Annotated in this window: 43 protein-coding genes, 2 rRNA genes and 1 pseudogene (2 of these 46 running past the window's edge); 33 read left to right on the forward strand and 13 right to left on the reverse strand. The window is 74.4% G+C overall.

Annotation, left to right across the window (positions count from 1 at the left end; genetic code table 11):
- From ACFCLZ_RS28970 to ACFCLZ_RS28980, 3 genes are all read left to right on the forward strand, one after another.
- Positions 1–1,040, forward strand: a 23S ribosomal RNA gene (locus ACFCLZ_RS28970) (it extends 2,080 nt beyond the left edge of the window).
- Positions 1,041–1,127: 87 nt separating this feature from the next.
- Positions 1,128–1,244 (forward strand): 5S ribosomal RNA (rrf, locus tag ACFCLZ_RS28975).
- A gap of 188 nt (positions 1,245–1,432) precedes the next feature.
- Positions 1,433–2,881, forward strand: a complete 1,449-nt coding sequence (locus ACFCLZ_RS28980; protein WP_380280706.1) for a glyceraldehyde-3-phosphate dehydrogenase — start codon at positions 1,433–1,435, stop codon at positions 2,879–2,881.
- Positions 2,882–2,986: 105 nt separating this feature from the next.
- Here ACFCLZ_RS28980 and ACFCLZ_RS28985 read toward each other — a convergent pair whose 3' ends face one another.
- Positions 2,987–4,774 carry an HNH endonuclease gene (locus tag ACFCLZ_RS28985; protein ID WP_380280708.1) on the reverse strand — a complete coding sequence of 596 codons (1,788 nt, stop codon included), beginning with the start codon at positions 4,772–4,774 and terminating at the stop codon, positions 2,987–2,989.
- A 380-nt stretch (positions 4,775–5,154) separates the two neighbouring features.
- On the opposite strand from ACFCLZ_RS28985, the gene ACFCLZ_RS28990 reads away from it, so the two are divergent.
- Both ACFCLZ_RS28990 and ACFCLZ_RS28995 read left to right on the forward strand, forming a co-directional pair.
- A complete protein-coding gene (locus ACFCLZ_RS28990; RefSeq protein ID WP_380286316.1) occupies positions 5,155–6,858 on the forward strand; it encodes a glycosyltransferase family 2 protein in 1,704 nt (567 codons plus the stop codon).
- Positions 6,859–6,874: 16 nt separating this feature from the next.
- Complete coding sequence (locus tag ACFCLZ_RS28995) at positions 6,875–10,018, forward strand: acyltransferase family protein (RefSeq protein ID WP_380280709.1); 3,144 nt, start codon at positions 6,875–6,877, stop codon at positions 10,016–10,018.
- 155 nt (positions 10,019–10,173) lie between these two features.
- Here the strand turns inward: ACFCLZ_RS28995 and ACFCLZ_RS29000 are convergent, their stop codons facing one another.
- The gene (locus ACFCLZ_RS29000; protein WP_380280711.1) at positions 10,174–11,052 is read right to left on the reverse strand and encodes an SDR family NAD(P)-dependent oxidoreductase; all 879 of its coding nucleotides are present in this window, start codon (positions 11,050–11,052) and stop codon (positions 10,174–10,176) included.
- A gap of 37 nt (positions 11,053–11,089) precedes the next feature.
- Between ACFCLZ_RS29000 and ACFCLZ_RS29005 the strand changes: the two genes are divergently transcribed.
- Positions 11,090–11,785 (forward strand): TetR family transcriptional regulator, encoded by a 696-nt coding sequence (locus tag ACFCLZ_RS29005; protein WP_380280713.1) that lies wholly within the window; start codon positions 11,090–11,092, stop codon positions 11,783–11,785.
- 72 nt (positions 11,786–11,857) lie between these two features.
- Here the strand turns inward: ACFCLZ_RS29005 and ACFCLZ_RS29010 are convergent, their stop codons facing one another.
- Complete coding sequence (locus ACFCLZ_RS29010) at positions 11,858–13,075, reverse strand: serine hydrolase domain-containing protein (RefSeq protein WP_380280715.1); 1,218 nt, start codon at positions 13,073–13,075, stop codon at positions 11,858–11,860.
- A 457-nt stretch (positions 13,076–13,532) separates the two neighbouring features.
- Between ACFCLZ_RS29010 and ACFCLZ_RS29015 the strand changes: the two genes are divergently transcribed.
- Together ACFCLZ_RS29015 and ACFCLZ_RS29020 are read left to right on the forward strand one after the other, a co-directional pair.
- On the forward strand, positions 13,533–14,261 hold the full coding sequence (locus ACFCLZ_RS29015; protein WP_380280717.1) for a DUF5995 family protein: 729 nt from the start codon (positions 13,533–13,535) through the stop codon (positions 14,259–14,261).
- Between the two features lie 86 nt (positions 14,262–14,347).
- Positions 14,348–15,067, forward strand: coding sequence for a flavodoxin family protein (locus ACFCLZ_RS29020; protein WP_380280719.1), 720 nt, complete (start codon positions 14,348–14,350; stop codon positions 15,065–15,067).
- A 15-nt stretch (positions 15,068–15,082) separates the two neighbouring features.
- On the opposite strand, the gene ACFCLZ_RS29025 is transcribed toward ACFCLZ_RS29020, so the two are convergent.
- Positions 15,083–15,913, reverse strand: a complete 831-nt coding sequence (locus ACFCLZ_RS29025) for a hypothetical protein (RefSeq protein ID WP_380280721.1) — start codon at positions 15,911–15,913, stop codon at positions 15,083–15,085.
- A 150-nt stretch (positions 15,914–16,063) separates the two neighbouring features.
- Between ACFCLZ_RS29025 and ACFCLZ_RS29030 the strand changes: the two genes are divergently transcribed.
- The 9 genes and pseudogenes from ACFCLZ_RS29030 to ACFCLZ_RS29070 all read left to right on the forward strand — a co-directional run bounded on the left by ACFCLZ_RS29030 (position 16,064) and on the right by ACFCLZ_RS29070 (position 28,167).
- Positions 16,064–17,077: an ATP-binding cassette domain-containing protein gene (locus ACFCLZ_RS29030; protein ID WP_380280723.1), complete on the forward strand. Its 1,014-nt coding sequence runs from the start codon at positions 16,064–16,066 to the stop codon at positions 17,075–17,077.
- Positions 17,074–17,925, forward strand: coding sequence for an ABC transporter permease (locus ACFCLZ_RS29035; protein WP_380280725.1), 852 nt, complete (start codon positions 17,074–17,076; stop codon positions 17,923–17,925). Before ACFCLZ_RS29030 ends, ACFCLZ_RS29035 begins: the two co-directional genes overlap by 4 nt.
- Positions 17,926–17,927: 2 nt before the next feature.
- On the forward strand, positions 17,928–18,773 hold the full coding sequence (locus ACFCLZ_RS29040) for an ABC transporter permease (RefSeq protein ID WP_380280727.1): 846 nt from the start codon (positions 17,928–17,930) through the stop codon (positions 18,771–18,773).
- Between the two features lie 155 nt (positions 18,774–18,928).
- Positions 18,929–19,510, forward strand: a complete 582-nt coding sequence (locus ACFCLZ_RS29045; RefSeq protein ID WP_380280729.1) for a glycosyltransferase — start codon at positions 18,929–18,931, stop codon at positions 19,508–19,510.
- Positions 19,511–20,100: 590 nt separating this feature from the next.
- Positions 20,101–21,075, forward strand: a pseudogene (locus ACFCLZ_RS29050) (family 2 encapsulin nanocompartment cargo protein terpene cyclase); the annotation flags it as partial.
- 15 nt (positions 21,076–21,090) lie between these two features.
- Positions 21,091–21,972 carry a geranyl diphosphate 2-C-methyltransferase gene (locus ACFCLZ_RS29055; protein ID WP_380280730.1) on the forward strand — a complete coding sequence of 294 codons (882 nt, stop codon included), beginning with the start codon at positions 21,091–21,093 and terminating at the stop codon, positions 21,970–21,972.
- 241 nt (positions 21,973–22,213) lie between these two features.
- Positions 22,214–23,185, forward strand: coding sequence for a hypothetical protein (locus ACFCLZ_RS29060; RefSeq protein WP_380280732.1), 972 nt, complete (start codon positions 22,214–22,216; stop codon positions 23,183–23,185).
- A gap of 114 nt (positions 23,186–23,299) precedes the next feature.
- Positions 23,300–25,177, forward strand: a complete 1,878-nt coding sequence (locus ACFCLZ_RS29065; RefSeq protein ID WP_380280734.1) for an HSP90 family protein — start codon at positions 23,300–23,302, stop codon at positions 25,175–25,177.
- On the forward strand, positions 25,177–28,167 hold the full coding sequence (locus tag ACFCLZ_RS29070; protein WP_380280736.1) for a hypothetical protein: 2,991 nt from the start codon (positions 25,177–25,179) through the stop codon (positions 28,165–28,167). Before ACFCLZ_RS29065 ends, ACFCLZ_RS29070 begins: the two co-directional genes overlap by 1 nt.
- Before the next feature lie 87 nt (positions 28,168–28,254).
- Here the strand turns inward: ACFCLZ_RS29070 and ACFCLZ_RS29075 are convergent, their stop codons facing one another.
- On the reverse strand, positions 28,255–29,556 hold the full coding sequence (locus ACFCLZ_RS29075; RefSeq protein WP_380280738.1) for a chitinase: 1,302 nt from the start codon (positions 29,554–29,556) through the stop codon (positions 28,255–28,257).
- 228 nt (positions 29,557–29,784) lie between these two features.
- On the opposite strand from ACFCLZ_RS29075, the gene ACFCLZ_RS29080 reads away from it, so the two are divergent.
- On the forward strand, positions 29,785–31,875 hold the full coding sequence (locus ACFCLZ_RS29080) for an NB-ARC domain-containing protein (RefSeq protein ID WP_380280740.1): 2,091 nt from the start codon (positions 29,785–29,787) through the stop codon (positions 31,873–31,875).
- Between the two features lie 25 nt (positions 31,876–31,900).
- Here the strand turns inward: ACFCLZ_RS29080 and ACFCLZ_RS29085 are convergent, their stop codons facing one another.
- The 3 genes from ACFCLZ_RS29085 to ACFCLZ_RS29095 all read right to left on the reverse strand — a co-directional run bounded on the left by ACFCLZ_RS29085 (position 31,901) and on the right by ACFCLZ_RS29095 (position 35,625).
- Entirely contained in the window at positions 31,901–32,338 is a 438-nt protein-coding gene (locus tag ACFCLZ_RS29085) for a DUF4259 domain-containing protein (RefSeq protein WP_380280742.1), read from the reverse strand.
- Positions 32,339–32,499: 161 nt separating this feature from the next.
- Positions 32,500–34,221 (reverse strand): translation initiation factor 2, encoded by a 1,722-nt coding sequence (locus ACFCLZ_RS29090; protein ID WP_380280743.1) that lies wholly within the window; start codon positions 34,219–34,221, stop codon positions 32,500–32,502.
- Positions 34,222–34,683: 462 nt separating this feature from the next.
- Positions 34,684–35,625, reverse strand: coding sequence for a LysR substrate-binding domain-containing protein (locus tag ACFCLZ_RS29095; RefSeq protein WP_380280745.1), 942 nt, complete (start codon positions 35,623–35,625; stop codon positions 34,684–34,686).
- A 106-nt stretch (positions 35,626–35,731) separates the two neighbouring features.
- Between ACFCLZ_RS29095 and ACFCLZ_RS29100 the strand changes: the two genes are divergently transcribed.
- From ACFCLZ_RS29100 to ACFCLZ_RS29115, 4 genes are read left to right on the forward strand one after another with little or no spacing between them, the layout of a single operon-like run.
- Positions 35,732–36,679, forward strand: a complete 948-nt coding sequence (locus ACFCLZ_RS29100) for a DMT family transporter (RefSeq protein ID WP_380280747.1) — start codon at positions 35,732–35,734, stop codon at positions 36,677–36,679.
- 39 nt (positions 36,680–36,718) lie between these two features.
- The gene (locus tag ACFCLZ_RS29105) at positions 36,719–38,143 is read left to right on the forward strand and encodes a sensor histidine kinase (RefSeq protein ID WP_380280749.1); all 1,425 of its coding nucleotides are present in this window, start codon (positions 36,719–36,721) and stop codon (positions 38,141–38,143) included.
- The gene (locus ACFCLZ_RS29110; protein ID WP_380280750.1) at positions 38,128–38,793 is read left to right on the forward strand and encodes a response regulator; all 666 of its coding nucleotides are present in this window, start codon (positions 38,128–38,130) and stop codon (positions 38,791–38,793) included. The genes ACFCLZ_RS29105 and ACFCLZ_RS29110 overlap by 16 nt, the downstream gene beginning before the upstream one ends.
- Positions 38,794–38,837: 44 nt before the next feature.
- Positions 38,838–39,533 carry an alpha/beta fold hydrolase gene (locus ACFCLZ_RS29115; RefSeq protein ID WP_380280752.1) on the forward strand — a complete coding sequence of 232 codons (696 nt, stop codon included), beginning with the start codon at positions 38,838–38,840 and terminating at the stop codon, positions 39,531–39,533.
- A gap of 813 nt (positions 39,534–40,346) precedes the next feature.
- Here the strand turns inward: ACFCLZ_RS29115 and ACFCLZ_RS29120 are convergent.
- Both ACFCLZ_RS29120 and ACFCLZ_RS29125 read right to left on the reverse strand, forming a co-directional pair.
- Complete coding sequence (locus ACFCLZ_RS29120) at positions 40,347–41,537, reverse strand: glycosyltransferase family 4 protein (RefSeq protein ID WP_380280754.1); 1,191 nt, start codon at positions 41,535–41,537, stop codon at positions 40,347–40,349.
- A complete protein-coding gene (locus tag ACFCLZ_RS29125; RefSeq protein WP_380280756.1) occupies positions 41,534–43,003 on the reverse strand; it encodes a glycosyltransferase 87 family protein in 1,470 nt (489 codons plus the stop codon). Before ACFCLZ_RS29125 ends, ACFCLZ_RS29120 begins: the two co-directional genes overlap by 4 nt.
- 256 nt (positions 43,004–43,259) lie before the next feature.
- Here ACFCLZ_RS29125 and ACFCLZ_RS29130 point away from each other — a divergent pair, with 256 nt between their 5' ends.
- The 8 genes from ACFCLZ_RS29130 to ACFCLZ_RS29165 all read left to right on the forward strand — a co-directional run bounded on the left by ACFCLZ_RS29130 (position 43,260) and on the right by ACFCLZ_RS29165 (position 54,381).
- Positions 43,260–44,345: a GNAT family N-acetyltransferase gene (locus ACFCLZ_RS29130; protein WP_380280758.1), complete on the forward strand. Its 1,086-nt coding sequence runs from the start codon at positions 43,260–43,262 to the stop codon at positions 44,343–44,345.
- Between the two features lie 195 nt (positions 44,346–44,540).
- On the forward strand, positions 44,541–45,962 hold the full coding sequence (locus ACFCLZ_RS29135; protein ID WP_380280760.1) for a PLP-dependent cysteine synthase family protein: 1,422 nt from the start codon (positions 44,541–44,543) through the stop codon (positions 45,960–45,962).
- Between the two features lie 29 nt (positions 45,963–45,991).
- On the forward strand, positions 45,992–46,783 hold the full coding sequence (locus tag ACFCLZ_RS29140; protein ID WP_380280762.1) for an aminotransferase class IV: 792 nt from the start codon (positions 45,992–45,994) through the stop codon (positions 46,781–46,783).
- A gap of 159 nt (positions 46,784–46,942) precedes the next feature.
- Positions 46,943–47,740, forward strand: a complete 798-nt coding sequence (locus ACFCLZ_RS29145) for an ABC transporter ATP-binding protein (protein WP_380280764.1) — start codon at positions 46,943–46,945, stop codon at positions 47,738–47,740.
- On the forward strand, positions 47,737–50,301 hold the full coding sequence (locus tag ACFCLZ_RS29150; protein ID WP_380280766.1) for an FtsX-like permease family protein: 2,565 nt from the start codon (positions 47,737–47,739) through the stop codon (positions 50,299–50,301). The genes ACFCLZ_RS29145 and ACFCLZ_RS29150 overlap by 4 nt, the downstream gene beginning before the upstream one ends.
- Before the next feature lie 325 nt (positions 50,302–50,626).
- Positions 50,627–51,184 (forward strand): hypothetical protein, encoded by a 558-nt coding sequence (locus ACFCLZ_RS29155; protein WP_380280768.1) that lies wholly within the window; start codon positions 50,627–50,629, stop codon positions 51,182–51,184.
- Entirely contained in the window at positions 51,181–52,797 is a 1,617-nt protein-coding gene (locus ACFCLZ_RS29160; RefSeq protein WP_380280770.1) for a multicopper oxidase family protein, read from the forward strand. The genes ACFCLZ_RS29155 and ACFCLZ_RS29160 overlap by 4 nt, the downstream gene beginning before the upstream one ends.
- A gap of 225 nt (positions 52,798–53,022) precedes the next feature.
- A complete protein-coding gene (locus ACFCLZ_RS29165) occupies positions 53,023–54,381 on the forward strand; it encodes a DUF2252 domain-containing protein (RefSeq protein WP_380280772.1) in 1,359 nt (452 codons plus the stop codon).
- A gap of 32 nt (positions 54,382–54,413) precedes the next feature.
- Here ACFCLZ_RS29165 and ACFCLZ_RS29170 read toward each other — a convergent pair whose 3' ends face one another.
- Positions 54,414–55,313, reverse strand: coding sequence for an alpha/beta fold hydrolase (locus ACFCLZ_RS29170; RefSeq protein WP_380280774.1), 900 nt, complete (start codon positions 55,311–55,313; stop codon positions 54,414–54,416).
- Positions 55,314–55,362: 49 nt separating this feature from the next.
- Between ACFCLZ_RS29170 and ACFCLZ_RS29175 the strand changes: the two genes are divergently transcribed.
- Complete coding sequence (locus tag ACFCLZ_RS29175; RefSeq protein WP_380280776.1) at positions 55,363–55,971, forward strand: TetR/AcrR family transcriptional regulator; 609 nt, start codon at positions 55,363–55,365, stop codon at positions 55,969–55,971.
- Positions 55,972–55,986: 15 nt separating this feature from the next.
- On the opposite strand, the gene ACFCLZ_RS29180 is transcribed toward ACFCLZ_RS29175, so the two are convergent.
- Positions 55,987–56,547 carry a TetR/AcrR family transcriptional regulator gene (locus ACFCLZ_RS29180; RefSeq protein WP_380280777.1) on the reverse strand — a complete coding sequence of 187 codons (561 nt, stop codon included), beginning with the start codon at positions 56,545–56,547 and terminating at the stop codon, positions 55,987–55,989.
- Between the two features lie 39 nt (positions 56,548–56,586).
- On the opposite strand from ACFCLZ_RS29180, the gene ACFCLZ_RS29185 reads away from it, so the two are divergent.
- Complete coding sequence (locus tag ACFCLZ_RS29185) at positions 56,587–57,240, forward strand: ferredoxin (protein ID WP_380280779.1); 654 nt, start codon at positions 56,587–56,589, stop codon at positions 57,238–57,240.
- Between the two features lie 47 nt (positions 57,241–57,287).
- Positions 57,288–57,617, forward strand: coding sequence for a hypothetical protein (locus ACFCLZ_RS29190; protein ID WP_380280781.1), 330 nt, complete (start codon positions 57,288–57,290; stop codon positions 57,615–57,617).
- A gap of 12 nt (positions 57,618–57,629) precedes the next feature.
- On the opposite strand, the gene ACFCLZ_RS29195 is transcribed toward ACFCLZ_RS29190, so the two are convergent.
- A protein-coding gene (locus ACFCLZ_RS29195; protein ID WP_380280783.1) for a Clp protease N-terminal domain-containing protein crosses the window boundary here: on the reverse strand, positions 57,630–57,671 show its 3' portion. Its footprint extends 1,272 nt past the window's final position; 42 of the gene's 1,314 nt are visible here — the last part of the coding sequence; its start codon lies off the right edge, out of view; it ends in the stop codon at positions 57,630–57,632.

Raw genomic sequence — 57,671 nt, forward strand, 5'->3', positions numbered from 1 at the left:
CCATTTCGGTGGGGCGAAGCTGAGAACTTAAGCGCCAGTAAACGGCGGTGGTAACTATAACCATCCTAAGGTAGCGAAATTCCTTGTCGGGTAAGTTCCGACCTGCACGAATGGCGTAACGACTTCTCGACTGTCTCAACCATAGGCCCGGTGAAATTGCATTACGAGTAAAGATGCTCGTTTCGCGCAGCAGGACGGAAAGACCCCGGGACCTTTACTATAGCTTGATATTGGTGTTCGGTTCGGCTTGTGTAGGATAGGTGGGAGACTTTGAAGCCGTGACGCCAGTCATGGTGGAGTCGTCGTTGAAATACCACTCTGGTCGTGCTGGATGTCTAACCTGGGTCCGTGATCCGGATCAGGGACAGTGTCTGGTGGGTAGTTTAACTGGGGCGGTTGCCTCCTAAAGAGTAACGGAGGCGCCCAAAGGTTCCCTCAGCCTGGTTGGCAATCAGGTGTTGAGTGTAAGTGCACAAGGGAGCTTGACTGTGAGACTGACGGGTCGAGCAGGTACGAAAGTAGGGACTAGTGATCCGGCGGTGGCTTGTGGAAGCGCCGTCGCTCAACGGATAAAAGGTACCCCGGGGATAACAGGCTGATCTTCCCCAAGAGTCCATATCGACGGGATGGTTTGGCACCTCGATGTCGGCTCGTCGCATCCTGGGGCTGGAGTAGGTCCCAAGGGTTGGGCTGTTCGCCCATTAAAGCGGTACGCGAGCTGGGTTTAGAACGTCGTGAGACAGTTCGGTCCCTATCCGCTGTGCGCGTAGGAGTGTTGAGAAGGGCTGTCCCTAGTACGAGAGGACCGGGACGGACGAACCTCTGGTGTGCCAGTTGTTCTGCCAAGGGCATGGCTGGTTGGCTACGTTCGGGAGGGATAACCGCTGAAAGCATCTAAGCGGGAAGCCTGCTTCGAGATGAGCACTCCCACCTCCTTGAGAGGGTAAGGCTCCCAGTAGACGACTGGGTTGATAGGCCGGATATGGAAGCCCTGTGAGGGGTGGAGTTGACCGGTACTAATAGGCCGAGGGCTTGTCCTCAGTTGCTCGCGTCCACTGTGTTGTTCTGAAACAACGACCCCCACACGTCTGGTCACGGTGTGGGTGCGGTTGACAGTTTCATAGTGTTTCGGTGGTCATAGCGTGAGGGAAACGCCCGGTTACATTCCGAACCCGGAAGCTAAGCCTTACAGCGCCGATGGTACTGCAGGGGGGACCCTGTGGGAGAGTAGGACGCCGCCGAACAATCATTCACAAATAGGCCCCCATCCTTTCGGATGGGGGCCTATTTGCGTTGTCGCACCTTGGTCTGCAAGGTGCATGGACGGGATCATATGTGATTCTTGTCATGCGGGAGAGGGCAGAACCGTTTCGGTGAGCAGGGTGGGGCCCAGTTAGCATGTGAACACCCTCCTAGCTCGAAAGATGGACTTGTGACTGTCAACGACGACGTGTTCACGGACTGGAAGAACCGCGAGGAGATCGCGGAGTCGATGATCCCGATCATCGGCCGACTGCACCGGGAGCGGGACGTCACTGTCCTGCTGTACAGCCGTTCCCTGGTGAACAAGTCGGTGGTCAGCATCCTGAAGACCCACCGGTTCGCCCGCCAGATCGCCGGGGAGGAGCTCTCGGTCACCGAGACGCTGCCCTTCCTGCAGGCGCTGACCACCCTGGATCTCGGCCCTTCCCAGATCGACCTCGGCATGCTCGCCGCCACCTACCGCGCCGACAGCCGCGGCCTCTCGGTGGAGCAGTTCACCGCCGAGGCCGTCGCCGGCGCCACGGGTGCCAACAAGATCGAGCGCCGCGAGTCGCCGCGTGACGTCGTCCTCTACGGCTTCGGCCGCATCGGCCGCCTGGTCGCCCGTCTGCTGATCGAGAAGGCCGGCTCCGGCAACGGCCTGCGCCTGCGTGCCATCGTCGTCCGTGGGGGCGGTGACCAGGACATCGTGAAGCGTGCCTCGCTGCTGCGTCGCGACTCCATTCACGGGCAGTTCCAGGGCACGATCACCGTCGACGAGGCGAACAACACGATCGTCGCCAACGGCACCGAGATCAAGGTGATCTACGCCAACGACCCGTCCGAGGTCGACTACACGGCGTACGGCATCCGGGATGCCATCCTGATCGACAACACCGGCAAGTGGCGGGACCGCGAGGGCCTCTCCGGGCACCTCCGCCCGGGCATCGAGAAGGTCGTCCTGACGGCCCCGGGCAAGGGCGACGTGCCCAACATCGTGCACGGTGTCAACCACGACACCATCAAGCCGGACGAGCAGATCATCTCCTGCGCCTCCTGCACCACCAACGCGATCGTCCCGCCGCTGAAGGCGATGGAGGACGAGTACGGTGTGCTGCGCGGCCACGTGGAGACCGTCCACTCGTTCACCAATGACCAGAACCTGCTGGACAACTACCACAAGGCCGACCGCCGCGGCCGCTCGGCACCGCTGAACATGGTGATCACCGAGACCGGTGCCGCCTCGGCCGTCGCCAAGGCCCTGCCGGACCTCAAGGCGAAGATCACCGGCAGCTCGATCCGCGTGCCCGTGCCGGACGTCTCGATCGCCATCCTGAACCTCCAGCTGGCCCGTGAGACCAACCGCGAGGAGGTCCTCGACTACCTCCGCAACGTGTCGCTGACCTCGTCGCTGAAGCGCCAGATCGACTTCACCACCGCCCCCGACGCGGTGTCGAACGACTTCATCGGCTCGCGCCACGCGTCCATCGTCGACGCCGGCGCCACCAAGGTCGAGGGCGACAACGCCATCCTCTACCTGTGGTACGACAACGAATTCGGCTACTCCTGCCAGGTCATCCGGGTCGTCCAGCACGTCTCGGGCGTCGAGTACCCGACGTACCCCGTCCCGGCGGTCTGATCCGCGGAACGCACAACGCCAGTGGGGCGGCAACCGGACTCCGGTTGCCGCCCCACCGGCGTTCACGGGGAGACGGGACCACGACTGCGTTTCCAGCCTCGGGGCTCAGCTGTTGAACTCGCACAAAGTCCGGTGGTACTGAAGGTACTTCTCGTCGATCGGGTGATCGGGGTGGCGACGGAGCCGGCCCAGCGACTTGCCACCTCGAGTCTCCTGCACGATGTCGTCGCCGTCGACATAGATCTCCAGGCCGTCGAAGAGCACGTGGTGGTTGGGGCACAGGCACAGGAGGTTGTGCAACTCGTCCGGACCGTCGTGAGGCGTTCCCAGCCCGCGAATGTGGGCTGCTTCGCTGTAGGGATTCCGCTTGTATGCGAGGCGTGTTCCGCAGACCTGGCACCTGTGATCGTGAATTTCCTTGACCGCCGCGGCAAGTGCTGCATCCCGCACGACACTTGAGGAGGTGGAAGTTCGCCGCCCGGCGGGACCGGTCGCGCGCTTCGCCTCACGGGACTTCCGCCCGGGCTTCGACACCGGTTCCTCGTCGAGGCCCTCGGCAGTCAGGTATCCGCTCAGGCCGAGCCGGCCGAGCAGGGCCTGCAGGTCGATGTCGGGAAGATATTTGCTGCGCAACTCGACCAGCGCGCGGAGACGGGTCTCCGGTTCCTGGAGGATTCGGGCGACCTCGAACGGCAGACCCGCTACGGGCTGAGCGGTGTTGAAGTCGCCCGGCTGCGGCATGGAGGTGAGGTTCTCGGGGATGCCGTGGATCTCCCAGAGGCCGCTGCCCCGGAGATGCCAGAACGCGTACTCCGGAGTCACCGGGGACTCCGGGAGGCCGAACTCGGCCAGAAGGGCTCCGACCTCGTCACGGAAAAGCGACCACGGTGCGAGGCGCGGCTCGCTCGCGGCGATACGGCCGATCACCCAGAGCACGGCGAGGGCTTCGTGGCGGCTCGGCGTCCCCGTCAGGTCATGGCGGGTCCTCAGAGCCGTGATCCGGCCCAGCACTTCGGCTCGGCCGATCGCCCTGTCCCGACGGTGGCCGGGCGGGGAACCGTATGCGGGCCGTGGGTTCTGACCGGGGGGTAGCAGGCCGGCGACGCGGGCGTAGTCCTGGGCGGATCGGACCGTGAGCGAACGGAGCGGCCGGGGGACGCTCAGCTCGTCCAGTACGTCCGCAGCCGGTACTGGTTCGGCGAACTCCTCGACATCACCCAGGGCCATGATGTGTTCCCACGTCGCGCCGGACTCATCGGCCCCCCAGACCTCCTGGGCGATCTCCTGGCTGTTGATGAGTCGGAGCACCCTCGCGCGTGCGATGAAGCTGTTGCCGGTGTAGAAGAGAATGTCGTCCCCGACACGGCGGTCCCTTAGCGCCCGGGCCTTCTCGTTGTTGGACTGGGTGGTCGGCGTCGAGCCCCACAACCGCGCGATCCCGTCCGGGTAGAGCCCGTCGAGTACATCGGCACCTGGGCCGATGGCCTTCCGAAGCTCCGATACTCGGACTCCCCGCCGTACTGACTTGGCGAAATTCTGCGGTCCGCCATCCCGTGTGCCTCGCGGCTGAAGGACCAGTTGTGGGGCTTCGGACGTTCCGGGCGGCTCCGTCGCCGGTGCGCTCTCCTCGACCGTGAAGCCCAGAGCGCGGAGCTGCCGCACCAGGGTGTTCTCGTCACCGTGGAACGTGCCCGTCCCCGCCGCCGCGCCCGAGGAGTACTGGTGCCCCAGGGTGGCAGTGGCTCGAGCGTCGTAGTGCCTACCGTCCAGTATCAACCAATGGCCGGACTCCGCGTCCTGGCCGTACTGGGCACGAAAGTCAGCAGGGCCGAGCAGGTCGTGCTCCTGAACCGCAGCTTGCACGCCCGCTCGCGTCAGATCCTCAATCCCCATGATGATCAGATTAATGGAATGGTCTGACGGATCTGGCTTGTGGGTTGCGGCTAGGCCTGGAGCTGGAGCTGATGCCGGGCAGGCGTGCTGCGTGCCGCGGGCGGCATTCGACGACGTGTGGTGAGCGCCTGGTGCGAGGGCTCGGTGGGCAGGGTTGTTGGAGGAACGTTCACGTCCGTGTGACCTGCTGCTTCGTGGGGGTGGGGGAGGTGGCGCGGAGGTGGCGTCCGGGTCCCGGATGAGTGGGGTAATGGTCTATACCAATGGGGTACTGTGGCCATTGGAGCTGTCAGAAACACGGCTGTGGGGGCCATATGACTGTCCAACAGGTATCTCCTGTTTCCGCTTTGTCTTCCTTCTCTTCCGATTCTCCTGCTCATCTGCCGCAGCCGCCGGATGATCAGGAGCTCTACTGGTACTTCGGCCCGCAACGGCGGTGGGTGCTCGTCGCCAGTTCGGCGGCGTTCGTGTTCACGGCCGGGACGATGTTCACCTTCGCGTTGCGGACGCCGGCGCTCTGGGTGTTCCTCGCGGTGCTCGCGCTCAATGTCATCGCGCTGGGGCTGTCGTCCGTCAACAGCCTGCGCCAGCGGCGGCTCACCCGGCAGTCCCACGAGGTGCTGGTGCACGCGTGGGCGCCGGAGGAGCTGCCGACCGTCGACCTGTACCTGCCGACCTGCGGGGAGCCGCTGGACGTCCTGGAGAACGCCTACCGGGCGGTCGCCCGGGTGGACTGGCCGGGCGCGCTGACGGTCTGGGTGCTCGACGACGCGGACCGGTCCGAGGTCGCCGACCTGGCGGCCGCGCACGGGTACCGCTACGTGGTGCGGCCCGACCGGGGGCACCTCAAGAAGGCCGGGAACCTCAACCACGCGCTCACCTTGAGCAGTGGCGAGCTGATCGCCATCCTCGATGCCGACTTCGCGCCCCGGGCGGACTTCCTGCGCCACCTGGTCCCGTACTTCGCGGACTCGCGGATCGGCATCGTGCAGAGCCCGCAGTGCTTCGACACCGACGAGTCGATGAGCTGGATCGAGCGCGCCGCCGGTGCCGCGCAGGAGTGGTTCTTCCGCTGGATCCAGCCCTCCCGCGACGCCAGCGACGCCGCCATCTGCTGCGGCAGCAACGCCGTCTACCGGCGTGTGGCGATCGACGAGGCCGGCGGCTTCGCCCGGCTCGACCACAGCGAGGACCTCTTCACCGGCCTCGGCCTGTACGCCGAGGGCTACCGCACGCTGTACGTCCCGGTGCTGGTGGCCAAGGGCACCTCGCCGGACAACCTCGCCTCGTACGTCAACCAGCAGTACCGCTGGGCGATGGGCAACCTGCACCTGCTCGGCTCGCCCGAGCTCAAGCGGATCGGCGCGCCCTGGCGGATGCGGCTCTGCTTCTACGAGGGCATCGTCGGCTACCTGGCCGCCGCCGTGAACATCTTCGTCGCGCCGCTGCCGCCGCTGGTGATGATGTTCTTCTACCCGGACCAGATCCGGCCCTGGCACATGCTGCCGATGCTCGCGCCGCTCTGGCTCTGGCACGTGCTGCTGCCCCGGGTCAGCCGGACCCGCTGGCGGATCGAGGTGGTCCGCTCCAACGTGCTGATGGGCGTCGCCGCCGGTGTCGCGTTCTGGCACACGCTGCGCGGGCGCAGCGCCGCCTGGGTGCCGACCGGTGCGGCCGGTGCGGCCGGTTCCGCCGGTGGGGACGCCCCCGCCGCGCGCGGCAAGGCCCGGTCCGGCGGGATGGCCCGCAAGGTGGTGCTGCTCTCGCTGGCCTGGCTCTGCGCCTCGCTCGGCGCCGGCGCCCTCGGCCTCGGCCTGGCCGTCGCCGAGTACGGCTGGGCGCCCAACTGGGGCCTCGGGCTCTACCTCGCGGTGCAGGCGCAGATCGGCCTGCCGCTGATCCGCGACCTCCTCGGCGAGGTCCGCGGCAGCTCCCGCGGCGAGGCCGCCGCCGGGCCGAAGGCGCCCCGGCTCGGCATGCTGCCCCGCCGCTGGCCCGAGGGGCTGGCCGCCACCGCCACGCTCGTGCTCACCGCTCTGCTCGCCTCCGGCTGGGTCCGCCCGATGCTGCCCTGGCTGGGTTGAAAGGTCGTCGCCTTCCATGTCGTCGTCACCCGTACCGTCACCGATATCGTCACCGATACCGCCACCGTCACCGATACCGTCGCCGCCAGGGGCCGGCCGGGCCGTCCCCGAGCTGCGCCCGGACGCCTTCACCATCCCCGGCCGGCGGGCCGGCGCCGTCTCCCGGGGTTCCGATGCCCCGGGCCCGGCGCCCCGCTCGGCCGGCTTCCGTCCCGACATCGAGGGCCTGCGCGCGGTCGCCGTCCTCGCCGTCCTCGCGTTTCACGCCGCCGTCCCCGGCCTGGCCGGCGGGTTCGTCGGCGTGGACGTCTTCCTCGTCATCTCCGGCTACCTGATCACCGGCCTGCTGCTGCGCGAGGCCACCACGACCGGCCGGATCCGGCTCGGCGAGTTCTTCTCCCGCCGGGCCCGCCGGCTGCTGCCCTCGGCGGCCATCGTGCTCGGCGCGGTGGCGCTGTTCGGCGCCTGGCTGACCGTGCCGCTGCGGCGCGCCGACCTGGAGTACGACGTGCTCGCGGCGGCGTTCTCGGTCGGCAACTGGCGCTTCGTCGCCCAGCAGACCGACTACCTGGCGGCCGGGCGGGACGAGAGCCCGCTGCTGCACTTCTGGTCGCTGGCCGTCGAGGAGCAGTTCTACCTGGTCTGGGGCCCGCTGCTGGCGCTCACCGCCTACCTGGTGCTGCGGGTGGTGCGGCGCGGCCGGGCGGACGGGCGCGGGCGGGCGGTGCGGCCGGTCGCGGCCGGGCTCGCCGCCGTGCTGACCGCCGGCTCCTTCGCGCTCTCGCTGCGCTGGACGCACGACTCCGTCTCGCTGGCCTACCTCGGGACGCCCTCCCGGGTGTGGCAGTTCGGGGTCGGCGCGCTGCTCGCCCTAATGCCCTGGCACCTGCTGAGCGGACCGCGGCTGCCGCGCGTGCTGGTCGGCTGGGGCGGGGCGGTGGCCGTCGTGGGCTGCGTGCTGGCGTACGACAGCACGACCCCGTACCCGGGCTGGGCGGCGCTCGTCCCGACCCTGGGCACGGCCGCCGTCATCCTGGCCGGCACGCCCGGGCGGGACGGGGCCGCCGCGTCCGGCCGCTCCGGCCTCGGGGTGGACCGGGTGCTCGGCCTGCGCGTGCCGCGGGCGATCGGCCGGCTCTCGTACAACCTGTACCTGTGGCACTGGCCGGTGCTCGTCCTCGTCGGCGCGAAGTTCGGCCCGCTGGACTGGCCGGTGAAGGTGGCGCTCACCGCCGCTGCCGCGCTGCCCGCCTTCGCCGTGATGCGGTGGGTCGAGCAGCCGCTGCGGCACAGTCGCACCGTCTCCGAACTCCCGCGCCGTGGCCTGTCGTTGGGGCTCGCCTCGGTGGTCATCCCGGTGGTGCTGGCGCTGGTCGTCGGCTCCGGCACGCTGCGGCTGCTCGGTCCGGCGGCGCCGGTCGATCTGCGGGGCCTGCCGCCCGGGGCGTCGGAGGGCACCTCGCTGCTGGTGCGCACCGCGGCGGCGGCGACGGGGCCGGCGGTGGTGCCGGACGCCGTCCAGGCCCGCAAGGACTTCCCGCCGGACGGTGAGTGCGAGGTCGCCCCGACCGCCACCACCAGCCCCGACTGCCGCTTCGGCGTGGTCGGCAGCCCGGACCGGATCGTGCTGCTCGGCGACTCGCACGCCGGCCAGTGGTTCTCGGCGCTGCTCGCGATCGCCGCCGAACGGCGCTGGGAGCTGGAGGAGTTGGTCAAGCAGGGCTGCCCGCTCCCGGAACTGACGGTGGTCAACCCGCAGTTGGGGCGCACCTACCGCGAGTGCGACACCTGGCGGGCGAACGCGCTGACCCGGCTGACGGAGGGCCCCAAGCCCCGCCTGGTCGTCGTCTCCACGCTCAACCGGTACACCGACGACCGTGAACTGCTGCTCCAGGGCTGGGAGAAGACCCTCGCCCCGGTGCGCGAGCTCGGCGTCCCGATCGTCTACCTGCGTGACACCCCGATCCCCGGGACGGACGTGCCGGCCTGCGTGTCGGGCCACACCGACGACCCGGCGGCCTGCGAGTTCCCGCGCGACAAGGCGCTGTGGGCGGACCCGCTCGCCGAGGAGATCGCGGCCGGTCGGATGCCGGGCGTGCGCGCGGTGTCGGTGAACGACGTCATCTGCCCCGGCAGCGGCCGCAGTTGCCCGGCGGTGCTGGAGCGCATCCTGCTCTACCGCGACGACGCGCACCTGACCAACGTCGCCGCCGTCGTCCTCACGCCGCGTCTGGAGCGGCTGTTGACGGACTCCGGCGCCCTGCCGCCCAAGGCCGCGTCCGCCGCGTCCGGTCCGTCCGGCCTGTCGGCCCCGTCCGCCGGTTCGCCGCCGGTCACGGTGGACGGCTGGACGCAGCTGCTGCGCGACGACTTCGACGGCCCGGCCGGCAGCCGCCCGTCCGAGGCCGACTGGCAGTACGACCTGGGCACCTGCTACCCGGGCTGCCCGGCCCCGCAGTGGGGGACGGGCGAGGTCGAGACCATGACCGACTCGACCGCGAACGTCCGGCTCGACGGCCGGGGCGCGCTGGAGATCGTGCCCACCCGGGACGTGAACGGCCAGTGGTCGTCCGGGCGGATCGAGTCCCGCCGCGCCGACTTCGCCCCGCCGCCCGGCGGTGTGCTGCGGATCGAGGCCGGGATCGCCCTGCCCGACGTGACCGGCCCGGCCGCCGCCGGCTACTGGCCCGCCTTCTGGACCCTCGGCGGTGGGCTGCGCAACGGCTACACCGGCTGGCCGGCCATCGGTGAGCTGGACATCATGGAGCAGGTCAACGGCCGGGACGCGGTGTTCGGCACGATGCACTGCGGCGTCCTCGACGGCGGCCCCTGCCAGGAGCCCCGGGGCCTCGGCTCCGGCGACCGGCCCTGTGGCGCGGAGTGCCGCACCGGCTTCCACCGCTACGCGGTCGAGGTCGACCTGAGGCCGGGCGCCGAGGAGGTCCGCTGGTACCTCGACGGCCGGGAGCACCACCGGGTCCGCGCCGCGCAGATGGACCGCGCGACCTGGGACCGGGCCGTCGACCACGGCCTGTTCCTGATCCTCAACGTCGCCGTCGGCGGCAACCTGCCGACCGCCTTCGGCGGCGCCGTCACCCCGGCCACCGAACCAGGCCACCCGATGCGCGTCGACTACGTCTCCGTCGCCACGAAGCCGTAGCCGCCGCTCTGCGGGAACCACCGGCCCCGGGCCGGGGAGCGAACGACAGCTCCCCGGCCCGGGGCCGCTGCCGTCACCGGCCGGTGGCCGTTGCGGTCCCTCCCGGCGACGGCCGTTCGGCTTTCGGTCCACGGGGAGGGAGGGGCGCGGACCGGTCAGGACGCCGCGTCGGCCGGGAAGGGCACGGGGTAGGCCTCGGCGAAGTCGGCCGAGCGGGCGACCTCGCGCCACCTGGTGTCCTCGGCGAGGAGCCGGCGGCCCTGGGCGATGGAGGCCTCGGCCGCGTAGGCCCCGATCGGCAGGTGCTCGGGGACGTCGCGCCGCTTGGCCACCCGCACGAGGATCTCGGCGGCGCGCACGGGGTCGCCGGCGGCGCCGGCGCCGCTCTGCCGCATCCGCGTGTTCATGGCGCCGACCGTCCCGGCGTACGCCGCCGGGACGTCGTGGACGGTCATCGACGAGCCGGCCCAGTCGGTGCGGAACCCGCTCGGCTCGACCACCAGCACCTTCACGCCGAAGGGGGCGGTCTCGGCGCGCAGCACCCGGCTGAACCCGTCGATGGCGAACTTCGCCGCCTGGTACGAGGCGAGCCCCGGGGAGCCGCCGACCCGGCCGCCGACCGAGGAGAACTGCATCACCAGCCCGCCCTGCTGTGCGCGCAGCAGCGGGATCGCGGCCTTGGTGACGTGGTAGACGCCCCAGAAGTTGGTCTCGAACTGCGTGCGGAAGTCGGCGTCCTCGGTGGTCTCGATCGGCGAGACGTTGGCGTAGCCGGCGTTGTTCACCAGTACGTCGATCCGGCCGAAGCGGGCGTGCGCCCCGTCGAGCGCGGCCCGGGCGGCCGCCGGGTCGGTGACGTCGAGCGCGAGGGGGAGGATCCGGTCGCCGAACTCCTCGACGAGGTCGGCCAGTTGCTCGGGCCGGCGGGCGGTCGCCGCCACCCGGTCGCCGGCCCGGAGGGCCGCGCGGGTGAGGGTGCGGCCGAAGCCGCGGGACGTGCCGGTGATGAACCAGGTCTGTTCCGTGGTGTCCATGCCGTTAGTGAAACACTGTTGCGCTAATAGTGCAACGATGTTGCGCTACGCTGTCCGGGTGGAGGAAACGGAGTTCCAGCGCGCCCGCTCGCCCGAGGCCAAGCGCCGCCGCGAGGCCGCGATCCTGGAGGCGGCCCGGTCGCTCGGGCGGGAGCGCGGCATCAGGGACATCACCCTGACGGACATCGCCGCCGCGGTCGGCATGCACAAGTCGGCGCTGCTGCGCTACTTCGAGACCCGCGAGGAGATCTTCCTGCGGCTGACCGCGGAGGGCTGGGCCGAGTGGTCCGCCGCGCTGACCGCACGGCTGCGCGAGGCGGCGGACCCGGGCCCGGCCGCCGTGGCCCGGGAGTTCGCCGCCACCCTCGCCGCCCGCGGCACGTTCTGCGACCTGCTCGCCCACGCGCCGCTCAACCTCGAACGCAACGTCTCGCTCGACGCGGTGCGCGAATTCAAGCTGGCCACCCTCGCCGCCCGCGCGCCGATCACGGCGGCCGTCCGCGCCCAGCTGCCCGCCCTGGCCGACGAGGACGCCACCGACCTCGTCGCCACCGCCGTCTCCCTCGCCGGCGCCCTGTGGCAGATCGCCAACCCGGGCCCGGAGGTCGCCGCCCTCTACCGCGGCGACCCCCGCCTCGCCCACGCCGTCGTCGAGGTCGAGCCCCGGCTGGCCCGCATCCTGACCGCGACGGTCAGGGGGCTGGTCGCCGCGGCGGACGAAGCGGGCGGCTGACGTCCACCGGCCGGTGGGCACACCGTCCGCACCCGCACCGACCACGCCGGGCCGCCGCGGGCGGCGACGTCCTCAGCGGCCCGCGCAGAACACCGTCTCCAGGAACCCCATCATGGCCACCTGCTGCGCCGCCTCCTGCTCCCGGTCCCCGCGGCCCGTGTACGAGAGCGCGACCTGGCGGTCGGCGGTGCCCCAGAGCTGGGTGTCGTAGCCGAAGATGCCGCCGTTGTGTCCGAGCACCGGTCCGCACGAGAGCTGGTACCGGGCCAGGCCGAGGCCGTAGTCCAGCTGGTGCCCGGCCGGGTCGGTCTGGACGGTGGACGTCATCTCCCGCATCAGCCGCGGCGGCAGCAACTCCCCCTTCAACAGCGCCCGCTGGAAGCGGTTGAGATCCTCCGTGGTGGAGATCAGCGACCCCGCCGCGCCGGCCCAGGAGGGGTTCTGCTCGGTGACGTCGACGTCCGTGCGGCTGCCCGGCCCCGTCTCGTCGACCACCGTCCAGTACCCGTGGGCGTGCGGGCCCGGGATCCCGGGCGCGGTGCCGGGGAAGAGGCTGTGGGACATCCCGAGCGGGCGCAGGATCCGCCGGGTGACCTCCTCACCGTACTCGTGGCCGGTGGTCCGCTCGATCAGCAGACCGAGCAGCGCGTAGTTGGTGTTGGAGTAGTTCCACGCCGAACCGGGCGGGAAGTCCGGGGCGTGGGCGGCCGAGGCGGCCACCAACTGGCGGGCGGTGACGGTCCGCCGGAGCCCGCCGTCGGCGATCCAGGCGCGGAACACCGCCGGTTCGAACAGATCGGGGAAGATCCCGCCGAGTTCGTTGGTCGGATCCCACAGCCCCGAGGTGTGGTTCAGCAACTGCCGCACCGTGATGTGCTCGGCCCCCGGCACCAGACCCGGAAGGTGCCGGGCCAGCGGGTCGTCCAGGCCGAGCCGCCGCTCGCCGACCAACTGGAGCACGGTGGTCGCGACGAGCGTCTTGGTCACACTGCCGGCCCGGAACCGCCCGTCGGTGCGCACGGGCGCCCCGGTGGCCAGGTCGGCCACACCCGAGCCGCCGCGCCACACCCCGCCCCGGTCGCGCACCTCGGCGATCGCGGAGGAGGCCCCGGCCGCGGTCAGCGCGGTCAGCGCCTGCTGCCGCCGCCCGTCGACGCCACCCCGCTGCTCCGCCGCCGCGGCCGGAGCGTCGCCGGCCGGCGGATCCGCCGCCGCGACCGCGGGAGCCACCGGCGCGGCCAGGACGACACAGGCCGCGGCGGCCGCGACGAGGGCAAGACGACGTTTCATGGTTTCCTCCCCGGATCCGGGCGGACCGCGTCCGCCCCGGCCCCCAGCCTTGCCGCTGCCCGCCACCGGATCGTCGCTCTGACTGACGACCCGCCCCTCGGCCTGCGGAGGTACTCCCGTACACCCCCGGAAGGAGACCGCCCCGCACCGGAGTTGCCCATCGGCGGGCCGGCGTTCGGCCCGCTCGGCCTCCTCGTCGGAGAACAGTTCACGGAAACGCCTTGCCGCATCTCCTTTCGGGGCAGGAACCGGCTGGGATCGCCGTGCCAGGAGATGCCGAGGGAGTCACGGGCGCGTGTCGTCGCGACGAATCGCACGGCCCGCGCCTGGCGGCGGTTCTCCCGCGGACTCACCGGTTCGGGTGATGGGGGTGGGGCGTTCCCCGGTTCGGCGGACCCGGGGCGGCGGCGGTGTGTATAGGTGGCAGCCGGAGCACGCCGAGGGAAGGGAACACCCCATGACGCAGTCAGCCGCCAAGCCCGCGCAGAGTGTCGACGAGGTCATCGGGCGGATGCGGGCGATCGAGGCGCGGCTGGATCCGCGGGACGGGGTCGCGTGCTTCAACCGGATGTACCTGAAGGTCACGGAGCTGGTGGGGGAGCGGCTCACGGCCGGGTACTTCCAGGACCAGGTGTTCACCGAGCGGCTCGACGTGGTGTTCGCGAACCTGTACTTCGACGCGGTCGAGGCCGGCGAGGCGGGGCGGGCGGTGAACGAGGCGTGGAAGCCGCTGTTCGACGCGCGCGGACACCGGAAGGTGTGGCCGGTCCAGTTCGCGTTCGCGGGGATGAACGCGCACATCAACCACGACCTGGCGCTCGCCGTCGTCGAGACCTGCATCGAGCGGCGGACCACGCCCGACACGCCGCCGGTGCACGCCGACTACCTCAAGGTGAACGAGCTGCTCGCGCAGGTGGAGGCGCAGGTGCGGGCGTCGTTCGAGGCGCAGATCATCAAGGTCGCCACCGAGCAGGCCGAGCCGCTGAAGCACATCGTCGCCAGCTTCTCGATCGCCCGGGCCCGGGACGCCGCCTGGGCGACCACGCAGACGCTCTGGCACCAGCGCAACATCCGGCCGATGTACGACGCGACGCTCGCCGCCGTCACCGCGAGCACCGCGCTGGCCGGGGAGATGCTGGTGACGCCGGTGCTGGCGCCGGTGGAGCAGCCGGACGGGGAGGGGTAGCGCCCGGCCGGCCGAGTCCGGCGCGCGGGGGCGCGCGCGGTCGGGGTGGACTGGTGGGTGACCAGCCGAGACGCGAAAGGCCGCCGATGTCCTCCTCGCCCCCTGCCCGGTACGCCGACCTGAGTGCCCTGGTGATCAACTGCACGCTCAAGCGGTCGCCCGAACGCAGCCACACCCAGGGGCTGGTCGAGGTGAGCACCGCGATCATGGAACGGCAGGGCGTGCGGGTCGACGTGGTCCGCGCGGTGGACCACGACATCGCCACCGGGGTCTGGCCGGACATGACCGAGCACGGGTGGGAGACGGACGAGTGGCCCGTGCTCTACAGCCGGGTGATGGCGGCCGACATCCTGGTCCTCGCCGGGCCGGTCTGGCTGGGGGACAACTCCTCGGTGACGAAGAAGGTGATCGAGCGGCTGTACGCCTGCTCGTCGATCCTCAACGAGCGGGGGCAGTACGCGTACTACGGCCGGGTCGGCGGCTGTCTGGTCACCGGGAACGAGGACGGCGCCAAGCACTGCGCGATGAACGTGCTCTACAGCCTCCAGCACCTCGGGTACGCCGTCCCGCCGCAGGCGGACGCGGGGTGGGTGGGGGAGGCGGGGCCGGGGCCGTCGTACCTGGATGCGGGGTCGGGCGGGCCGGAGAACGACTTCACCAACCGCAACGCGACCTTCATGACCTGGAACCTGCTGCACTTCGCGCGGATGATCAAGGACGCGGGCGGGATCCCGGCCTACGGCAACCAGCGCTCCGAGTGGGACGCCGGGTGCCGCTTCGACTTCGAGAACCCGGAGCACCGCTGAGCGGCCCCACCCGCCTCAGCGGTCCGGACCGTCGCTCCACCGGTGGTCCGGGGGTTCCTCGCACGGGTACGGCAGCAGGACGGCCTGCGGGAGGCCGCCGTCGCGGGAGAGGGCGAGACACTGGCGGGGGGCGGGTGCCGGCCGCAGGTTGAGGCCCACCAGCACTCCGGCCACCAGCAGCAGGCCGGCCAGGGCGGCCGCCGTGCCCGTCCCGACGGTCCGGCGCCGCCGGGCACCGGCGGGCTCGGGGCGGACGGCGGGCGCCGCGGGCTCCGGCTGCCTGATGCGCCGCACCTCGGCGAGGCAGTGCGTCGCCTCCCGCAGCCGGGCCCGCCGCGGCTCCTGCGCGCCGGCGCCGTCCGGCACCGGTGCCCCGGGGCCCGCCCCGCCCCCGGGGCCGGCGCCCAGCTCGCCCCGCAGCTCGGCCACGATCGCCACCAGGACGTGGATCAGTTCCGCCGACTCCGCCGCGTCCGCCTCGGCCAGCCGCTGCGCGTGCCGCGCCCGGTCCAGCGCCTGCTGGGCGGCCGAGCGGCCCGCCGCGGGTGAGCGCAGGCCCCGGGCCGCCCGGGCGGCCTGTTCGTGGAGCTGGCCGGCGCGCGCCAGGAGGGCCGCCCGGGCCCGGGGTTCCTCCAGGCGGTCGTGGACCAGTTGCTGGAGCAGGTGCCAGGGGATGTCCTTCTCCGCGGAGCGGTACTCGCTCCAACTGGTCTTGCCGGCCGGGTACCGCTGAGCGAGTTCGCGGACGGTGAGCCCGGAGGTCACCTCCCGCACGAACCGGGCCAGGGCGTCGGCCTGTTCGGTCTCCCCTTTGAGCCGCCCCTGCGGGCGTCCGGCGCTCCCCACTCCCTGCCCCCTGCCTTGTCCGTGGCCAAACCTGATTGTCCGCCGCTCACCTGGGTCTCGTCCGCGTTTTTGTAGATGGACAATCAAACATGCCGCACGGTGGGATCTCCACCGGGTCTTCGGTCAACTTGCCAAAGGGAAGGTTGTCGTGTGTCGCTGATCGAAGTGGCGGGCCTGGTCAAGGAGTTCCGCAGGCCCAAGCGGATCGACGGGCCGCTCGGCGCACTGCGCACCCTGTTCACCCGCCAGTACGTGAGCAAGCGCGCCGTCGACGGGATCGACTTCTCGGTCGGCGAAGGGGAACTGGTCGGGTACCTGGGGCCCAACGGCGCCGGCAAGTCGACCACCGTCAAGATGCTCGCCGGGATCCTGCGGCCCACCGCGGGCCACGTGGAGGTCGCCGGGGTCGTGCCCTGGAAGGAGCGCGAGCGCAACGCCCGCAACATCGGCGTCGTCTTCGGCCAGCGCAGCCAGCTGTGGTGGGACCTTCCGCTCCGGGACTCCCTGGAGACGATGGGCCGGCTCTACGGGGTGGAGCGCGCCCGGTACCGGCGCTCCATCGCCCACTTCACCGAGGTGCTGATGCTGGGCGCCTTCCTGGACACGCCGGTGCGGCAGCTCTCCCTCGGGCAGCGGATGCGCGGGGACCTGGCCGCCGCCATGCTGTCCGAGCCGCGCGTCCTCTTCCTCGACGAGCCCACCGTCGGGCTGGACGTGGTGGCCAGGGAGCGGATGCGCGAGTTCATCGCCGTCCAGAACCGCGCGCAGGGCACCACCGTCGTACTGACCACCCACGACCTCGACGACGTCGAGCGGCTGTGCAGCCGCATCGTGCTCATCGACAGCGGCCGGGTCCTCTACGACGGCGACGTCGAGAAGCTCAAGTCGCGGTACGCGCCGCACCGGCAGCTGGTCGTCCAGCTCGCCGACGGCTCCCCGTGGCAGGGCGTCGACCTGCCCGGCGTCGAGTGCGTGCGGGGCGGCGCCGGGCCCGGGAGCGCCGGGCCCGGGAGCGTCTCGCTGCGCTTCGCCCCCGAGGACGCCCGGACCCCGGAGATCGTCGCCGCCGTCCTGGCCCGGCACACCGTCACCGACCTCTCGATCATCGAGCCGGACCTCGAAGGCGTCATCCACCGGATCTACTCCGAGAGCGGGGCCGCGTGACGGCGGCCACGGCCCGGCTCGGCCCCGGCCGGCGGATGGCCGCGTACGCCGCCCTGGCCCGCGTCCAGGCCCGTACCCAGCGGGTGTACCGCACCGACTTCCTGTTCGGCATGGTGGGCCTGCTGCTGCAGATCTACCTGCTCCGGCTGGTGTGGACCGCGGTCTACCCCGGCTCGGGAAGCGCCGGCGCCGGCCCGGGACGCGAGATCACCCTCGCCACCCAGATCGCCTACGTCTCCCTCGCCTCGGTGCAGGCCTGGCTCGCCAACTCCGACGCGCGGACGCTGGCGACGATCCAGCTGCGCATCCGGGAGGGCGCCGTCGCCCTGGACCTCGCCCGCCCCGTGCGCTTCACCGCCCAGATGGTCGCCGCCAGGGCCGGCGGCACGCTCGCCATGCTCCCGTTCGCCGGCTGCGCGCTGGTGTTCTCGGTGCTGGCGGGCGGCGCGCAGGCCCCCGCGTCCGTCCCGGCGCTGCTCGCCTACGCCGCCAGTCTGGTCCCCGCCTACGCCAGCGCCCTCCTGCTGGGCGTGACCGTCAGCATGATCTCGTTCTGGACCCTGGAGCTCGACGGCTTCTACTCCGTCTACCTGATGGCGGCGCACTTCTTCTCCGGGGCGCTGGTCCCGCTGTGGTTCATGCCCGAGTGGCTCGCCGACGTGACCCGCCTGCTGCCCTTCCAGACCATGGTCTACGTCCCCACCGCCCTCTACCTCGGCCAGCTGAGCGGAGCCCGAGCCGTCCTGGAGGCCCTGGCCGTCCAGTGCGGCTGGGCCGTGGCGCTGTGGCTGCTGCTGAGACTCGTGTGGTCCAGGGCGCTGCGCCGTGTCGTCGTGCAGGGAGGCTGACCGTGACGGTCCCCGCCGGCCCCGGGGCCGGATCCGCCGCCCGGCCGGTCCCGCGCCTGTACGCGTACGGGCTGCTCATGCGCGCGGCCGTGAAGTCCCAGCTCCAGTACCGCGGGAACCTGCTGTTCGGCCTCGCGGGCGGCGCCGCCTTCCAGGGGGTGGGGCTCGCCTTCATCTGGGTCGTCGCCACCCGCTTCGGCGCGGTCGGCGGCTGGTCCATGACGGAGATCTGCCTGCTGTACGGCATGCGCCTGACCTCGCACGGCCTCTGGGTGGTCCCGGGCAACCAGCTCTACTTCCTCGACGTCACCATCCAGACCGGCGAGTTCGACCGCTACCTGGTGCGCCCCACGGGTGTCCTGCCGCAGCTGCTGGCCCGCGGGATCCACCTGCCGGTGTTCGGCGATCTGGTGACCGGGCTCGTCATCCTCACCGGCGCGGCCTGGCAGCTCGGCGTTCCGCACTCGGCGGCCGGCGTGCTCTACCTCGTGCTGGCCCTGGTGGGCGGCGCGATGGTCGAGGGCGCCTTCCAGATCGGCATCAGCGCGATGTGCTTCCGCACGCTGTCCAACCGCTCGCTGCGCGTGCTGGTCGACAGCGTCATGAACAGCTTCGGCGGCTACCCGCTCAAGGTCTTCCCCGGACCGGCCCGCTTCGTGCTCACCTTCCTCGTGCCCGTCGCGTTCGTGGCCTACCTGCCGGCGGGCGTGCTGCTCGGCCGGGCCGGCGACCTCCACGTCCCCCTCTGGGCGGCCTGCGCCGCGCCGGGCGCCGGGCCGCTGCTGCTGTGGCTCGCCCACCGGCTCTGGCGGGCGCAGTCCGCCCACTACTCCAGCTCGGGAACGTGAGGGGCGGGTTACCGCCGGGCCGACCGCACCACGGAGCAGCCGTTCCACCACCGGACCCGGCCGTTCCACCACCGGACGAACACTCCACCAGGGAGAGAAAGGATGACGGCGTGCTGATACCACGGGTCTTCCATCAAGTATGGCTGGGCGGTCCGATGCCGGAGAGGTTCCGTGCCTACTCCCGCACGTGGCGCCGCCACCACCCCGACTGGGAGTACCGGCTCTGGACCGAGGACGACCTCGACCCCGCCCGCTCCGGCTTCCTCACCAACGGTGATGCCTTCCTGGAGCTGGAGAGCTGGTCGGAGAAGTCCGACGTGGCGCGGTTCGAGATCCTGCTGCGGTGCGGCGGCATCTACCTCGACACCGACTTCGAGTGCCTGCGGCCGCTGGACGGACTCCTGACGGACGAGGACGCCTTCGCCGCCAGCGAGGACGGCGTCCACATCTCGACCGGCATCATGGGGGCCGTCCCCGGCCACCCGTTCATGGCCGCCTGCGTCCAGGAACTCCCGGTCAGGATGAAGGAGTTCGCCGACGCCAACGCGGCGCTGAAGACCGGTCCGGGGATGGCCACCGCGGTGTTCGCGCGCCAGGAGGAGCAGGACGGCCGGCCGCCGCTCACGGTCTTCTCGAGAGACCTGTTCTATCCGTACCACTTCACCGAGCCGCACCGGGCGGGTGAGGAGTTCCCCGGCGCCTACGCCGTGCACCACTGGGCGGCCAGCTGGATGTAGAGCGGCCCCCGAACGGCCTCGAACGGCCATCGAACTGCCCCTCGAACGGTCCTCGCACTGCGCCTGACCTGCCCCTGACCTGCCTCTGACCTGCCCCTGAGCGGCCCCGCCACCCCGGCGGGGCCGCTCCGCCGTTGGTGCCGGTCCGAGCCGATCATCAGATACGCCATTTCAAACGCGACTGATGTGAACGTTCACCCTTTCGAGTGCACAGGATCATGGGAAGCGGCTCAGATCGTTCCGCCCCGCCTACGGTTGGGCAGCAAGCGAGACGGGGCCGCCGCAGCGCGCGGAGATCCCCTCGTACCGGGGCGGAGGCGACGGCCGACGACCCGTCATGGCGTGTCCCCCTTCGGAGAGGAAGGTTCTCCCATGCCCGTGGCCACGAGCGGCGAGACACCGCAGGCGTCGCAGCAGCACCCGCACCCGGTCCGGCGCGCGGGGGTGCGGTCATGAGCGGGACGGCCCTGGAACAGCTCCTCCGCGGGCCGAACGGGATCGGCACGGCGGGATTGAACCTGGCGCCCCGTCAGGCACTCGACGCCCCGGCCGCGGCGGCGGTCGAACTGCCGTCGGGGAAGCCCGAGTCGGGAGACCCGGTCCCCGGCCTCTACTTCCACCCCGTGGCCGAGCCGGACGCCGGGCGGGTGGCGGAGGTGAACCGCCGGATCAAGCTGTGGGCCGAGGAGATCGAGCTCTACCCGCCGGACTGGGAGGACCAGTTCGACGGCTTCTCGGTGAGCCGCTACATGGTCGCCTGCCACCCGGACGCCCCGAGCGTCGACCACGTCATGCTCGCCACCCGGCTGATGGTCGCCGAGAACGCCGTCGACGACTGCTACTGCGAGGACCTCGGCGGCTCGCCGGTCGGCCTCGGCAGCCGGCTGCTGCTCGCCCACACCGCCCTCGACCCGGTGCACACCACCGTGGAGTACCAAGGGGGTTGGCAGGAGTCGCTGGGCTCCGACGCGCCCCGGCGGGCCTACCGCTCGGCGATGGAGCACTTCGCCCGGGCCGCCACCGCCTCCCAGGCGGACCGGTTCCGGCACGACATGGCGCGCCTGCACCTCGGGTACCTCGCCGAGGCCGCCTGGGACCAGGAGGACCACGTCCCGGAGGTGTGGGAGTACCTGTCGATGCGGCAGTTCAACAACTTCCGCCCCTGCCCGACCATCACGGACACCGTCGGCGGCTACGAGCTCCCCGCCGACCTGCACGCCCGTCCGGCCATGCAGCGGGTCATCGCGCTCGCCTCCAACGCCACCACGATCGTCAACGACCTCTACTCGTACACCAAGGAGCTGGCGAGCCCGGGCCGCCACCTCAACCTGCCGGTGGTGATCTCCGAGCGCGAGGGCGTCGACGACCGCGAGGGCTACCTGAAGGCCGTCGAGGTGCACAACGAACTGATGCACGCCTTCGAGGCGGAGGCGGCCGCGCTGGCCGCCGCCACGCCCGTCCCGGTGGTGGTTCGCTTCCTGCGCGGGGTCGCCGCGTGGGTCGACGGCAACCACTACTGGCACCAGACCAATACCTACCGCTACAGCCTGCCCGATTTCTGGTAACCAAGGAGCTGAACCGTGTCCGTCACCGACACCACCCCCGTGAACCGCACCGCCGTCCCCGGGCCGGCCACTCCCTACCAGGGCGACATCGCCCGCTACTGGGACCATGAGGCCCGGCCGGTGAACCTGCGCCTCGGCGATGTGGACGGCCTGTACCACCACCACTACGGCATCGGCGAGGTCGACCAGGCGGCCCTCGGCGCCCCGGACGACAGCGAGCGCGAGAAGAAGCTCGTCACGGAACTGCACCGGCTGGAGTCCGCGCAGACCGACGTCCTGCTCGACAGCCTCGGCGACATCCGTCCCGAGCACACCCTGGTCGACGCGGGCTGCGGGCGCGGCGGATCGATGGTGATGGCCCACCAGCGCTTCGGCTGCAAGGTCGAGGGCGTGACCCTGTCGGCCAAGCAGGCCGAGTTCGGCAACCGGCGGGCCAAGGAGCTCGGCATCGACGACTCGGTGCACGCCCAGGTCCGCAACATGCTCGACATGCCGTTCGGCACCGGCACCGTTCGGGGCTCCTGGAACAACGAGTCCAGCATGTACGTCGACCTGCACGACCTGTTCGCCGAGCACTCCCGGATCCTGTCGGTCGGCGGCCGGTACGTGACCATCACCGGCTGCTGGAACCCGATCTACGGCCAGCCGTCGAAGTGGGTCTCGCAGATCAACGCCCACTTCGAGTGCAACATCCACTCCCGCCGCGAGTACCTGCGCGCGATGGCCGACAACCGCCTCGTCCCGAACGCCGTCGTCGACCTGACCGCCGCGACCCTCCCGTACTGGGAGCTGCGGGCCACCGTGCCGTCCCTGGTGACCGGCATCGAGGAGGCGTTCATCAACTCCTACAAGGACGGCTCCTTCCAGTACCTGCTGATCGCCGCCGACCGGGTCTGACCCCGCGTCGCCGCACGGCGAGGACCCGGCCCGGCCGTACGGCGGCGGGGCCGGGTCCGCCGCGTCCCGGCCCCGGGCGGGGGCCCGCCGTGACCCCCGGCGGGGGGCTCCCGGAACCGGGCTGGTCGGCAGGACGTCGGTGGCACGTGATATGCAGTGCATCATCCGATTGGCCGCTGTGAGGCCATACGAACGATGCCGACGGCCGTGCCGGTCGACGAGGTCTCAGGGGGGCCGCACCATGTCCATTTTCCGCCGCCTGACCGGGCGGAAGGCTCCGCGCGCCCTGCCTCCCGCGCTCGACCCCGCGCACGGGGACGAGGAGCTGCGCCGGCTGTGCCTCCTCGCCGGGGCCGGCGACTGGGCCGCGCTCGGCCCCGCCCTCGCCGCCGTCCCCGACCAGGCCGAGCTGGCCTGGCTGCTGCACCGGGTCTCCGACGTCGAGGGCAGCGAGGAGTGGCTGGCCAAGGTCGTCGCCGAACGGCCCGAGGACACCCTCGCGCTGCTGCTCTCCGGCGCCCGGCACCTCGCCTGGGGCTGGGAGGCCCGCACCGCCTCCCGCGCGCAGGACGTCACCGAGGACCAGTGGCGGCTGTTCGGTGAGCGGCTGGAGACCGCCGAGGAGCAGCTGCTGGAGGCGGCCGAGCGCGAGCCCGGCCGGCTCGCCCCCTGGTACTTCCTGCAGATCACCGCGCGCGGCGCCTCGCTCGGCCGCACCGTCGCCACCACCCGCTTCGAGGCCGCGCTGCGCCGCGACCCCGGGCACCTGGCCTCCCACCAGCAGCGGCTCCAGCAGCTCTGCGCCAAGTGGGGCGGCTCCCACGAGGAGATGCACGCCTTCGCCCGCGCGGCGACGCTCGGCGCCCCCGAGGGCAGCCCGCTCGGCGAACTGGTCGCCCTCGCCCACCTGGAGCACTGGCTCGACCTGCCCGACGGCGAGGACCACGCCTACCTGACCGGCCCCGCCGTGCGCTCCTCGCTGCGCGAGGCGGTCCTGCGCTCCGTGCTGCACCCGGCCTACCGGCCCCAGCGCGACTGGCGGACCACCCACAACACCTTCGCGATGGTCCTCTCGCTCGCCGACGAGCGCGAACTCGCCCACGCGGTGTTCGCCGTCCTCGGCGACGGCGTCACCAGGTGGCCCTGGTCCTACCTGGGCGGCGACGAGGCCGAGAACTTCCAGGCGCACCGCGACCGCTGCGCCCCGCGCTGAGCCGAGCGCGCCGAGCGCGCGCGACGCCTGCCGAGCACACAACCGGCCGCCCGGGCCGTCCCGCCCCGCGGCCGCCGAAGCCCGACACACTCCTTGCGATCGAAAGAGCCACCGGTGTCCCCATCCGAGAACCCGACGAGCGCGCACACCTTCCAGGTCGACCTGCGCGGCCTGGTCGACCTGCTCTCCCACCACCTCTACTCCAGCCCCCGCGTCTACCTGCGCGAACTCCTGCAGAACGCGGTCGACGCGATCTCCGCCCGGCAGGCCCTCGACCCGGCCGCGCCCGCCGCCATCACCGTCCGCGCCGACCGCGACCTCACCGTCACCGACACCGGCATCGGCCTCACCGAGCAGGACGTCCACACCTTCCTGGCCACCATCGGCCGCAGCTCCAAGCGGGACGCCGAGGGCCACCTCGACGGTGACGGGCTCGCCCGCGCCCGCGGCGACTTCATCGGCCAGTTCGGCATCGGCCTGCTCGCCTGCTTCGTCGTCGCCGACGAGATCACCGTCGTCACCCGCTCCGCCGCCACCCCCGACGCCCCCGTCATCGAATGGCGCGGCAGCTCCGACGGCCGCTACACCATCCGCACCCTGCCCGCCGACGCCAAGCCCGAGCCCGGCACCACCGTGCGCCTCACGCCCCGCTCCGACGCCGCCGAGTGGACCCGCGCCGACCGGGTGCTGACCCTCGCCCGGGACTTCGGCAGCCTGCTGCGCCACGAGGTCACCGTGATCGACGGCCGCGGCGACGCCACCCGCGTCAACCACACCCCGCCGTGGGCCGCGCAGCACGGCTCCCCGCTGGCCCGCCGCGAGGCGCTGGCCGCCTACTGCCGCTCGACCTTCGACTTCACCCCGCTCGACACCATCGAGCTGGACCTGCCGCTGGTCGGCCTGCGCGGCGTCGCCTACGTGCTGCCGGACGCCGTCCCGCCCTCCCGCCGGGCCGGCCACCGGGTGCACCTCAAGGGCATGCTGCTCTCCGACCACGCCGACGAACTCCTGCCCGACTGGGCGTTCTTCGTCCGCTGCGTGGTCGACACCGACGGCCTGCGCCCCACCGCCAGCCGCGAGGGCCTGTACGCCGACGAGACGCTCGCCGCCGTCCGCGACGCGCTCGGCGCCCGGATCCGGGACTGGCTCACCGGACTGTCCGCCAGCGACCCGGCGCTGCTCCACCGGTTCATCTCGGTGCACCACCTGGCCGTCAAGGAACTCGCCCGCTACGACGACGAGTTGCTGCGGATGCTGCTGCCCTGGCTGCCGTTCGAGACCACCGACGGCAATGTCACCCTGGACGAGTTCGCCCGCACCCACCCGGTGGTGCTGGTCACCCGTACCGTCGAGGAGTTCCGCCAGGTCGCCCCGATCGCCGGCGCCGCCGGCCTCGGCGTCGTCAACGGCGGCTACACCTACGACCGCGACCTCGTGCACCGGCTGCCCGAGATCCGGCCCGGCACCTCCGTCGCCGACCTCGACCCGAGCACCGTCACCGCGCACCTCGACACCGTCGACCCGGCCGCCGAACTCGCCGCCTCGGCCTTCCTCGCCACCGCCCGCGAGGTGGTCGGCCGCTTCGACTGCGACGTCGCGCTGCGCAGCTTCCACCCGACCAGCGCGCCCGCCCTGCTGCTCGACAACCGGGAGGCCCGGCACGAGCGCACCCGCGCCCAACTCGCCGACGAGGCCGACGGGCTGTGGGCCGACATCCTCGGCTCGCTGCGCGCCGAGGTGCCGCGCGCCCAGCTCGTCCTCAACCACCTCAACCCGCTGGTGCGGCGGGCGGCCACGATCGGCGACCGCGAACTCGCCGTCACCGCCGTCGAGACGCTCTACGGGCAGGCCGTGCTGCTCACCCGCCGGCCGCTCACCTCCAGCGAGAGCGCGCTGCTCAACCGCTCCTTCATCAGCCTGCTCGACCACGCGATGCTCGGCCACGAGGCCGCCGCCGGCGGGCCCGGCGGCACCGGCGCGAAGGAGGCGTGATGCTGAACAGCATCGAGGCGGTGATGACCGCCCTGCGCGAGAACGACGACCGCCCCTACGGCCGGCAGCGGACCGTCACCGCCGAGGAACTCGTCGACGCCGCCGAGCAGTTCGACGACACCGCGGTCCGCGCCATGGCCCTGCTCGAACTGATGGAGGCCTACGAGTACGACGGCGAGCGGAGCAAGTCCCCGGTCGTCTTCGCCCGCGTCCTCAAGCTCTGGGACACCGACCAGGAGGGCTTCGGCGACTGGGCGCGCCAGCAGGTGTTCTGGCGCTTCAAGTGGGTCGCCACCTCGCTGCTCGGCACCCCCGACGTGCCGCTCGCCGCGATCCGCCGCTGGCACGAGGAGATGCGCGGCCGCTACCGCGCCGCCGGGCACGGCCTCCAGCCGTACTACGCCCAGCGCTTCCACCTCGCCGCGCACCTCGGCGAGGACGTCCAGGACGCCTACGAGCTGTGGGCCGGGCGGCCGCGCACCGAGCTGAGCGACTGCCACGCCTGCGAGATCCGCGCCCGCGCCGTCCACCACCTGCGCCAGGGGGACGACGCGACCGCGCTGGACGTCTGGCGGCCGGTGCTCGGCGGCGAGGCCACCTGCGCCGAGGAGCCCTACGTCAGCCACGCCCAGGCACTGCTGCCGCTGCTGCGCCAGGGCCGGCTGGACGAGGCCCGCTCCAGCCACCTGGTCGGCTACCGCTTCGCCCGCGGCAAGAGCGGGCTGGCCCGCTCGGTGGGCCTGCACATCGAGTTCTGCGCGCTGTCCGGCAACGAGCCGCGCGGCCTGGAGCTCCTCGCCGAGAACCGCGACCTGTTCGGCGTCACCGGCGACCCGGTCAGCCGGCTCGACTTCCTCACCGGCGTCGAGGTGCTGATCGCCGCCCTCGCCCGGGCCGGGCACGGCGAGCTCACCGTCAGCGGCCCGCCCGGCGCGAGCTGGACCGTCGACACCCTGCTCGCCCACCTGCGCACCGAGGCGGACGCGCTCGCCGCCCGCTTCGACACCCGCAACGGCACCGACACGGTGAGCGGCCGCCGCCGCGAGCGGCTCGCCCGCCGTCCGCTGCTGGCCGAGCCGCTCGCCCTCGGGGTGCGGGCCGCGGCCGCGCCGGAGCTGGCGGCCGTCCCGGTCGTCCCGGCGGTGCCGGCCCGCGAGGTCGAGCCGGAGCCGGAGGACTTCACCGCCCTGCTGCTGCGCGCCCGCGAGCTGCAGCTGGTCGGCCACCCGGACGCGGACCGGCTCTGGACCCGGATCGACGAGCGGTTCACCGCCGTCGCGGAAGGCGATGCCGAAGGGCTGCTGGGCACGGACGCCGGGCCGCTCGGCCGGCTGCGGGCCGAGCTCGCCGAGCGGCGCGCGCACGCGGCGCTGGAGCGCGGTGACTGGGAGCAGGGCGCCGCCGAGCTGCTGGCCGCCGGCGGGCTGTACCGGCGGGAGGGGCTGCTCGGCCCGGCGCTGGCGGCCCGGACCAGGGCGCTGGTCGCCGAACTCGTCCGGGAGGACGAGGAGGGCGAGGAGGTCGACGAGGCCGGTGAGCCGGTGACGCTCCCCGAGCCGGCCATCGACTGGGCGGCCCTGGACGCCGCGCTGGCCCGGGCCGAGGAGCTGGCCGCGGTCGAGGGCGGCGCGCCGGGCATCACCGACGACGACTACCTGATCGTCCTCCAGTGCCGCGCCTACGCCGCCCACCAGGAGCTGGTCCGCGCGCTGCCCGAGCCGCCGGAGCAGCCGCCCGCCGAGCGGGCCGCGCGCTTCGCCGCCGCCGTCACCGCCTACCGCGAGGCGGCCGCCGCCCGCGGCTCCGTCCGGCGGCTGGCGGTGGCCCGCCAGTACGCCGCCGACGCCGCCGCCCGGCAGGGCCGGACCGTCGAGGCGGCGGAGGAACTGCGGGTCGCCATCGCCGAGTTGGAGCAGGCCGGGCAGCCCTGGCACACCCCGCGGGCGTACGGCCTGCTGGGGCAGGCGCTGCTGCAGAACGGCGAGCAGGCCGAGGCCGTCGAGGTGCTGCACCGCGCCCTCGCGGCGGCCGCGCGCTGGGCCGACGAGTCGTACCCGTTCGCCGCCACCTACCTGATGGCCGGACACGCCAGCGCCCACGTCGGGGACACCGGCGCCGCGATCCGGGCGCTCTCCGAGGCCGCCTCCCGGTTCGACCGCAAGGGGCCGGAGGTCGCCGAGGAGGCGGCCCGGACCAGGCTGCAGCTCGCCGACCTGCTGACCGAGGCCGACCGGACCGCCGACGCGGTGGCCGTCCTGGAGTCCGTGCTGGCCGACGCGGCCGCCGGCGGCCTGGGCGAGCGGCTGGTCGCGCAGGCCCGGCTCGACCTCGCCCGGGGCCTGTTCACGCTGGACGAGGACCGCGACGCCGCCGAGGAGTACCTGCGGCTCGCCGCCGTCCTGGAGGGCTGGACCGAGGACCTCCACCTGCGCACCATGGTCGCGGCGGAGGCGACCGTCGCGCTGGTCCACGCCGACCGCTGGGAGGCCGCGCACGCCGCCCGCGCCCGGGCGCTGGCCGCCCACGAGCAGTGGCCGCAGGCCGGTCCGGTGTCCGCGATGCTGCGGCAGTTCGCCCGGCTCACCGCGCAGAAGGAGGGCCCGGCCGGCGTCGAGTCGGCGCTCGCCCGGCTGGCCGAGGCGGACGCCGTGCGCGAGCGGCTGGAGCGCGAGGAGCCGGGGGCGGAGACGTGGTACCCGCGCGCCGCCGTGCACTACGAGCGGGCCCGGGTCCTCGCGGTGGCGGGCGACTTCGAGGAGGCACTGGCCGAGGCCGAGCGGGCGATCACCGCCTACGAGGTGGGCGGCGAGCAGGCCGAGACCCCGCGCGCCGAGGCCGTCCGGCTGGCCGCGGTGATCGAGGGCACCGACCTCGACCGCGGCGCGGCGGCCCGCGAGCGGCTCACCGTCGCCGTCGACCGGTGCCGGGCGCACGGGCTGGAGGAGGCGGCGGCGATCCTCGCCGAGCTGCGCGAGCGCCTCGCGGACTGACGGCCGCGGGCCCTGCCGGGTTCCCGCCGTGTTCCCGCCCGGTGCGGGAACACGGCAGGGGGCCCCGGGGGTTGGGGGCGCCGCGGTTCAGCAGGGGCCGTCGTCCGCCCAGACGCCCCACTGGCCGCTCGCGGTCGGATTCTCGTTCAGGGTCCACCACTTGGCGTGGTACTTGTGGCCCTGGTACGACACCTTGGCGCCGCCGACGTACACCGTGGCCGCGTCCCACGGCGGGTCCACGCAGGTGCCCGGGCTCGTCGGCGGTGTGCTGGGCGGGGTCGTCGGCGGGGTGGTCGGCGGGGTGGTGGGCGGGGTCGCCCCGGCGAACCGCACCGTGAACTTGGTGAAGTCCCAGTCGTTCTGCACCACGCTGGAGCAGGAGCCGGACAGCCCCGGGTCGACCGTGCCCGGGCACTGCCGGTCCCGGTTGACCGACCAGTAGGTGTAGCGGGCCATTTTGTGCGCCAGCGCGAAGTCCAGCACCGTCTGGAAGTCCGCCTGCCGGAAGTACTCGGCGACGTCGGTGCGGCCGTTCATCTGCGACACGCCCTCATGGGCGTAGGCGTCCGCCTCCGACCAGCCGAAGGTGGTGCGCAGGAGCTGGTTGAAGTTCACCAGCGCGGAGGTCTGCGCCGCCGCGCCGTTGAACCCGCCGTCGAACGGCATGATCGAGAAGTTGTCGGGCGTGAAGCCCTGCGCCTTGGCCTCGTTGAGCATCTGCTGGCCGAACCAGCCGGTGCCCGCGGCGGTGCCGGCCGTGGTGACCGAGACGTACAGCCCCGGGTTGGCGCGCTGGAGGATGCGGGCCGCGCCGATCTCGTTGCGGATCGCGGCCGTGTTCTCGTACTCCGGCTCCTCCAGGTCGAAGTCGAGCGCCTTCACCTGGTACTTGTCGACGACCTTCTGGTACCCCGCCGCGGTCGCCTCCGGCGTGCCGCAGGTCTGGCCGAGCTTGGTGCCGTTGTAGCCGCCGATCGAGACCGAGACGTCGCCGCCCTTGGCGCGGATGGTCTGGATGACGGCCGGCATGGTGGTGTCGGTGTCGATCGGGGACGTCCCGCCCCAGGCCGGGACGCAGCCGCCCTTGTCCAGGATGAACGCGAGCTGGAAGGCCTTCTGGCCGGTGGCGTCCATCACCGTCGAGACGTCCGGCGGGCTGTTGTCCTCGGGCATCAGGTACGGCGCGGAGGCGTACCAGTTGCTGCCGATGCCGCCGCCGAGGGCGCTCGCGGCGGCCGCGGGGGGCGTCGCGTTCGCGGCGGCGACCGCCACGAGCCCGCCGGCCACCAGCCCGAGCACCCCGGCCACCGCGGCGGCGGTCCGCCGGCGGGGCGCTCGGCGGGAGGGTTGTGGCTGTGGTTGTGCGTGTGGGGGAAGTGCGCGTTCCATCGGGATCGACCTCTCCAGGAAACGGCGGAGTACGGCCCGTCCGCGCCGAGTGTGGGGGCGGCGCACCGGGCCGGCGGCGCTCGGCGGCGGGTGGGACCGTCGCCAGGCCCTCACTGGTATAGACCTGTGATGAGGGGCCGTCAATCGTCCCGACCGCTGCTGCGGGTGAGAATCCGATGGGATCCCGTAGATCCCGTAGATCCCGTGGACACGCCTTAGAGTTGGCGGGTGGCCGAAGAGACGTGGAACAGGGTGGGCGGGCAGGTGCGGGCCGGTGCCATCGTGCAGGCCGGGTCCGTCGGGGAACTGCACGTGCACGAGGCGGCCCTGCGGGCGGCCGCCGTTCCGTGCCAGCTGCCGCCGGAGCTCGCGCACTTCGAGGACCGCGCCGACGAACGCGCCAGGGTGCTGGCCGCCGTCGCCGAGGGGACGGGGGGCGGCGGCGGGCCGCTGGTCGTCGCGCTCAGCGGGATGGGCGGGATCGGCAAGACCGCGCTCGGCTTCGCACTCGCCCGCGCGCTGCTCGACCACTGCCCGGACGGCGCCCTCCACGTCGACCTCGACGACCTGCGCCGCGACGGCGCCGTGGAGAGCGCCGACGCCCTCGGCGACCTGCTGCGCGCGCTCGACCCGCAGAACCGGCCCGAGCAGGAACTGCGCGCCCGCGCCCGCCAGTACTGGACCGCCACCCAGGGGCGGCGGCTGGTCCTCGTGGTCGACAACGCCCGCACCGGCGCCGAACTGCGCCCGCTGCTGCCCGCCTCCGCCGCGAGCGTCGTCATCGTGGCCAGCCACGGCCCGCTCCACGACCTCGACGGCGTCCGCCTCGTCGACCTGCCGCTCGGCCCGCTCGCCCCCGAGGACGCCGTCAACCTGCTGCGCCGGATCGTCGCGGACCCCCGGTTCGCCGCCGACCCCGACGCCGCCGCCGAACTCGCCCGCCGCTGCGCCGGCCTGCCCGCCGCGCTCTACGTCGCCGGCCGCTGGATCCGCCGCCACCGCCGCCGCGAACTGCGACGGCTGGTCGAGGACCTGACCACCGAACTGGACCGGGAGGGGCTGCCCGTGGTGGAGGCCGTCTGGGACGCGGCGTACGCGAGCCTCGGCCCCGTCGCGGCCCGGCTCTACCGGCTGCTGCCGCACCACCCCGCCCCCGTGGTGGGCGACCACGCGGCCGCCGCCCTGCTCGGCGCCGACCTTGACGAGGCCGCCGACGCGCTCGACGAACTCGACGCCGCCGGGCTGCTGGAGCGGCGCCCCGACGGCCTCGGCATGCACGCCCTGCTGCGCGGCCACGCCCTGCGCCGGGCCCGCGCGGCGGACGCGGACCAGGACGCCGTTGCGGCGCGGATCCGCCTGGTCCGCTGGTACCGGCGGCAGGCCGGCCGGGCCGACCTGGTCGCCGCCGGCCCCCGGCTGACCGTCTCCGCCCCCGTCGCCGAGGCCCCCGCGCCCGCCGACGTGCCGGACCTTCCGTTCTCCGACACCGGCACCGCCCTGCGCTGGCTGGAGGACGAACGGCTCGCCCTCTACGGCTGCGTCCGGATCGCCGCCGAGGACGGGCTCGACGAGGAGGCGGTGGCGCTCTGCGAGGCCCTGTGGACGCACTTCCTCGACCACCGGCACTACGCCGACGTCATCGACGCCTTCGGGCGCGGTGTGGCCGCCGCCGTCCGCTCCGAACGGCTCGCCGCCACCGTCCGCATGCGCTGCCAACTCGCCCGCCCGCTCTGGGAGCAGCACCGCTACGAGCAGGCCGCCGAAGAGCTGCGACTCGCCGTCCACGGCGCCCGGCTGCTCGGCGACTCGCCCGAGGAGCGCAAGCTCCGCGCCTCCGCCGTCGAGTTCCGCGGCAAGCTCGCCTCCGTACGCGGTGACTGGGCGGCGGCCGTCCCGGACTTCGAGGCCGCCCGCGAGGAGCACCGGGCCATCGGCAACGCCTACGGCGTGATGCTGCAGACCTACCTGCTCGGCCGCGCCGCCGTCGCGATGGGCGAACTGCCGCGTGCGGTGGAGCTGTTGAGCGAGGCGCACGCCTCGGCGGCCGACCTCGGCCGGGAGCGGATGACCGCCCGCACCGGCTTCGAGCTGGGCAGCGCCCTGCGCGCGGCCGGCCGGCACGCGGAGGCCGCCCGCCTGTACGAGGCCGCCCTGGCCGCGGCGCGCGAACGACGCTCGCCGGGTGATGAACTGCGGGTGCTGGAAGCGCTGTCGGCCCTCGGCGAGGAGACCGGGGACGCCGCGGCCGCCGCCGGCTACCGGTCGGCCGCCGAGGCCCTGCGGGGACCGGACGGGAGCGGCGGCACGCCGATCGCGTGACGGGTGGGTCGGCCTGTCGCGATCCCTACGCGTCGAGGGCGAAGAGCGGAACGTCGATCGACGGAGGCGGCGGGTCGAGGACCGAACGAAGAGCCTTGATCATGGCGATCCACCGAGTGTAGTCAGTGGCCGAGACCCAGCTCCCAGCGAGGTCGAAATCACCGGAGGCGATGCGCGCGAGGGCCTCGTCGGCGAGCAGGCGGAGGTCTTCGGCGAATGTCGGCATCACCGTCTCCGGATCGCATCCGGATTCGACCTGCCGGCCTCCAGGGCACTGGGCCGCGATCAGTGCGGCCGCGGCCACCGCCTCCTGCTCCTCGTCGAGGTGGTCCGCCGCGCTCAATGTCCGGGTGAGGACCCGACGAACCATGGCCTCCCGCTCGCCGGACTCGGCCTCGTCCAGTGCCAAAGCGAAGTCCGCAGCCGTGTCGTTGTCGAACGGGCCGATGCCCCACGTCCCCATGATGACCCCCTTGTGTCGTTGGCGAGGATCATGCCACCGGCTACCGACAGGGTGAGCGGCTCGTTCGGCGGGAAGGCCGGGAGGTCCGTGGCCGCCGCCGGTGGCGGGTGGCGGGTGGCGGTTGAGGCGTGGCCGTGCCGGGAGGGCCTCCTGTGTCGCTGTCAGAGGAGGTGCTGGAGGTCCGCCTCGGCCGGTGTGTCGAGGTGGAGGCGGTAGGGCGTTCCGTCGATCCGGCAGGTCAGGGTGGTGGCGGGGGTGTGCTGGGCGCCGAGGAGGGCGTGGAGGGCGCAGAGGGCGGCGGCGGGGTCGGTGTACCGCACTCGGCCGGTGCCGGTGGTCCGGTGGGGCTCGATCCGGAGGGTGAACGGTTCGCCGTTCGGGCGCCGGACCAGGCAGCGGGTGGGGGAGAGGACGACGGCGGCGGTTCGGCAGCCGGGGTGGTCGGCGAGGGCCTCGGCGGTCCAGTCCGCGGCCGTCCGGTACTCGTGGTGGTGGGCGGTGTCCGGTGCCGGCGCGCTGTTCGCCCGGCGGTAGAGCAGCGCCGCGCTCTGCGTCTCGCGGATCCCGGCACGGCCGTGCTCGGCGGCCAGGTGGTGGTAGGGCAGGTCCGTCCACGGCGGGAGCCGCTCGATGTCGACGACGACGGCGCCGTCGGCCGTCCGTTCGGCCCCTTCGGCCCCTTCGGCCCCTTCGGCCCGTTCCGTCCGGGCCCGGACGGCGAAGGCGGCCGGGGTCCGCGGCGCGGACGGCGGGGTGGCCAGCGGACGCGGCTGGGCCGGTCGCGGCGGCGGGAGCAGGCCGAGCAGCTTGTACAGCTCCGGGCCGAGCGTCGTCAGCGACTCCCCGGGGAGGGCGAACGCCGCCTCGGCGAAGCGGCGGGTCCCCGGGGCGGACGGCTGCGCGGAGAGGACGTCCGCCGCGTCCTCGCCGGACGGGTCCAGCCGGGGCGCGGCGGTGAGCAGGCGGGCCATCGGACTGCCCGGGACCAGCTCGGTGCCGCCGTCGCAGACCGCCACCACGGGGCGGTCGAGCGCCGCCGCGTAGAGGGCGGTCGAGCCGTGGTCGGTGACCACCGTGTCGCCGGCCACCAGCAGCGCCGCCCACTGCTCGTACGGCCCGGCCAGCACCAGTCCCGCGTCCAGGGCCGGCCGCAGCTGCCGGGCGAGGTCGAAGGAGCCCGTCCGGCTGTACTCGTTGGGGTGCACGACCAGCGCCAACTGATAGGCGTCGTGGGGGAGTCGGGAGGCGAGTCGGGCCGGCAGGCCCGGGTGCCTGGCGAGCAGCGACTCCGGCCCCCAGGTGGAGGAGAGCACGACCAGCCGGCGCGGCCCGGTGCCGAGGGCCGTGCGGAAGGCCTCGCGCCGGTCCCGCGAGGCGAGGATGCGGTCGAGCGTCGGATCGCCCGCGACCAGGGCCGCAGCCCCGGCGGGCGGGCACTGCTCGATGAGCCGGTCCACCTGGTCGGGGTGGGCGAGGACGTGCAGGTCGGCGAGCGGGCGCCGGCCGGCGGTGAGCAGGAACGCCGGGTCCAGGCCGGACGGGAGGTGCGGCGAACCCTCCTCGGCGAGCGCCTTGTTGAATCCGGCGCCGTGCGGCAGCAGGACCTTGGGCCCGCGCAGCGCGGCCAGCTCACCCTTGGGACTGGCGGTGAGGATCAGGTCGTGGTGGCGGGCCAGTGCCTCCGGCCAGGACAGGCAGCGGGCGCCGGACGACGCCACGGCGGCCAGCGCGTCGGCGTCGAAGGCGGAGCCGGGGACGAGGGTGAACCGGCACCGGACCCGGGCGTCACCGTCGAAGACGGGGAGCAGGTCCAGCAGCCGGTGCAGCGCGGCGGCCGAGCGGACGGCGAACAGCACGCCGAGCGGGGCGTCGGGCGCCGTCATCGGACCCGCCGGACCGACGGCGCCGTGGCGCCACGGCGCGCGAGCCGGCTGCTGGCTGCTGGCTGCTGGCTGCTGGCTGCTGGCTGCTGGCTGCTGGCTGCTGGCTGCTGGCTGAGTCTCGTGCCTACCACAGCTCAGCACCCCCCCGGCGAGCCGCGCCGAGCGGCTGCTCGGGTGGCTCGGGGCGGTGCGGTGTGGGAGCGGGCACAGAGGCGATGGTAACCGGCGGACCGCCGACGCGGGCCGGACCGTGCGGATCCCCACCCGTCCCCGCCGCCACTCCACCCAGGCCCCCGTCGATCGGACGTTCCGTCAGTCGGATCCGAATCTACGGGAGCCGTGCGCGCGGCGTTCGGGCAGGTCGGGCCGCAGGTGGGGCGGCACCGGACCGGCCGCCCGTCCCGCCCCGCCCGGTGCGGCCCGGTGCGGCCCTACCGGGCGCGGCGGAACGGAGGAGGACGGTCAGGACGCGGTGAGCCCGCTCGCCGGTCCGTCGATCTGCGCCCAGGAGGAGCGGGCCGGGGCGGCCGCCCCGGGGGCGCCGCGCAACGCCGCCAGCAGGCCCGCCACCGCCGGTGACCACGGCCGGCCCGCCGGACCGGTGAGGGTCAGCCTCCGGTGGGCGGCCGGCCGGATCGGGACGAGCACGCAGTCCGGCGGCAGCATCGGCCGGGCCAGCGCCGGCATCACCGACACCCCCACCCCCGCGTGCACCATGCCGATCAGCGTGTTGAGGTCCCGGATCCGGTGCCGCGGCGCGAACCGGACGCCCGCCCGGCGGTAGGCGTCCCGGATGTGCCGCTCGCAGCCGCCCTCGGAGAGCAGGAAGTCGTCGTCCTCCAGGTCGGCCACCTCGACGGTCTCCTCGCCCGCGAGCGGATGGTCGCGCCGGAGCAGCGCGTGCATCGAGTCCGCGCCGAGCGGGACCGCCCCCGGCGGCACCAGGTCCGCGTCCACCAGGACCGCCGCGTCCACCGTGCCGGCCTCCAGCCAGACACCCAGTTCGTCGTCCTCGCCCTCGAACACCCGCACCGTCAGCCGGGGGTGCTCGGCCCGCCAGCCGTGCAGCAGGCCGGGCAGCAGCCCCTGGCAGACGGTGGTCGGCGCGGCCAGCCGGACCGTGCCGGTCAGCCCGCCCGAGTGGTCGGCGGCGATCGTCCGGACGGCGGCGGCGGAGGCGACCGCCGTCCGGGCGTGCGGCAGGATCCGCTCGCCGAGCGGGGTCGGCCGGGCCGGGGCTCCCCGGTGCAGGACGGGCGCGCCGAGCAGCCGCTCCAGCGCCGCCACCGCGTGCGAGACCGCCGACTGGCTCACCCCCAGGTCGACCGCCGCCGCCCCGAAGCCGCCCGCGTCCGCCACCGCGACCAGCGCCCTGAGCTGGGCGAGGTTCACCTCCGGGGCCATGAGACTTCCTCATCTCTTCCGCACTGCCACTTGTTGGACTCATGGTCCGCCGAACCGTCACCCTCTGTCCATCGTGAAGCGGTGAGGTACGGGAGGAGACGGACGGGTGGGCGGTACGGGACGGCGCTGGTGGCCGGGGTTCGTGGCACTCTCGGCGATCTGGGGCGCGAGCTTCGCCCTGATCAAGGTGGCGGTCGACGCGGGCGTGCCCCCGGTGTGGGTGGCGGCCTGGCGCTGCCTGCTCGGCGCGGCCGCGCTCTGGGCGATCCTCGCCTTCCGCCGTGAGGCCGCCCCGCGCGACCTCGCCACCTGGGGCCACTGCGCCGTGGTCGCGGTGCTGCTGAACGCGGTGCCGTTCGTGCTCTTCTCCTACGGCGAGACCCGGGTCAGCTCGGTGCTCGCCGGGGTGATGAACGCGACCACCCCGCTGTTCGCGCTGCTCTTCGCGCTGGCCGCCGTGCCCGGGGAACCGCGCCCGGGGCCGCGCCGGATCGGCGGACTCGTCCTCGGCCTCGCCGGAGTGCTCACCGTGCTCGGCGTCCGGCACGGGTTCGGCTCCGGGTCGGTGGGCGGCGGGCTCGCCTGCCTGGCCGCGACCTGCTGCTACGGCGCCGGCTTCGCCTACCTGCGCCGCCACCTCTCCACCCGCCCGCACTCGGCCGCCGCCCTGTCCGCCGCCCAGATCACCTGCGCCGCCGCCGAACTCGCCGTCGCCGCCCCGCTCGCCGCCGGCGCCCCGCACTGGCCCGGCGCCGGGGCCGCCGCCGCCCTGCTGGTGCTCGGCGCGGTCGGCACCGGCGTCGCCTACGTCCTCAACCTCGACCTCGTGCGCACCGCCGGGACGGCCGTGGCCGCCGCCGTCACCTATGTGACCCCGCTCTGGTCGACGGCGCTCGGCGCGCTGCTGCTCGCCGAACCGGTCGGCTGGAACACCCTGGCCGGCGGCCTCGCCGTGATCGCCGCGGTGGCGCTCATCCGGCAGCCGTCCGCGGCTCCAGGCGAAGGGGAGCACGCCGCCCGCCGTGGCCGGAGGGCGCGTCAGCCGGTCGGTTAGGGTGGGCCGATGGGCACGGGGCGGGCAGCGGGTGGGGGCGTGGACGAGGACGTTCGCATCGACGACGTTCGCGTCGAGGCCGTGCGCATCGAGGACGCCTCCGCCGACGGTGCGGCCGACGCGCCGCAGGCCGCGCCCACCGTCGCCGTCCAGGCCACGCTGCGCGCCCGGCCGCTCCACTTCCCGTTCACCCGCGACTCGCTGCGCTGCTGGGCCTACCTGGCCGGCGGCTCCCTGCTCGGCCTGGTGGTGGCCGTCCTGCTGGCCGCCCTCGCCGTGCTCGGCCTCGGGCTCTCGGTGGTCGGTGTCGGCCTGCCGCTGCTGCTGGCCGTCGCCCTCGCCGGCTGGCCGGTCGGCGCCCTGGAACGCCGCCGGCTGCGGCTCGTCGAACCGTCCCCGGTGCCCGATCCGCACCGCGCGCTGCCCGGGGCCGGCCGCCGCGCCCGGCTCCGGACCCGGCTGCGCGAGCGCGCGACCTGGCGCGAACTCGCCCACACCCTGCTCGTCGGCCCGCCGCTCACCGCCGCCGGACTCGGCCTCACCGCCCTGCTGCTGTTCTCCGCGGCGCTGGTCGTCAGCCCCCTCGTGGTCTGGGCGCTGGCCCCCGAGACCGTCATGCTGATCCCCGGCCACGTCGTCCCCGGACCGCTGTACGCCCTGCCCGCCAGCGCCGTCGGCCTGGCCGGACTCCTGCTCGGCAGCTACGCCGGAGCGCTGCTCACCACCGCCCACGTCCGGCTGGCCCGGCTGCTGCTCGGCCCCCGCGAGGAGGACCTCGGCCGGGAACGGGTCGTCGAACTGACCCGCTCCCGGGCCCGGCTGGTGGACGCCTTCGAGGCCGAGCGCCGCCGCATCGAACGCGATCTGCACGACGGCGCCCAGCAGCAGCTCGTCGCGCTCGCCATGACCCTCGGCCTGGCCGCCCACGAACTGCGTGAACGCGGTGCCGCCGGCGCGGGTGGCACGGGCGCGGGTGACGCGGCCGCCGACGACCCGGCGCTCGCCCTGGTCGACCGGGCCCGCGGCGAGGCCCGGCAGGCCCTGGAGCAGCTGCGCGGACTGGTCCGCGGCATCCACCCCCAGGTGCTCACCGACCACGGGTTGGCCGCCGCCGTCACCGAGGTCGCGCTGCGCCACCCGATCCCCGTCGAGGTCGACCTCGACCTGCCCGGCCGGCTGCCCGGCCCCGTCGAGTCCACCGCCTACTTCACCGTCACCGAGGCGCTCACCAACACCGCCAAGCACAGCGGCGCCACCGCCGTCACCGTCCACGGGCGGATCGCGGACGGCAGGCTGGTGCTCCAGGTGACCGACGACGGCCGCGGCGGGGCCGACCCGGCCGCCGGGGCCGGACTGCAGGGACTGGCCGACCGGGTGGCGATCCTGAGAGGACGACTGATGGTGACGAGTCCGACCGGCGGGCCGACCAGGCTCCGGCTGGAGGTGCCGTGCTCCGGCTGGTGATCGCCGAGGACGCCGTCCTGCTCCGGGCCGGGCTGGTCGAGCTGCTCACCCGGGGCGGCCACGAGGTGGTCGCCGCCGTCGGCGACGCGGACGCCCTCGCCGCCGCCGTGGACGCCGACCGGCCGGACGTCGTCGTCACCGACGTCCGGATGCCGCCCGACTTCCGGGACGAGGGCCTGCGCGCCGCCCTGCGGCTGCGCGACCGCCACCCCGGGCTGCCCGTGCTCGTCCTCTCCCAGTACGTGGCCACCCCGTACGCCACCCGGCTGCTCGGCGCGGCCGGCGCCCAGCGGGCCGGGCTCGGCTACCTGCTCAAGGACCGGGTCGGCGAGGTGTCCGAGTTCCTGGACGCGCTGCGCCGGGTGGCGGGCGGGGAGACCGTGATCGACCCGGAGGTGGTCCGGGTGCTGCTCCGCCAGCAGTCCGCCGACCGCCCGATCGCCCGGCTCACCCCGCGCGAGCGCGAGGTGCTGGGGCTGATGGCGGAGGGCCTCAACAACCAGACGGTCGGCGCCCGGCTGAGCATCACCGAGGCGTCCGTGGTGAAGCACTGCGGGAACATCTTCATGAAGCTCGACCTCGACCCGGTCGAGGGCAACCGCCGCGTCCTCGCCGTCCTGGCCCACCTCGCCGACCTGCGCGGCGAGTAGCCGCGGCACCCAGCGTTGTCGGTGCCGGGCACTACGGTGCCGCCATGACGGAATTCGTACTCGTGGCGGGTGCCTGGCTCGGCGGGTGGGCCTGGGACGACGTGCTCCCCGACCTGCGCGCCGCCGGGCACGGCGTCCACCCGCTGACCCTCTCCGGCCTCGCCGAGCGGCGCGGTGAACCCGCCGGACAGCAGACCCACGTCCAGGACATCGTCGACCTCGTGGAGGAGCGCGACCTGCGCGAGGTGGTCCTGGTCGGGCACAGCTACTCCGGCATCCCGGTCGGGCAGGCCGCGGAGCGGATCGGCGACCGGCTCGCCCACCTCGTCCTGGTCGACGCCAACATCCCCGTCGACGGGCAGGCGTTCGTCGGCGCCGGCCCCTGGGGCGGCGCCGTCGCCGAGGCGATCGGCGCCAACGACGGCTTCTGGCCGCCGCTCACCGCCGCCGACTACGCGGGCCAGGGCCTCACCGACGCGCAGATCGCCCGGATCGTCACCGGCTCCACCCCGCACCCCGGCGGCACCCTCACCGAACCCGCGGCCCTGGCCGGCCCCCTCGCCGCCCTCCCCGCGACCTACCTCACCTGCCTCCTCGACAGCCCCGAACCCCCGCCCCCCGTCGCCACCCTCCTCCGCGACGCCGGCTGGCACCACACCACCCTCGACACCGGCCACTGGCCGATGTTCTCCCAGCCCACCGCCCTCGCCGACATCCTCCTGACCGCCACCACCCACTGACCCGCCCCGCCCTCGCCGGCTTCCTGTTGACCGCCGCCACCCACTGGCCACGTGCTGGCCTGGCCTGCCCTCGTCGGAGGTTCTCCTGGCCATCGCCCGCTGAGCTGGGCCGCTCCACCCTGCGGGCGCGGGAGAGGTCGCCGAACCCGGCCCGGGCCCGGTTGCCGGACCGGGCGGTGGGGGGCGAGGCCACTGCGGTAGTCGACAGCCGGGACGGCCGATGTTCTCCCAGCCCACCGCCCTCGCCGACATTCTGCTGACCGCCGCCCCGCTGACGACGTGCCGGCCTGGCCTGCCCTCGCCGGAGGTTCTCCTGGCCATCGCCCGCTGAGCTGGGCCGCTCCACCCTGCGGGCGCGGGAGGGGTCGCCGAACCCGGCCCGGGCCCGGTTACCGGACCGGGCGGTGGGGGGCGAGGCCACTGCGGTAGTCCACAGCCGGGACGGCCGATGTGTCCGCGTGGATGTGTGGTTGGCCCGGTGGGGTGGCGAGGTGGGGCGGGGCTGTTTCGTCGGGCCGCCTTGGTCGGTCTGCGGCTGGGTTGGCCGGGGGACGGCCCGGCCGTGCGGTTCGGTGGTGCTGTCATGGTCGGCCTGGGGGTGGCGGGTTGGGGTTTGGCTGCGTGGGGTGGTGAGGTGGGGCGGGGCGCTTTGTCGGGCTGTTTCGGTTGGTCCGTAGTCGGGGGCTGGGGGCGGCGCGGTTGTGCGGTTGGCTTGGTGGGGGTGGCGGGTTGGGGTTTGGTTGGTCCGTGGTCGGTGCGGTGGGGTGACCGGCTGGGCTGTTGGGGCTGGGGCGGTGTTGTTGGTGTGTTCGATCAGCGGGGTTGATCCGGTCGATGGTGGTCGACTTCGGGTCGGGGGCGGGGTGGGAGGGCGTCCTGCTTCGGTGAGGTGGGGCTCTCCGTGAGGAGGGTGGTCAGGTGGTGGGCGGTGGTGTCCCAGGACCACTGGGTGCGGACCCAGTGGCGGCCGGCGGTGGTCATGCGGGTGCGGTCCGGGGCGGGGGTCTGGAGGATGCGGGTGATCGCGGTGGCGACGGCGGACGGGTCGCGGCCGTCGACGACGGTGCCGTTGACGCCGTCGAGGACGGCGTCCGGGGCGCCGCCGGAGCGGCCGGCGACGACCGGCAGGCCGGCGGCGGCCGCTTCCAGGAAGACGATGCCGAGGCCCTCCGCCTCCAGTCCGGCCCGGCGGGTGCGGCAGGGCATCGCGAAGACGTCGGCCGCGGCGTAGGCGGCCGGGGTGTCGGCGTGTGCGCGGCCGCCGGCGAAGACGACCGCGTCGGGGGCGGTGAGCCGGCGGGCGAGGTCGCGCAGGCGCCGTTCGTCGGGGCCCTGGCCGACCAGGACGAGGACGGCGTCCGGCACGGTGCGCCGGATCAGCGGGAGCGCCCGTATCAGGGTGTCCTGGCCCTTGCGGGGGACGAGCCGCGCCACGCAGAGGATCACCGGCGCCTGCGGGCCGGTCTCCCGGGGGTGTGGGCGGAACAGTTCGGTGTCGACGCCCGGGACCAGCCGCTCCAGCCGGGCCGCGGGGCCGAGCGCGGGGGCGATCCGGTCGCGGGTGTAGGGGCCGAGGTAGGTGACGACGTCGACGCTGTCGCCGATCCGCCGCAGCAGGCGCCGGGCGACGGGGGTGCGGGCCCACCAGATCTCGTGGCCGTGTGTGGTGGCGACGGTCCGCCGGATGCCGGGGGCCAGCCGCCGCAGCCCGGGGGTCATCGCGGCGAGCGGGGCGGCGGCGCCGAACCAGACCCGGTCGCAGCCGTGCGCCCGGGCGAGGTCGGCGGCCCGGCGGGTCACCCGGGGAGTGGGGAGCAGCATCCGGGACCGGTCGCGGATCACCGGGAACGGGAGTGCGGCGTCATGGCGGGCGGCGCCCGGTTCGGCCGAGGTGTAGACGACGACCTCGTCGGCAGGCAGCCGGGTGGCCACGGCGTGGACGAAGGTCTCGATGCCGCCCTGCCGGGGCGGGAAGTCGTTGGTGACGATGAGCGTGCCGGTCATGGGAGGGAGACCACCTGGGGTGTGCGGGGGCGCGGGGCGGCGGCCGGGGCGGACTGCGGCGCCGGGAGCCGGGTTCGGCGGGAGAAGCGGGAGAAGCGGGAGAAGCGGGGGACAGGGGGGATTCGGGGAACACGGGGGCTGCCGGACAGGCGCGGGAGGAGGGCCAGGACGGCGGGCAGGGCGAGGTAGCCGAAGCGGCCGGCCGGGGCGAGCAGGAACGCCAGGGTGAGCCCGAGAGCGAGCCGGTCGGCGGCGGCGACGGTGTCCCGGGGCGGGTGCCGGACGAGTGATCCGGCGACGGCGAGTCCGGCGAGGAGCAGCAGGGCGAGCGCCGCGTACCAGCCGCCGGGGGCGAGGTCGGCGAGCAGGCGGCCCGGCAGCGGGCTGCTCGCCGGGGTGGGCAGGCCGCCGCGACCGGTGGGGAAGGCGAACACCTGCTCCACCAGCGGCCCCGGCGCGCGCAGTGCGCTGGGCAGGACGAGCGCGGCCGTGCCGACGGCGGCGGTGGCGGCCGTCCGCAGGGCCGCCCGGCGTCCGGCGGTGACGGCGAGCAGGGCGACGGCGACCGCGACCGCGGGCCAGGCCGTCCACTTGAGCGCGCAGGCCAGCGCGAGGACCGACCCGGCTGCGAACGGGCGGGCCCGCCCGGCCAGGGCGAGCGCGAGCACACAGAGGCCGGTCAGTGGCAGGTCGACCCCGCTGACGCAGAGCGGCAGCGCGACCAGCGGCGAGGCGAGGAGCGCGGTCACCGCGAGTACGGGCACGGTCGGACCGCCGCCGGGCGTGAGCCCGCCGGACGCGGACGCGGACGCGCGCGCGGCGGTGAGCGGCACGGCGCCGCGTCCGCGCGGGCGGACGGCGGCGGCCAGGCAGCCGAGGAAGACGGCGGCGCACCAGAGGCGGGCGTCCCCGAGCAGTCGGGCCGGCCATCCGTCCGCGCCGAACAGGGCGCGCGGCAGTCCGAACAGTGCCATCCCGGGCAGGTAGGGGGTGTACTCGGCGACCGTCTGCGGCTCGGCCAGGTACGGCGTCCCGTGCCGGAGCAACAGCTCGCCCGACCGTTCGATGACGGCGACCTCGCTCTGCCCCTGCCCGCCCACGAGCAGGACGAGCAGCGGCGCGAGCACCGCACCGGCCAGCGCGACCGCCACCGATCCGGCGCGCGCCCACCGGGGCGGCAGGGCGAGCACGGCGACCGCCGCCGCCAGGTACCCGGCGGCCGCGAGCAGCCCCCAACTCCGGTGCGGTCCCAGCCCGGAGGTGAGCGGGAACGCCCCCGCCCACCCGGCCGCGACCAGCCACCCGCCGCACCACAGCGCCCTCCGCCCGCCGGGTGGGCGGGGCGGACCGGAGGAACCCGGTGGACGGGGGACGCGGTGGACACGGCCGGGGCGGGGCGGACGGCCGGGCCGGGAGGCGGGGCCGGGAACGGAGGGCAGCGGGGTACGGATGCGGTGAATCGGCACCACTTCATTGCAGCGGCGCAGGTCGGCGAGGTCATGACGGTCAGGTCGAGTCCTCTGGTCGGGTTTCCCCTACCACCGGGCGGGCGGCCGGGGCGGCCCGCGCGTCCGGATCACGGCCTCGTCGGGGCGGTCGGTGTGCATGGGGGTGGGCTCCTCCTCGTCAGTGGGCGTTCCGAACAAGGGAATTCGTATCCGATCTCACGTTCGGTGTCCACCGAATTACGTTCGGTGCCGATCGCTCGCTATCGTGGACCGCGTGGTGAGGTCCTGGGATGCGGCGGTCGGGCGGGCGCAGGAGCGGTTGGCGACGGCGCCCGGGGTGCGGGTGGTGGGGGAGGGCGAGGGGCGTGGATTCGCGCTCTGGGACCTCGCCTCCTGCGCCGAGGGTCAGTTGGGCGAGTGCGTCGATCCGGTGGCGATCGGCCCGGCCGAGGAGCGCCGGCTGCGCGAGCGCCTCGGCGAGAACGGCCGCGAGTGGCCGGGCGGCGAGCTGTACCGCCGCCGGTACTGGCTGCTGGACGGCGGCACCGGCGGCACGAGCGGCACGAGCGGCACCGACGGTCCCGGAGCGCCCGGCGGCCCGCCTCCCGCCGAGCCGGTCGGGACCGTCGCCGTCGACAACTGGACCAGGGCGCCGGGCCAGTTGGCCGTCTCCTCGCTCTACCTCCGCCCCTCGGCGCGCGGCCGCGGTCTGGCGGCCGCCGCCCTCGACCAGGTCTACCGGGCCGCCACCGCCGAGGGCCTGCCCGGCTACCGGCTGGAGGCGCACTGGACCCGGCGGCACGCCACCCGCTACTACCTGCGCCGCGGCCTGTGGGTGGTCTCCTGGAAGCGCGCCATCGGCCTCGCCCGGATGCCCCAACTCCCGCCCTACCGCGTCCGGGAGGAGGAAGGACGCCTGGTGCTGTCGGTCGCCGACCGCCCGTCGCCCGACTCCACCGGCACCGCCTGGACGCCGCTGCTCGCCAGCGGGAGCGAGGGCCGCCGGCTGCGGCTGGACGAGACCGCCGCCTACCGGCAGGCCGACGGCTGGGTGCACGGCTACGCCCGCTCGACGCTCGCCCTGCACCTCGCGCTCGCGGGCCGCCCGTTGGTGCGCGGCCCGCAGTGGTGGGCGGAGGCCTGGCGCTGGGCGGACATCGGTGAACCGGAGGGCCTGGCCTACCGGATCGAGGAGATCGAGCGGTCGGCCCGGGCCGAAGGCCGGACGGTGGCCACGCCCTACCGGCCCCCGGCGGCCCCGGGTGTGCCCCGGCCGTCGGCCGAGGCGCTCCTGCCGGCGGAGGCGCTGTGGCCGGAAGCCGCCGTCCCCCGACCGCCGGACGGCGCGCCGATGCCCTGAGCCCGCCCCCGGACGCCCCGCCCCCTGAGCCTGCCCCCGGACGCCCTGCCCCCGGACGCCCCGCCCCCGGACGCCCCGGGCCCGGCGCCGGGATGAGGCGCAGGACACGGCCTACCGGCGCGCCGCCCTGGGCAGGCTCCGCCGGACGCACGCGTCGACATCGCCCACAGGACATCGAGTTGAGGAGAGCCCGCCATGCCCGCAGTGCACGAATCCGTACTCGACGCGATCGGCGGCACGCCGCTGTTCCGCCTCGCCCGGCTCGGCGCCGGTCTCGCCGCGCCCGTCTACGCCAAGGCCGAGTTCCTCAGCATCGGCGGCAGCGTGAAGGACCGCGCCGCGCTGTCCATGGTGCTGGCCGCCGAGCGCGAGGGACTGCTGGCGCCCGGCGGGACGATCGTGGAGGCGACCTCGGGAAACACCGGCATCGGCCTGGCGATCGTCGGCCGCCAGCGCGGGTACCGGGTGATCGCGGGAGTCGCGGACCGGGCGGCGCCGGAGAAGTCGGACATCCTGCGCGCGTACGGCGCCGAGGTGGTGCTCGCGCCGACCGCCGTGCCGCTGGAGGACCCGGCGCACCTGTTCAACGTCGTCCGGCGGCTCGCCGAGGAGACGCCCGGGGCCTGGCTCGCCGACCAGTACGACAACCAGGCCAATCCCGACGCCCACGTCCGCACCACCGGCCCGGAGATCTGGGAGCAGACCGGCGGCCGGGTGACCCACTTCGTCGCGGGCGTCGGCACCGGCGGCACCATCACCGGTACCGGCGGCCACCTGAAGGCGGTCTCCGGCGGCGCGGTCACCGTGATCGGCGCCGATCCCGAGAGCTCGGTCTACGGGGGCGGGGACGGCAGCCCGTACTACGTCGAGAGCATCGGCCACTTCATCCACCCCGACACCGTCGAGGACCGCTGGCCGCAGGCCTACCGCAAGGACGTCGCGGACGCCTTCGAGCGCATCCCGGACCGCGAGTCGCTGATGACGGCCCGCCGGCTCGCCCGGGAGGAGGGCATCCTGGCCGGGCCGTCGTCCGGCACGGCGGTGGCGGCCGCGCTGCGGGTGGCACGACGGCTGGGACCGGAGGACCTGGTCGTGGTGCTGCTGCCGGACTCGGGCCGGTCCTACCTGTCCAAGGCGCACAGCGACGCGTGGATGCGGCAGTGGGGCTTCCTGGAGGAGGACCTCCCGGAGGACGGCCTCCCGGCCCAGGGCGCCCCGGCGGCCCCGGCCGGCCTGCGGCGGCTGCTGGCCGGCGCCGGACGGCTGGTCACAGTGGACGCCGGAGCGACGGTGGGCGAGGCGGTGCGGGCGCTGCACGGCGTGCCGGGCGGCGTCGCCCCGGCGGTCCTGGCGCGCCCGGCGCGCCCGTACGGGGTGAGCGCGGTGGAGGTGGTCGGCTCGGTGTCCCGGGAGGTGCTGGCGGCGGCGCTCGCGGTCGGCGCCGCCGGGCCGGACGCCCCGCTGGGCCCCCTGCTCGGGCCGGCGCTGCCCGCGGTGGGCGTCGGGCAGTCGGTGGCGCAGGCCCGTGCGGCGCTCGGGGCGGCGCACCCGGGCGTGCTGGTGCTGGTGGACGGCCGGGCCGCGGGGGTGCTGCCGCGGCCGGTGCTCACCTCCTAGCAAGGGCGGGCCCTGGGAGACTCGACGCCATGGCAGAGATCGAGATCGACGGCGCCCCCGCCGACCCGGCCCGGCTGGCGGCCCTGGGCCTGCTCAACTACGGGCACTTCACCACCCTGCGCGCCGAGGCTGGCCGCACCCGGGGCCTCGCGCTGCACCTGGACCGGCTGGTCCGCGACTGCCGTACGGTGTTCGGCGCCGGGCTGGACCGGGCGGAGGTCCGCGCCCGGATCCGCCGGGCGCTCCCGGCCGACGGCGCGCCGGTGATCGTCCGGGTCACCGTGTTCGACCCGGCGCTCGGACTGGAGCGCCCCGCCGCCCCCGCCGTACCCCACCTGCTGGTCACCACCCGCCCGGCGCCGGCCGCCGCGCCCGGCCCGCTGCGGGTGCGTACCGCCGCGTACCGGCGCGAGCTGCCGGAGGTGAAGCACGTCGGTCTGTTCGGCCTGCTGCACCAGCGCCGGCTCGCCCAACTCGACGGCTACGACGACGCCCTGCTGCTCGACGACGCGGGCCGCATCACCGAGGGCGCCACCTGGAACCTCGCCCTGTACGACGGCCGCGAGCTGGTCTGGCCGGAGGCCGCCGCGCTGCCCGGCGTCACCGCCGCCCTGCTCGCCGGCGCCCACAGCGGCCCGCAGCGGCGCGAGCCGGTCGCCGCGGCGGACGGCCTCGGCCGTTTCGTGGCCGCCGTCGCCGTCAACGCGGGCGTCGGCGTCCGCCCGCTCGCCGCGATCGACGGCACCGCCCTCGACCCGGCCCACCCGGTGGTCGCCGAACTGCGCGCCGCCTACGAGCGGGTCGAGGGCGAGCGGATCTGAGCGGACCTGACCGGGTCCGGACGGAGAGGTCCGGACGGCGGGGTGCGGGGGTTAACCCCACCCCGGGTCCGCCAGCGGCCTGCATGGTCCGCCGGACCCCGCCTTCCTAGCCTGGAACACGTCGACGACCAGCGACGATCCGCGAAAGAAGGCAACGCCATGGCACCCCGCCGTTCCCGCCCCCAGCCCGAGCCGACCGGGCGCCCCGCCGCCCACGCCGCGATCGAGCTGCGCGGCGTCCGGCGCAGCTACGGCCGCGGCGGCGAGACCGTCCACGCCCTGCGCGGCGTCGACCTGGCGCTCGGCCACGGCACCTTCACCGCCGTCATGGGACCCTCCGGCTCCGGCAAGAGCACCTTCCTGCAGTGCGCGGCCGGCCTGGACCGCCCGACCGAGGGCGAGGTGTACCTGGGCGGCGAGGAGATCACCCGGCTGAGCGAGGACCGGCTCACCAAGCTGCGCCGCAACCGGATCGGCTTCGTCTTCCAGTCCTTCAACCTGCTGCCCTCGCTGACGGTCCTGCAGAACGTGCTGCTCCCGCAGCGCCTCGCCGGGGAGCGCCAGGACCGCGCCCGGGCGAAGGAGCTGCTCGCCCAGGTCGGCCTCGGCGACCACGGCCGAAGGCGCCCCGGGGAGCTGTCGGGCGGTCAGCAGCAGCGCGTGGCGATCGCCCGGGCGCTGATCACGGCGCCGGACGTGCTGTTCGCGGACGAGCCGACCGGCGCGCTGGACACCACGACCGCGCACGAGGTGCTCGGCCTGCTGCGGCGCGCGGTGGACACCATGGGCGCCACCGTCGTCATGGTGACCCACGACCCGGTGGCCGCCTCGTTCGCCGACCGGGTGGTCTTCCTGGCCGACGGCGCGCTCGCCGACGAGCTGTACCACCCGGACCCGCAGACGATCGCCGAGCGGATGGTCCGCCTGACCGCGCGCCCGCTGGGGGCGGCGGCATGAGCAACGGACTCGCCCGCGCCTCGGTGCGTTTCCGTCCCGCGTCCTTCGTGGGCACCTTCGTCGCCCTGCTGTTCGGCGCCGCGGTGATCATGGCCTGCGGCACGCTGCTGCAGACCGGGATCACCGCCTCGGTGCCGTCCGTCCGGTACGCCGAGGCGCCGGTCGTGGTGGCCGCCGACCCGAACGTCTCCATCAAGTACAAGAAGAACGGCGACGACGACACCCACGAGCAGCCGCTGGCCGAGCGGGCCCGGGTGGACGCCGGCCTGGTGGCCCGGATCGCCGGACAGCCCGGCGTCGCCGCCGCCCGCCCGGACACCGCCTTCCCGGTGCAGGACGCCTCCCGGTCGCCCCAGGCCCCGGCGGGTCCGCTCACCGGTCGAGGCTTCGCGGCGCTCGGTATCGCCGGCCCGCAGGACAAGCTGGTCGAGGGCCGCGCGCCCGGCGCGGAGGAGGTGGTGCTGGACGCCGACACGGCGCGCGCCGCCCACCTCGCGCCGGGCGCCACCGTGGCGCTCACCGCCCCCGGCGGCAGCGGCAGCTACCGGATCTCCGGCCTCGCCGCCCCCCAGCAGACCGGCCCCACCGCCTGGTTCGCCGACCAGCGGGCCGACCGCCTCTCCGGCCACCCCGGCCGGGTCGACGCGATCGCCGTCCAGCCCCGCGAGGGCGTGGACCGCAAGGCCCTGACCGCGCAGGTGAAGCAGGCCGTCGGCGGCGCCGCCGAGGTGCTGAGCGGCAAGGGGCGCGGTGGCGTCGAGCAGCCCGCGCTCAACGAGGCCAAGGTGATGCTGATCGCGATCGGCGGTTCCTTCGGCGGCACCGCCACCATGACCGCCGTGTTCGTGGTCGTCTCCACGGTCGCCCTGGCCACCGGTCAGCGCGCCCGCGAGTTCGCCCTGCTGCGCGCCGTGGGCGCCACCCCGCGCCAGATCCGCCGCACCATCGCCACCGAGGCGATGCTGGTCGCGCCGCTCGCCGCCGCGCTCGGCATCCTGCCCGGCCTGGGCCTGGCCCGCTGGTGGTTCGACGGGATGGTGGAGCGCGGCGCCGTCCCCACGGACGTCGAGCTGTCCGTCGGACCGCTGCCGATGCTCGTCGCCGTCGCGGCCTGCACGCTCGCCGCCCTGACGGCCGGCTTCTTCGCCGCCCGCCGCCCCTCGCGGATGCGGGCCGTCCAGGCGCTCGGCGCGGCCGCCGTCGAACCGGCCCGGCTCGGCATCGTCCGCACCCTGCTGGGCGTGGTCTTCACGGCCGGCGGGGTGGTGCTCGCCGCGGTCGCCGCCGAGCTGGACGGTGCCGACGCCGCCAACACCGCGCTCGGCGTGGTGATGTCCTTCCTGGTCGGGGTCGCCCTGCTCGGCCCGTGGGTGGCGCGGCTCGCCGCCTGGGTGCTCGGCCTGCCGCTGCGGGCGGGCGGCGCGCCCGGCTCGCTGGCCGCCGACAACACCCGGGCCAACGCCCGCCGGCTGGCCTCCGCGATCACGCCGATCGCGATGGTCACCGCCTTCTGCGGCACCCTGCTGTTCATGCAGAGCACCATCCGCCACGAGACCGGCGAGCAGGTGCGCACCGGCATCACGGCCGACCACGTGCTCGGCTCCACCGGCCCCGGCCTGCCCGCCGCCGCGCCCGGTACGACCGGTGTCGTCGAGCAGGCGGCCGCGGTGCCCGGGGTGGACGCGGCCGTCGGTGTGCTGCGCACCGGCATCGTCTACCGGGACGGCGACCAGCTGCTCTCCGCCACCGCGCTGGGCGTCACCGGCGACCCGTCCCGGCTGCCCAGGGTGCTCGACCTCGGCGTGCGCAGCGGCTCGCCGGCCGAGCTGGGCCGCGCCGCGGACACCGTCGCGCTCTCCACCGACCTGGCCTCGACCCTGGGCGTGAAGCTCGGCGAGCGGGTGTCGTTCTGGCTCGGCGACGGGACGGAGGTGAAGCCGCTGGTGGTCGCGACCTACGAGCGCGGGCTCGGCTTCGGCCAGGTGCTGCTGCCCCGGGCGGCGGTCGCGGAGCACGTCACCGCCGCGTACGACAGCCAGGTGCTGGTCGCGGACGCGCCCGGTGCCGACCGGGCCGCGGTCGCCCAGGGCCTGTCCGGCCTCGGCGTCCCTGGGCTGACGGTGACCGACCGGGCGGGCTTCGCGGCGCAGGCCGACAAGTCGCAGGAGATGGGCTCCTGGGCGAACACGGTGATGGCCGGCGTGCTGGGCGGGTTCGCCGCCGTCACGGCCGCCAACACCCTGGTCATGACGGTGCTGGACCGGCGCCGCGAGGTCGCGCTGCTCCGGCTGGCCGGCACCACCCGGCGCCAGGTGCGCCACATGATGCGCTGGGAGGCGCTGCTGGTGGCCTCGGCCGGCCTGGGCGTCGGCTCGGTGATCGCCTGGCTCACCCTGGTGCCGATCACCCGGGGCATCGCGGGCGCCGCGCCGCACGTCCCGGCCGGGACGGCGCTGCCGCTGGCCGCCGCGGCGGTGGCGCTCTGCCTGGGCGCGACGGCCCTGCCGGCCCGGGCCCTGCTGGGGTCCAGCCCGGTCGCCGCGGGCGGCGGGAAGCAGTAGCGGAGCGGAGACGGGGGCTCCCGGAGCACACCGGGGGCGTGGACGGGCGGTGCGCGCGGGGTCGGCGCACCGCCCGTTCGGGTGACAACGGCGCGCTGAACAGGCGGGAGAGCGGGGTCGTCGGCCGGAAAGCGCGGGCGTCGCCCGGATAGTGAGGGGTGATCAGCCGCGCTCGCGGCCGCGCCCCCTCCGGTGCCGCGTGCCCGCGGCGCCCGTCCCGCCCGCACCCCGCGCCGAGCGCGTCCGGCATGCCCGTCACCCCGGCGTGCCCACGCCGCCGCGGCGCGCCCGGCAGAGAGAAGGCCGACCGTTGAGCAGTCCCCCGGTGACCCGCACGCCCCGCCTGCCACTGTTCCCCCCGGCGCGTACGGCGGACGGTCCGCCGGCGCCCCCGGCGGTCCGCCTGCCCCGGCTCCTGCTGCGCGGCGCCGCGACCGCCTCGGCCGCGCTGGTGCTGGCCGGGACGGTGCTGGCCGCAGGCTTCCTGAACGGCCACTACGAGGCGCTGCGGGCGCACGAGGTGGCCGCGATGGCGCTGGGCGGTGTGCTGGTCGTCCAGCTGCTGGCGGCCGCGCTGGTCGTCCGGTCCGCCGGGCCGGCGGGGGAGCGCGGGCCGCGGTGGCCGCTCGTGGCGGCGGTGCTGCTGCTGATCGCGAACGGGGCGCAGACCGGGACGGGCTACGAGCGGGCGGTCGGTGCGCACGTCACGCTGGGCGTGCTGCTGGTCAGCGCGCAGCTGTTCGCGCTGGTCGGCGCGTGGCGGCTGCCGCTGACGTCGGCGTCGGCCGTTCCGCGGCCGGCGCAGGACGGGACCGGGCGGCTGCCCAGGCCGTCCGGCACGGGGGCCGGCAGCGGCACCGGGCCGGTGGAGGTGGCGCCGTGAACCGCCGCCGGTTCCTCGGCGCCGGCGCGGCCGTGCTCGGCGCGGGCGCCCTCGGGGCCCTCACCGTCCCGGCGGCCGCCCGGCTGCTGGCCGAGGGCCGGCCGGGCCGGCTGCTGAGCAGCGACGTCCCGCTGCCGGAGGCGTTCCAGGTCCCGCTGCCGGTGCCCGCCGTGCTCGCCCCGGCCCGCTCCGACGCCACCGCGGACTACTACGAGCTCACCCAGCGGACCGCCCGGCTGGAGATCCTGCCCGGCCTGCGCACCGAGGCCTGGACGTACGGGGGCAGCTACCCCGGCCCGACCCTGTCCGTCCGCTCCGGCCGCCGGACGGTGGTGACCCACCGCAACGAGCTGCCGGTGCCCACCGTGGTCCACCTGCACGGCGGCCACACCCCGGCCGACAGCGACGGCTACCCGGTGGACCTGGTGCTCCCGGTCGGCTCCTCCGCCGACCACCTCGCGGGCCGCGCCGCCGGCCACGCGATGGCCGGGATGGGCGGGATGGCCGGAATGGGCGGGATGACCGGGACGGACGCCGCCGACCCGGCGCGGACCGTCACCGGCACCCGCGCGTACACCTACCCGGGCCACCAGCGCGCCGCCACCCTCTGGTACCACGACCACCGGATGGGCTTCACCGGCCCGGCCGTCTGGCGCGGCCTGAGCGGCTTCCACCTCGTCCACGACGACGAGGAGGACGCCCTGCCGCTGCCGCGCGGCGAGCGCGACCTCCCGCTGATGCTCGCCGACCGCGCCTTCGCCGCGGACGGCTCCCTCGCCTACCCCGCCGCCGACCCCGAACTCGCCGTCCCGGGCGTCACCGACGAGTACATGAACGGCGTCCTCGGGGACGTCATCCTGGTCAACGGCGCCCCCTGGCCGCGCGCTGCGGTGGACCGGGCCCGCTACCGGCTGCGCCTGCTCAACGCCTCCAACGCCCGCCTCTACCGGCTGGAACTCGACCCGCAGCCGCCCGGCGGCGACGCGCTGGTCCAGATCGGCGGCGACGGCGGCCTGCTGGAGGCGCCGATCGCGCACGACGCGGTCGAGATCGCGCCCGCCGAGCGCTTCGACCTGGTGGTCGACTTCTCCCGCTACCCGCCCGGCACCGCCGTGCGGCTGATGAACCGCTTCGGCGGCGGGCGGACCGAGGAGGTGATGCTCTTCGCGGTCGGCTCGCGCCGGGTGAGCGACGACTCGGCCGTGCCCGAGCGGCTCTGCACCCTCGAACGGCTCGACCCCGAGGACGCCGTGACCACCCGGGTGTTCGGCTTCCGCCGCAGCCGCGACGGCGACTGGACCATCAACAACCGGCTCTACCGGCCCGGCAGCGCGCTCGCCCGCCCGGCGCTCGGCAGCACCGAGATCTGGCGGTTCTTCAGCGATGTCCACCACCCCGTCCACGTGCACCTGAACCCCTTCCAGGTGCTGTCGCGCAACGGCGGCGACCCGGGCCCGTACGACGCGGGCTGGAAGGACACCGTGGACCTGCGGTCGGCCGAGGCGGTGGAGGTGCTGGTGCGGTTCACCGACCACCCGGGGTCGTACATGCTGCACTGCCACAACCTGGAGCACGAGGACATGGCGATGATGGCGGACTTCGTCGTGGAGTGACTCCGGGTGCCGCGGACCGGCCTCCGCGTCACGCGTTCACCCGATTCACCCGATTCACCCGTTCGGCGGAGCGCGGGCGGGCGTCCAGGACGCCCGCCCGCGCTCCGCCGTAGGGTCCCCGGGCCCGTATTCCGACGTGCCGCCCCGTGACGGCTGCCCTAGCGTCGCGGGGAGGACGGCCACCGGCCGGTCCGCCCGCCGCCGCGCACGCCGAGGAGCCGCGCCATGACCAGTCCGACCGAACGCCGGCGGCGCGGCCGGGCCGCCCGCGACCGCATCCCGCGCTCCGCCCACGGCCGCTGGATCCCCGCCGCCGACCGCCCCGACCCGCTGGCCGTGCTGGCCGCGCAGGCCGAGGACCGGCTCACCGACCTCAACCCGATCCGCTACGGCCGGATGGCCGACTCCCCGTTCGCCTACCTGCGCGGCGCCGCCGCCGTGCTGGCCGCCGACCTCGCGGCCGTCCCCGAGACCGGCGTCACCGTCCAACTCTGCGGCGACGCACACCTGTTGAACTTCGGCGTGTACGCCTCCCCGGAGCGGGCGCTGCTCTTCGACGTCAACGACTTCGACGAGACCTACCCCGGCCCCTTCGAGTGGGACGTCAAACGGCTCGCCGCCAGTGTGGCCGTCGCCGCCCGCGACAACGGCCACGCCGAGGGGCAGGTCCGCCGGGCCGCGCTCACCGCCGTGCAGGGCTACGCCCTCGCCATGCGCCGCCTCGCCGGGCTGGGTGAACTCGACGTCTGGTACGCCCGGATCGACGCCGCCGACCTCCTCCCGCTGGTCCGCAAGAGCCGCCGCAAGCGCGTCGAGGCCACCCTCGACAAGGCCCGCCGCCGCACCAGCCTCCAGGCCTTCGACAAGCTCACCGAGCAGGGCGAGGACGGCCGGCGCCGGATCGTCAGCGACCCGCCGCTGCTCGAACCCGTCCCGCGCGACGAACTGCGCCGGGTCGGCAAGATCTTCGACGACTACCGGGCCTCCCTCGCCGAGGACCGCGGCATCCTGCTCGACCGCTTCCGGCTGGTCGACATCGCCCGCAAGGTGGTCGGCGTCGGCAGCGTCGGCACCCGCTGCTTCGTCCTCCTGCTGGAGGGCCGGGACGAGCGCGACCCGCTGTTCCTGCAGATCAAGGAGGCCGGGCGGTCCGTCCTGGAGGCGCACCTGCCCGCCGCCCGCCCGGACGCCGAGGCCCCGGTGGTGCACGGCGGGCACCGCGTCGTCACCGGCCAACGCCTGTTGCAGGCCGCCAGCGACATCTTCCTCGGCTGGACCACCGGCCCGGCCGGCCGGCACTTCTACGGCCGCCAGCTGCGTGACATGAAGGGCTCCGCCGACGTCGCCGGCATGACCCCCGCCGACCTGCGCGCCTACGCCGACCTCTGCGGCCGGGCTCTCGCCCGCGCGCACGCCCGCTCCGGCGACCGGCTCGCCGTCGCCGGCTACCTCGGCGGCTCGGACACCTTCGCCGAGGCCGTCGCCGACTTCGCCGTCCAGTACGCCGACCGGACCGTCGCCGACCACGCCGCGCTGCTCGCGGCGATCGACGCGGGCGCGCTGACGGCGCGGCGCGGGGTCTGAGGGCCGCCGCCGTTCCTTCCGGGCCGGCGGCGTCACGCCCCGACGGCGCCGAGGATGCGGTCGGCGACCAGCTCCGGCCGGTCGCTCGTCACCGCGTGGCCGGCGCCGGGGACGACCTCCACCCGCGCCGAGGGCACCAGCCGGCCGATCCGCTCGGCGACCGCGTGCGAGTCGTGCAGGGCGCTGCGCGCGCCGAGCAGGAACAGCGCGGGCACCTCCAGGCGGCGCAGTTCCTCGTCGGAGAGGACCGGCGGCACCGGGAGTACCCGGCGAAAGCCCGTCGACGCGCGCATCAGGCCCATCAGTTCGGTCTCCAGGACGGTGCTGTTGCCGACCAGGCGGGCCAGAGCGGGGCGCAGCGGCCGGGGCGCGGTGGCGGCGAGGCCGCCCGCGATCAGCCAGGCGTAGAACCGCGGGCCGAAGCCGGCGAAGCCCGCGGGGTCCAGCAGGGTGAGGGAGGCGGTCCGGCCCGGGTGGTGGAGCTGGTGGCTGAGGGCCAGCCAGCCGCCGTACGAGCAGCCGACCAGGTGGGCGGCCGTCGCGTCCAGCCCGGCCAGCACCTCCTCCAGCCAGGCGGCGCCGTCCCGGCCGTCGGCGATCGGCGCGCTCTGCACGCTCGCGCCGGGCTCGCCGACGGTGTCGACGGCGACGACCTGGTGGTGGCGGGCCAGCGCGTCGATGTAGCGGTGCCACATCAGCGCGTTGCCGCCGGAGCCGGGGAGCAGCACGACGGGCGCGCCGCCGTGCCCGCTGTCGTGCTCGCCGCCGTGCCCGCCGTCCTGAGGCCCCGTCCGGTAGACGCGGGTGGTTCCGTACGAGGTCGGGAGGTCGATCGTCGTGCGCGGACCGGGCCAGAGTTCCGCCAGGGTCCGCTCGTAGGCAGCGTCGAACCGCTGCCGCGCCCGGTCGTTCCTGAACGCGCTGATTCGCATGGTACATCTGTATCACGGCATGATACGGGTGTACCAGAGAGGTGGAGCCATGACTGCGCGGGTCGATCACGAGGAACGCCGACGGGAGATCGCCGAGGCGCTGCTGCGGATCGCCGACACCCAGGGCCTCCAGTCGGCCAGCATGCGGGTGGTCGCGGCCGAGGCGGGCGTCTCGCTGCGCCTGGTGCAGTACTACTTCAAGACCAAACAGGGGCTGCTGCTGGACGCCCTGACCAGGCTGACCGCCCAGCTCCAGGCCCGGATGGAGCGGTGGATCGCCGAGACGGCCGGCTCGCCGCCCACGCCGCGCGGCATCGTCACCGCGATCCTGTCCTGCATCCTGCCCACCGACCCGGAGAGCCGCCGGATCACCAGGACCTTCGCCGCCTACTACACCCTGGTGCTCAACGACCCCGAGGTGCTGGAGAAGCACGGCGCGCGGCAGCCCGAGGTGCTGGAGGGCTTCCTCGCCAAGCAGCTCCGCGCCGCCCAGCGGGCCGGGCAGATCGACCCCGGCAAGGACCCCGAGGTCACCGCCGCCGGCCTGCTGGCCATGGTCAACGGCCTCGGCTCCAGCGTGCTGGGCGGCCAGCGCACCGGCGAAGCGGCGCTCGCGGTCCTCGCCCGCCACCTGGACGAGCTGTTCCTGACGCCGTGAAGGTCTCCCGACCTCCTACCGCAGCAGCCAGTCCCGCGTCAGCTCCATCACCTCGGCCCGGCTGCGCCCCTCGTGGCCGACGTCCACCAGGTGGTACCCGATCCGCAGCGTGAACGACACGAACGCGCGCACCTCCACGTCCTCCGGATCAGGGCAGAACGCCGCGTACAGCGACCGCAGGTACGCCATCCGCCGCTCGTCCACCCGCCGCAGCCGCCGGGCCACCGCCTCGTCCCGCCGCGCCCACTCCCGGATCGCCAGATCCACCGCCACCCCGGTCACCGGCCCGTCCCCGATCTTCGCCACGATCGTGAACAGCCGCCCCAGCCGCGCCCGCGCGTCCCCGCCCTCGCCCTCGACCCGCTCGATCACGCCGTCGGTGACCGTCCGCTCCCAGGTGTCGAGCATCTCGGCGAGCAGCGCCTCGCGGTTGCGGAAGTACCCGTAGAACCCGCCCTTGGTCACCCCGAGGGCCTGTGCCAGCACCTCCACCCGCACCGCCTCCGGCCCGCCCCTCGCGAGCGCGCGCAGCCCTTCCTCCACCCACCGCTCCCGCGGCGTCCGCGTCACACCCATGGCCCTTACCGTACCGAAGCCGCCGTTAGGGTGAACGGCATGGACGAGCTCGGCCGGTGGTCCCGGCTCAAGCGCGCCTTCGGAGTGGTCCCGTTCTCCTACGACGCCCACGAGCGGGCGCTGAGGCGCTGCGCCGCCGAGATGCGCGCGCGACTCCTGCGCCACCCGGTGGAGGGCGAGTGGCAGGACCTCGCCTACTGGGACCCGCTCCCGGACGCCTGGCGGATGGCCTCCGGCAGCGGCAACGGCCGCTGGGAGCAGCGCAGTTGGCTGAACGTCCCCGGCCCGTTCTACGCGGGCGAGACCGACACCGGCCTCAACGGCCCGTACTACCTCCCCGAGCACATCCTCTCCAGCGACGAGGACTACGAGTTCGTCCACCGCCAGCCCGCCAACCCCCGCGAGGTGGCGGCCCTCCTGGAGATCGCCGACGGTGAGCCGCAGGGCGGCTACGCCTGCGACGGTGACGAGCACTGGACCCCGGAGGCGGTGCGCGCCTGGTGGGCCCGCCGCGACGAGGTCCGCGCCTGGATCGCGGCCGAGCTGCAGGCCGACCGCAACGACCCGGAGCCCCTGCGCCAGTACGCCGCCCACCTCGACGGCGGCGGCCTGGAGGCCTACCTCCGCGGCTACCTCTTCTGGCTCACCGAGCACCGCGAACCCCGCCTGGGCGAGCCGCTGCCGCAGCTGTGACGCAGGGGCCGCCGAGTTGTCAGTGGCCCGTGCCAGGATCCGGTGCCATGTTGGAGATCACGGTGCGGACGGAAGACGACGCGAGCCACCCGCGGGTGAGCGCCGAGGCGTTGGCGGAGCTGGTCCGGCGGATCGGGGAGCGGAAGGACCGCTTCCTGGTGGTCGAGCGGATGCCCGACGAGCCGGACGTCTACGTCCAGGTGTGGCACGAGGAGGGCGGCGAGTACACGTTGGAGCACCGGGACGGCGGGCCCGACAAGCACTTCCAGGCGCTCCTGGACGGCCCCGAGCCGGTGATCACCGCCATGACCGCCTGGGCCCGCCGCGAGCCCGGGTGGGGCGAGGGGCTGGAGTGGGAGGCGCTGGAGCTGGGGTAGCCGGGCGGCGGGTCAGCTCATCGACCAGACGGACGGGTCGTGGGGGAGCGTCGG

The organism is Kitasatospora purpeofusca, assembly GCF_042691725.1.
Classification (GTDB): domain Bacteria; phylum Actinomycetota; class Actinomycetes; order Streptomycetales; family Streptomycetaceae; genus Kitasatospora; species Kitasatospora purpeofusca_B.

What these genes read in the sequence shown, in the direction of transcription:
- ACFCLZ_RS29140 (WP_380280762.1), top strand. Translation starts at nt 45,992, where the DNA reads ATGGCAGAGATCGAGATCGACGGCGCCCCCGCCGACCCGGCCCGGCTG.
- ACFCLZ_RS29180 (WP_380280777.1), bottom strand. Translation starts at nt 56,547, where the DNA reads ATGGGTGTGACGCGGACGCCGCGGGAGCGGTGGGTGGAGGAAGGGCTG.
- ACFCLZ_RS29075 (WP_380280738.1), bottom strand. Translation starts at nt 29,556, where the DNA reads ATGGAACGCGCACTTCCCCCACACGCACAACCACAGCCACAACCCTCC.
- ACFCLZ_RS28995 (WP_380280709.1), top strand. Translation starts at nt 6,875, where the DNA reads ATGTCGTCGTCACCCGTACCGTCACCGATATCGTCACCGATACCGCCA.
- ACFCLZ_RS29000 (WP_380280711.1), bottom strand. Translation starts at nt 11,052, where the DNA reads ATGGACACCACGGAACAGACCTGGTTCATCACCGGCACGTCCCGCGGC.
- ACFCLZ_RS28985 (WP_380280708.1), bottom strand. Translation starts at nt 4,774, where the DNA reads ATGGGGATTGAGGATCTGACGCGAGCGGGCGTGCAAGCTGCGGTTCAG.
- ACFCLZ_RS29070 (WP_380280736.1), top strand. Translation starts at nt 25,177, where the DNA reads ATGCTGAACAGCATCGAGGCGGTGATGACCGCCCTGCGCGAGAACGAC.
- ACFCLZ_RS29170 (WP_380280774.1), bottom strand. Translation starts at nt 55,313, where the DNA reads ATGCGAATCAGCGCGTTCAGGAACGACCGGGCGCGGCAGCGGTTCGAC.
- ACFCLZ_RS29045 (WP_380280729.1), top strand. Translation starts at nt 18,929, where the DNA reads ATGCCGGAGAGGTTCCGTGCCTACTCCCGCACGTGGCGCCGCCACCAC.
- ACFCLZ_RS29060 (WP_380280732.1), top strand. Translation starts at nt 22,214, where the DNA reads ATGTCCATTTTCCGCCGCCTGACCGGGCGGAAGGCTCCGCGCGCCCTG.
- ACFCLZ_RS29085 (WP_380280742.1), bottom strand. Translation starts at nt 32,338, where the DNA reads ATGGGGACGTGGGGCATCGGCCCGTTCGACAACGACACGGCTGCGGAC.
- ACFCLZ_RS29190 (WP_380280781.1), top strand. Translation starts at nt 57,288, where the DNA reads ATGTTGGAGATCACGGTGCGGACGGAAGACGACGCGAGCCACCCGCGG.
- ACFCLZ_RS29175 (WP_380280776.1), top strand. Translation starts at nt 55,363, where the DNA reads ATGACTGCGCGGGTCGATCACGAGGAACGCCGACGGGAGATCGCCGAG.
- ACFCLZ_RS29120 (WP_380280754.1), bottom strand. Translation starts at nt 41,537, where the DNA reads ATGACCGGCACGCTCATCGTCACCAACGACTTCCCGCCCCGGCAGGGC.
- ACFCLZ_RS29095 (WP_380280745.1), bottom strand. Translation starts at nt 35,625, where the DNA reads ATGGCCCCGGAGGTGAACCTCGCCCAGCTCAGGGCGCTGGTCGCGGTG.
- ACFCLZ_RS29135 (WP_380280760.1), top strand. Translation starts at nt 44,541, where the DNA reads ATGCCCGCAGTGCACGAATCCGTACTCGACGCGATCGGCGGCACGCCG.
- ACFCLZ_RS29165 (WP_380280772.1), top strand. Translation starts at nt 53,023, where the DNA reads ATGACCAGTCCGACCGAACGCCGGCGGCGCGGCCGGGCCGCCCGCGAC.
- ACFCLZ_RS29185 (WP_380280779.1), top strand. Translation starts at nt 56,587, where the DNA reads ATGGACGAGCTCGGCCGGTGGTCCCGGCTCAAGCGCGCCTTCGGAGTG.
- ACFCLZ_RS29015 (WP_380280717.1), top strand. Translation starts at nt 13,533, where the DNA reads ATGACGCAGTCAGCCGCCAAGCCCGCGCAGAGTGTCGACGAGGTCATC.
- ACFCLZ_RS29145 (WP_380280764.1), top strand. Translation starts at nt 46,943, where the DNA reads ATGGCACCCCGCCGTTCCCGCCCCCAGCCCGAGCCGACCGGGCGCCCC.
- ACFCLZ_RS29150 (WP_380280766.1), top strand. Translation starts at nt 47,737, where the DNA reads ATGAGCAACGGACTCGCCCGCGCCTCGGTGCGTTTCCGTCCCGCGTCC.
- ACFCLZ_RS29020 (WP_380280719.1), top strand. Translation starts at nt 14,348, where the DNA reads ATGTCCTCCTCGCCCCCTGCCCGGTACGCCGACCTGAGTGCCCTGGTG.
- ACFCLZ_RS29005 (WP_380280713.1), top strand. Translation starts at nt 11,090, where the DNA reads ATGTTGCGCTACGCTGTCCGGGTGGAGGAAACGGAGTTCCAGCGCGCC.
- ACFCLZ_RS29010 (WP_380280715.1), bottom strand. Translation starts at nt 13,075, where the DNA reads ATGAAACGTCGTCTTGCCCTCGTCGCGGCCGCCGCGGCCTGTGTCGTC.
- ACFCLZ_RS29115 (WP_380280752.1), top strand. Translation starts at nt 38,838, where the DNA reads ATGACGGAATTCGTACTCGTGGCGGGTGCCTGGCTCGGCGGGTGGGCC.
- ACFCLZ_RS29090 (WP_380280743.1), bottom strand. Translation starts at nt 34,221, where the DNA reads ATGACGGCGCCCGACGCCCCGCTCGGCGTGCTGTTCGCCGTCCGCTCG.